Consider the following 56,499-nt stretch of genomic DNA (forward strand, 5'->3'; position numbering starts at 1 on the left):
CTCGTCGAGGACGCGGATCATGCTATGGGCAAGTTTGGTCACTGAAATCTCCGTTTTTGAAACAGCGGTTATAGCGCCGGACCCGCGCAGATTCCGGCATAACTGTGGTCTTGGATGGATGCGATTACGCGAGGGCCGCGCGAATTTTCTCGGCGTGGGCGGCAATGGCCTCCATATCGCCCATCTGCCCCGACGCGCGCAGCGACACCCCCTCGTGACGCGGCAGCACGTGGAAATGCAGGTGGAACACCTCCTGCCCGCCGGCAGCCTCGTTAAACTGCTGGATCGTCACCCCGTCCGCATCAAAGGCCGCCTTGCTGGCCTGCGCCAGTTTCTGAACGCTGCGGATCACCGCCTCAAGCTGCGCGGCGCTGGCATCCAGCACATTGCGGCAAGGGGTTTTGGGGATCACCAAGAGATGCCCGTCCGCGCGCGGCATGATGTCCATAAACGCAAGCGTGTCGTCATCTTCATAAACCCGCATGGAGGGGATCTCTCCGCGCAGGATCTTGGCAAAGATATTGTCGTTGTCATAGGCGGTCATGGCGGGTTCTCTCTCCGTATCAACCGAAAGCGGATCTCAGGATTGGGTGTCGCAGCCAACGCGCGCGGGGTCAAGCAACCAGCCCCGTCACGTCGCAGGTTCGCGTCGCGCAGAGGACATGGCAAGGCGCCAAAGACGCAATTGGATGAATATTTCACCGTCATTGAGACCCAAAACTCAAGAGGGCGCGACAATTATTCTTGATCCAGATCAAACTCCGCCATTGAAGGGCCGCGCAGGCCATTCTAAAACCACCAAGAGTCCAGAGCCGACGGGGAATCCCCCGTGCGGTCTCTGAGGAGTATAAACAGGAGGCACCCAAATGGCAGACGCAGCCATTCAAGGTCACGGCCACGAAGACGAGCGGAGCTTTTTCACCCGCTGGTTTATGAGCACGAACCACAAGGATATCGGTATCCTTTACCTGATCGTTTCGGCGCTCACCGGCTTCATTTCCGTCGCATTCACCGTCTACATGCGACTCGAACTTATGGATCCCGGTGTGCAGTACATGTGTCTGGAAGGCTTTGCCGCAGACCCCTGTACGCCGAATGGCCATCTCTGGAACGTGCTGATTACAGGCCACGGCGTCTTGATGATGTTCTTCGTCGTCATCCCGGCCCTGTTCGGCGGGTTTGGCAACTATTTCATGCCGCTGCAGATCGGCGCGCCGGATATGGCGTTCCCGCGGATGAACAACCTCAGCTTCTGGATGTATGTTGCAGGCACCGCGCTGGCGGTCTCCTCGGTCTATGCGCCGGGCGGCAACAACCAGCTGGGCGCTGGCGTGGGTTGGGTTCTCTATCCGCCGCTCTCCGTCAAGGAAGGCGGGATCGCGATGGATCTGGCGATTTTCGCCGTGCACGTCTCCGGTGCCTCCTCGATCCTGGGCGCGATCAACATGATCACCACCTTCCTGAACATGCGTGCCCCCGGCATGACCCTGTTCAAGGTGCCGCTCTTCAGCTGGTCGATCTTCGTCACCTCCTGGCTGATCCTTCTGTCCCTGCCGGTTCTGGCAGGCGCAATCACCATGCTGCTGATGGATCGTAACTTCGGCTTCACCTTCTTTGATGCCGCAGGCGGCGGGGACCCGGTTCTCTACCAGCACATCCTGTGGTTCTTCGGCCACCCCGAAGTGTACATCGTGATCCTGCCGGGCTTTGGCATCATCTCCCACGTGATCGCGACCTTCTCGCGCAAGCCTGTGTTTGGCTACCTGCCGATGGTCTGGGCGATCATCGCGATTGGTGTTCTGGGCTTCGTCGTTTGGGCGCACCACATGTACACCGTCGGCATGAGCCTCAACCAGCAGGCCTACTTCATGCTGGCCACCATGGTGATCGCCGTGCCCACAGGGGTGAAGGTCTTCTCGTGGATCGCAACCATGTGGGGCGGCTCCATCGAGTTCAAAGCCCCCATGGTCTTTGCTTTCGGCTTCCTGTTCCTGTTCACCGTTGGCGGTGTGACCGGCGTGGTGCTGTCGCAGGCGGCCGTGGACCGGGCCTATCATGACACCTATTACGTGGTGGCACACTTCCACTACGTGATGAGCCTTGGTGCGGTGTTTGCGATCTTCTCCGGCATCTACTTCTACTTTGGTAAGATGACCGGCCGTCAGTACTCCGAACTGGGCGCACAGATTCACTTCTGGATGTTCTTCATCGGTGCAAACCTGACGTTCTTCCCGCAGCACTTCCTGGGCCGTCAGGGCATGCCGCGTCGCTACATCGACTATCCCGAAGGCTTTGCATACTGGAACAAGATCTCGTCCTATGGCGCGTTCCTGTCCTTTGCCTCCTTCATCTTCTTCTTCGGTGTGGTGATCTATTCACTGCTGCGTGGCGCGCGTGTGACCCAGAACAACTACTGGAACGAATACGCCGACACGCTGGAGTGGACCCTGCCCTCTCCGCCGCCGGAGCACACCTTTGAAATCCTGCCCAAGCAGGAAGACTGGGACAAAAGCCACAGCCACTAAGACCGGCTTGAGCTGAAACCAAAACGCCCCGGAGCCACAGGCTTCGGGGCGTTTTCTTTTCTCGCGCAGGGTCTTTTCCACCGCCCGCAAAACCGGGTCATTTTACTCGACAGGGCTGATCGCCAGACTAAACTATGCGTCATGCCCTATGATTGGACCCAGCCCCCCAGCGATCATGGAGGCGAGCTACATCTGTGGCCGCATCAATCGCTCCCCCCCGAAGGCTACATGCGCTTTATCGGGGCGACAGCCGCGCTCATCACGGTGCCTTTGCTGCCGCTGATGGGCACACCGCTGTTCTGGGGACTGATCCCTTTTCTGACGCTGGCCGTCTTTGGCATGAAATATGCGCTCGATCAGAACCGCCGCCATGCGCAAATCATTGAGGTTCTGCGCCTCGGCCCTGAAGAGGCCGAACTGATCCGGCGTGACGCACGCGGCAGCGAGCAGTCCTGGCGCTGCAATCGCCACTGGACCCAGGTGTCCCTGCACCCTGATCGCGGTCCGGTGCCCAATTATGTGACATTACGCGGCGCCGGGCGCGAGGTGGAAATCGGTGCGTTCCTCTCCGAAGATGAGCGCAAGGCGCTCTACCACGATCTGCGCGACGCGATTCGACAGTCCGACAGCCGCTAGCCCATCGAAGCCACAGGTACAAAAAACCCGGCTCTGGGGTCAGAGCCGGGGTTCATCTGTCGTCGCGATGTCCACGCCAGTTATGGCAATCGAAGGCCTCAGCAGCCCCCTGCCGAGCAGAGCTGATCCTTGACCATCGGGCCCACTTTGCCAAAGTCCATCTGGCCGGTGTATTTGGCCTTGAGCGCGCCCATGACCTTGCCCATGTCGCGGATGGATTCAGCACCCGTTTCATCAACGGCGGCCTTCACTGCGTTCGACACCTCATCCTCAGAGAGCTGTTTGGGCAGGAATTCCTCAATGATCTCAATCTCGTTCATCTCGCGCTCGGCGAGGTCGAGCCGTCCGCCCTCCTCATAGGCGCGCACGCTTTCCTTGCGCTGCTTGGTCATCTTGCCGAGGATGGCGAGGATCTCTTCATCGCCGATGCCGCCTTCTTCCCCGTCACCGCGCGCAGCGATTTCACGGTCCTTGATGGCAGCATTGATCAGGCGCAGAGTGCAGAGACGCTCCATCGCCTTGTCCTTCATCGCCTGTTTGAGGGCCTCGTTGACCCGAGTTCGCGTATCCATGTTTTCTCTTCGTCCAGGTGGAGCAAGAAGAGGCAGTATTATTCAAATCCACCGCAATATTCAAGCTCCCCCAATTGTGCGAGACGCAGGGCCGGTATCGGCCTATCGGTGCTTGACCCCGCGCGGCGCGGGACTTATTGATGCGCGAATTTTGCCCGCATGGAGAGTCGAGTCATGGTCGAAACCGTTTCGCCGAAGCCAACCGCCTGCCTGGCCCTTGCAGATGGCACCGTGTTCTATGGACACGGGTTTGGCGCCACCGGGCGATGCGTGGCCGAGCTGTGCTTTAACACCGCAATGACCGGCTATCAGGAAATCATGACCGACCCTTCCTATGCAGGTCAGGTCGTCACCTTCACCTTCCCCCACATCGGCAACACCGGCGTCACCCCCGAGGATGACGAAACCGCCGACCCGGTGGCCGCAGGCATGGTGGTGAAATGGGATCCGACGCTGTCCTCCAACTGGCGCGCCACCGAAGAGCTGAAGTCCTGGCTCACCCGCACGGGCCGCATCGCCATCGGCGGCGTGGACACCCGCCGTCTGACTCGCGCGATCCGCCAGCAGGGCGCGCCGCATGTGGCGATGGAGCATAACCCGGACGGGAATTTCGATCTTGAGGCGCTGGTCGCCGCCGCCCGCGCCTGGCCCGGCCTTGAGGGCATGGACCTCGCCAAGGACGTGACCTGCGCGCAGTCCTACCGCTGGGATGAGATGCGTTGGGCCTGGCCCGAGGGCTACACCCGTCAGGAAGAGCCCAAGCACAAGGTGGTCGCCATCGACTATGGTGCCAAGCGCAACATCCTGCGCTGCCTCGCCTCGGCGGGCTGCGATGTCACCGTGCTGCCGGCCACCGCAACCTCGGAAGAGGTACTGGCCCATGGCCCTGATGGTGTGTTCCTCTCCAATGGCCCCGGCGACCCGGCCGCAACCGGCGCATACGCTGTGCCGATGATCAAGGAAATCCTGGATAAGACCGACTTGCCGGTCTTTGGGATCTGTCTGGGCCACCAGATGCTCGCACTCGCTTTGGGGGCCAAGACCACCAAGATGAACCACGGCCACCACGGCGCCAACCACCCGGTCAAGGAACACGGCACCGGCAAGGTGGAGATCACGTCGATGAACCACGGCTTTGCAGTGGATGCTCAAACCCTGCCCGAGGGCGTCGAAGAGACCCATGTCTCGCTGTTTGACGGCTCCAACTGCGGCATTCGCATGACCGATCGCCCGGTCTACTCCGTGCAGCACCACCCCGAGGCCAGCCCCGGCCCGCAGGACAGTTTCTATCTGTTCGAGCGCTTTGCAGAGGCGATGGCCGCGCGCAAGGCCTGATCGAGCCGCCGTTTCAGTTCTGACACCGCCCGGTTGCCATGCAATCGGGCGGTGTCTTTTTGCGGCGGCTTTTCATCTATTGCGGGTGTTTAACTACGGTCGCTTCCGGCGCTCTGCTAGCCTCGGCGCATGGGCCAAAACCAAATGGATCTGCACCGGCGCAGCCGCGTCCTTTATCGCCGGTCTGCGCGTGCAGGTGGGGTGCGCCCCCCTGCAGCGGCTCCGCCCGATCTTGGGGACCTCCACAGGCAGCACCTCGACAATATCGCGCGTCTGGAACGCACTCGCCAGAAGGCAGCTGTGCAACGGATTGGGATTGATGAGCCTGACAAGGACATCCTGTCTCTGCGCCCACCCGCTTTTTGGATCAGGCATCAAGCGGTGCCACTGGAAATGCTTGGCCGAACCGCACTGGTGCTGATGGCCGATCCCGCCAGCCTTGCCGCCCTAAGGCAGGATCTTCGGGGTCAATTTGATGAGGTGATCCCAATTCCCACCCCCGCGGCAGAGATTGAGGCCATCTTGCTGAGGGCGCTTCAGGCACAGATGACACGGGAGGCTGCGCGCAGCGTTGCCCCCGCCCTCAGTTGCCGCAGCTTTGATTACCGCGCTGCCCGCGCCCCAGCCTTTGCAACGGGGACGCTTTTGTGTCTGTTTTCCATTCTCGCGCCGCATCTTGTGACTGCGGTGTTGGCTGTAGCGTCGCTTGTGACATTGCTGATGTTCACGGCCCTCAGGATCTCCGGCCTCTTGGCGGCGGCACGCCCGGACCAGCCGAAATCCGAAACACCCAAGGATCTGCCTCAGATGTCGATGCTGGTGCCGCTCTATCGTGAGGCGGAAATCGGCAAGCATCTCTTGCGCCGCCTGTGCCGCCTCACCTATCCGCGCGACCGCCTTGAGGTATTGCTTGTCCTTGAGGAAAACGACGATGTGACCCGAAATGCCGTAAAATGCGCAGACCTGCCCGATTGGTTCCGGGTGGTCGAGGTGCCGGGCGACGGCACGCTCACCACAAAGCCGCGCGCAATGAACTATGCGCTGAATTTCTGCCGGGGAGAGATCATCGGGATCTGGGATGCTGAAGATGCCCCAGCGCCAGACCAACTCGAGAGTGCGGCCAGCGCCTTTGCTCATGCCCCCCCCGACGTGGTGTGCTTTCAGGGAATTCTCGATTTCTACAATCCCAGCCGCAATCTGATTTCGCGCTGCTTTACGCTCGAATATGCGGGATGGTTTCGCGTCCTGCTCCAAGGCATCGCGCGGCTGGGGCTGGTGATCCCGCTTGGAGGCACCACGCTGTTTATCCGCCGCGACGCGCTCGAACAGCTGGGCGCGTGGGATGCACATAACGTCACCGAGGATGCCGACCTTGGCGTGCGGATTGCGCGCGCGTGCTATCGCACCGAAATGCTGCCCACAACCACCTATGAAGAAGCCAACAGCCGCATCACGCCCTGGATCAAACAGCGGTCTCGCTGGCTGAAGGGGTTCATGATGACCTATCTGGTCCACATGCGCGCCCCAAAGGCACTGTTACGGGATGTCGGGTGGCGGCGTTTCTGGGGGCTACAGGCGTTCTTTCTGGGCACCCTCGGGCAATTCCTGCTGGCACCAGTCCTCTGGAGCTTCTGGCTGGTGGCGCTCGGAGTATCGCATCCGCTCGAAGCGTCACTGCCCCGGGATATGCTGTCTGTCGCTGTCGGGGCGCTTGTGTTCTTTGAGGTGCTCAACCTGTGCATCTGGTATTGCGGCGCACGGGCTTCGGGGCGGCCAGTCCTCGCGTTCTGCGCGCCCCTGATGCCTCTCTATTTCATACTTGGCTGTTTTGCCGCCTACAAAGCCCTCTGGGAGGTGTTCGCAGCGCCGTTTTTCTGGGACAAGACCGCGCATGGGGATCATGGCGGCACCACAGAGCATTGACCTCAGCCGCCGCGTGCGCCCGCGTCCTGTTTCAATCGCGTGGTGAAGGCCACCGAGATATGATCCTTCAGCGCCTGCCCTGCCGCCGCCTCATCCCGGTTGGCAATCGCCGCGACAATCGCCTTATGCTCGTCTTGCGCGATGCGCCCGCGCCCCTCGGCAGCCAGCGATGTCGTGGCCATCAGCGCCATGGAGCGATGCACCAGATCCAGTTGCTGCACCAGATAGCGGTTGTGGGAGGCCAGATGGATCTGCTGGTGAAACCGCCGGTTCGCCTTGGCAAGTTCGACCGGGTTGTCGATCAGCGCATCGTCGGCCTCGACCATGTCGCGCAGAACCTGCACCTCTTCGTCGGTGGCATGGCGGGCCGCCAGCGCCGCCGCCAGCCCCTCCAGCTCGCGGCGCACCACATAAAGCTCTGCCATCTGGTTGTGATCAAGCGAGGCCACGATCAGTGACCGGCCATCACGCTCCAGAAGGCTCTGGGTTTCCAGCCGCTGCAATGCCTCGCGAATGGGCGTGCGCGACACCCCAAAACGATCCGCCAGATCATTCTCGACCAAGCGGTCGCCGGGTTTGAACATGCCCACGTCGATGGCATCGAGGATCAGCCCATAGGCGTCTTTCTGGGTGCTGCTCTTCGTCTGGCTCATCGGCGTGTCGCTCTCCATTGCACCACAATGTTCTACGCCCTGCCTGCGGGGCAATCAAGCCTGAGCCCCAAGGTCGCGCGTGCTATTGCATTGCGAATCCAAGGCATAGCGCCTAGGTCTCGGGCCATGGTCAAGCAATCCTTCTCTCACGTCGAACACTGGGTGTTCGATCTCGACAACACGCTCTATCACCCTTCTGCCCGTCTGTTTGATCAGATCGAGGCCAAGATGATCACCTATGTGATGGAGACCCTCCAGATCGATCACGGGGCCGCCGACAAGCTGCGTGGCGACTATTGGCGCAATCACGGCACCACGCTGGCGGGGCTGATGAAGGAACATGACATCGATCCCGACCCGTTTCTGGTCGCGGTGCATGACATCTCGCTCGACCATCTGGAGCCGGACCAGACGCTCGCAGGTCACATCAAGGCACTCCCGGGGCGCAAGATCGTCTACACCAACGGCTCTGCACCCTATGCAGAGCGCGTGCTGGCCGCGCGGGGGCTGACGGGGCTGTTTGACGGGATATTTGGCGTCGAACATGCAGATTATCGCCCCAAACCCGAGCGCAGCGCCTTTGAACGGGTGTTTGAACGGGCCGGTGTCGACACCACACGGGCGGCGATGTTCGAGGATGATCCACGCAACCTCAACGCGCCACACGCCATGGGGATGCGCACGGTGCATGTGGCGCCCGAGGCCCACCCGGGCGATCACATCCACCATCACACCGAAGATCTGACCGCTTTTCTCGGTCAACTGCGGTAGCCTGTCGCAGCGACGAAAATGCACATGTCGCAGTCATCTTTGGCACCCTATATCGCGCAGAGACACGATATCACGGAGCCTGCCATGACTGCTTACACACTGCCCCCCAAGCTCAGCACCTTTGAGCGGATCATGTTCCGCGTTCCGCTTCTGGGACGGATCTGGAAGGAAGTCAGCTATGGCGACGAAGAAAACATCTACTATGCCATCGCGACCTTCCTGAGCCTCTGGGGCATCTCTGTCATGCTGTTTGGCCTGCCCGGCCTTTATCTGCCGGCATTGGCGCTGGTGCCGGTGATATGGATCCTTTTGATCCTGATTTCGCGCGGCTGACCCTACCTGCGGCACAGCGCCGCTTGTGTTTCGCCCGCCCCGCGCCCTATGTCTCCTCCCATAGACATTGCGCGGGGCCGAGGTGATGAACCAGACATGTGACATCCTGATTTCCGGAGGCGGCATTGCCGGGTTGACGGCAGCTGCGGGGTTTGCGGCGCGGGGCTTTTCGGTGATCTGTGTCGATCCCACAGCCCCGGTCACCACGCGTGAGGACGCGGGGGCCGACTTGCGCACCACCGCGTTTTTGCAGCCGGCCAAGTCGCTCCTCGAAGAGGCGGGGCTCTGGTCCCGGTTTGCGCCTCATGCGGCGCCATTGCAGATCATGCGCATCATTGACGCTGGGGGCGCAGACCCAGAGCCCCGTGTGGTGCGTGAATTCAATGCTGCCGAGATTTCCGAGCTGCCTTTTGGCTGGAACCTGCCGAACTGGCTGTTGCGGCGCGAGATGCTGGGGCGGATTGCTGAACTCGCCAATGCCGAGTTCAGGCCCGGCGTCGGCACCCAAAGCCTGTTCACCCGAACCAACGAGGCGCGTGTGACCCTCACCGATGGCAGTCGTGTGCACTGCAAATTGGTGCTGGCCTGTGATGGGCGCGCCTCACCCATGCGCGAGGCCGCGGGGATCGATGTGCAGACCACCCGCTATGGCCAGAAGGCGCTGGCCTTTGCCGTCACGCACGACACCCCTCACGAAAACGTCTCGACCGAGATCCATCGCACAGGCGGCCCGTTCACTCTGGTGCCGCTGCCGGATCTCGAGGGGCGCCCCTCCTCGGCAATAGTCTGGATGGAGACCAGTGCCAATGCCGACCGGCTTGCTGCATTGGATGAGGTGGATTTTGAGGCGGAGATGAACATCCGCTCTTGTGGCGTTCTCGGCCAGTTGAGCCTGGCGTCGCGCCGAACGCTCTGGCCCATCATCAGCCAGCGCGCCTCGCGCCTTGTCGGGGAGCGTCTGGCCCTGATGGCGGAGGCTGCGCATGTGGTGCCGCCCATCGGGGCGCAGGGGCTCAATATGTCGCTGGCGGATCTGCGGGTTCTGATGGACCTTGCGGATGCGCGTCCAGAGGGCTTGGGCGATCAGGCGATGCTCAACGCCTATGAAAAGGCCCGCCACAGCGACATCAAGCTGCGTGTGAGCGGGATTGATCTCCTCAATCGCGCGTCGATGATGGAGGCGCGGCCTCTGCGCGATCTGCGTGCCGGAGGACTCAACGCGCTCTATTCCCTGCCGCAGGTGCGCAAGATGCTGATGCAGATGGGGCTTGGCGTGCGATAGAAAACGGGCCTGCCCCAAAGGGCAGGCCCGCGCCTCCGGCGGAGATATTTTTGAAAAGATGAAGCGCTGTCAGAGCAGCTGGTCGAGCACGGTTTTAAGCCGCGAGAGCGTGCCGTTCACATCATAAAGTTTATCAAGACCAAATAGCCCAAGGCGGAAGGTCATGAAGCCATCGGGTTCGTCCACCGCAAGCGGCACGCCCGCAGCAATCTGCATGCCTTGATCGGAGAATTTCTTGCCATTCTGGATCTGGGGATCATCAGTGTAGCTTACGACCACACCCGGCGCGCCAAAGCCCTCGGCGGCGACGGAGGTGACGCCCTTTTTGGCAAGCATTTCGCGCACACCATTGCCGAGTTTCCACTGGGCCTCGCGCAGGCGCTTAAAGCCATAAGCCTTGGTTTCCGCCATCGTGTCCCGGAATTGACGCAGCGCGTCCGTCGGCATGGTGGCGTGATAGGCGTGGCCGCCGTCCTCATAGGCCTGCATGATCGCACGCCATTTCTTGAGGTCGATGGCGAAACTGTCTGAGGTGGTCTCCTCCAGACGCGCAAGCGCGCGTTTTGAGAGCATCACCAGACCCGCTGAAGGGGAGGCGCTCCAGCCCTTTTGCGGGGCCGAGATCAGCACGTCGACGCCTGTAGCCCTCATATCGACCCAGGCGCAGCCAGAGGCGATGCAATCGAGCACCATCAATGCGCCGACCTCATGCGCGGCGGTCGCCATCCGGGTCACATAGTCATCGGGCAGGATCACGCCCGCAGACGTTTCCACATGCGGGGCAAAGACGATGGAGGGCTTTTGCTCCAGGATTGCCTTGGTGACGTCTTCAATGGGTGCGGGTGCAAAAGGAGACTGCGCCCCATTTCCAATCTGACGCGCCTTGAGAACGGTTGCGGATTTTGTGAGGCCGCCGGATTCAAAAATTTGACTCCAGCGGTAGGAAAACCAGCCGTTACGCACCACCAACGCATCCTGATCGCGGGCGAACTGGCGGGCCACCGCCTCCATTGCGAAGGTGCCGCCGCCGGGCACCAATGCGGTGGCGTCGGCCTTGTAGACCTCTTTCAGCATGGCGTTGATGTCCAGCATCACCTGCTGAAATTCCTTTGACATGTGATTGAGGGAGCGGTCGGTGAAGACCACCGAGAACTCATCCAGACCATCGGGGTCGACTGTCTCCAAGAGGGCCATGTGAAATCTCCTTGCTGCAATTGTGTTGGCTGAGGCCGGTTGCCCCTGTCATGGCAGAGCCGCTCTGCTGGCTCAAGCGCCACGTGGCTACAGCTCTTGTCGCACAATCCGATTAATCCGGTTCAGCCCAGGGGGCCGGGGCGGCGTTCTTCGGACAGGAGCACATTGGCGTCCACATTACCCGCCCCCGGCAGCGTCATGATCCGCCGCCGCAGGACGCGTTCGAAATCGGCGATGTCGCGCGCCACGACCCGCAGGCGATAGTCATAAAACCCCAGCACATGTTCGACTGTCTGCACTTCGGGAATGGCCGAGACTGCGCGCTCGAAATCGTCAAGGCTCACCCGTCCCTTGGTGGCAAGTTTTACGCCCACAAAGACCGTGACGCCAAACCCCAGCTTTTGCAGGTCCAGATCCAGCACGCGGTGCGACAGGATTCCCGCCTCTTCCAGCCGTTTGATCCGCCGCCATGTGGCAGGCTGGCTGAGGCCAAGCGCCCGCCCCAAGGCCCCGGCCGTCTGGGTGGCGTCCTGCGACAGCGCCCGCAAAAGAGCCAGATCGGTTGCATCCAGCCCGGTCATAGCGGCAGCGCCGTGCGGGTGGTGATCCGCGCCACATGCATCAGCGCCTCAATATCCGTGATATTTGGCAGCTGCAGGATGTGGTCGCGGTAAAGCGCCTGATAATGGGCCATATCGCGGGCAATCACGCTGAGACGCACATCAACCTGACCGAGGAATGTCTGGATTTCCAGCACCTCGGGAATCTCGCGCGCCGCCGGGATGAATTCGTCAAAGGCCCTTGGATTGGTCTTGTCGAGCGTCACCCGCAGCGACACTTCCACCGCGTAGCCCAAAGCCTGCCAATCGATCACCGCCCGCACCCCCAAGAGCACGCCCCCCTCGCGCAGTTTTTCAAGACGGCGCGACAGCCGTGACGACGTCAGCCCAAGCCGGTCTGCGAGATCCGGAAGCGATTGGGTCGGGTCATCCTGAAGGTTGCGCAATATGCGTCGGTCGAGGTCATCAAGCATAGATATTATGATAATTCAGCATTTGGAGAATAGCTATCGCGAATCTTTGTGAATTTATACTGCAATCGCTCTCGTATTCCGCGGCCTGCCACCTATGCTCGTCAGCAGATTAGAAACTCAGGTCAAAGGATTGATCCGATGCGTGTGTACTACGACCGCGACTGCGACGTGAACCTCATCAAAGAAAAGAAAGTCGCCATCCTCGGCTATGGCTCGCAAGGTCACGCGCATGCGCTGAACCTGCGTGATTCCGGCGCCAAGAACCTCGTGATCGCCCTGCGCGAAGGCTCCCCTTCCGCCAAGAAAGCCGAAGCCGAAGGCCTGCAGGTCATGGGTATCGCCGAAGCCGCGGCCTGGTGTGACGTGATCATGTTCACCATGCCCGACGAACTGCAGGCAGAGACCTACAAGAAATACGTCCACGACAACATCAAGCCGGGCGCGGCGATTGCATTCGCCCACGGCCTGAACGTGCACTTCGGCCTGATCGAGCCCAAAGAAGGCGTCGACGTCATCATGATGGCGCCCAAAGGCCCCGGCCACACCGTGCGCGGCGAATACACCAAAGGCGGCGGCGTGCCCTGCCTCGTGGCCGTTCACAACGACGCATCCGGCTCTGCACTTGAAACTGCGCTGTCTTACTGCTCCGCGATTGGTGGCGGTCGCTCCGGCATCATCGAGACCAACTTCCGCGAAGAGTGTGAAACCGACCTCTTCGGCGAGCAGGCAGTCCTGTGTGGCGGTCTCGTCGAGCTGATCCGCTGCGGCTTTGAAACCCTCGTCGAGGCAGGCTACGCGCCGGAAATGGCCTATTTCGAGTGTCTGCACGAAGTGAAGCTGATCGTGGACCTGATCTATGAAGGCGGCATCGCCAACATGGACTACTCGATCTCCAACACTGCGGAATACGGCCAGTATGTCACCGGCCCGCGCATCCTGAAGTACGACGAGACCAAAGCCCGCATGAAAGAAGTCCTCGCCGACATCCAGCAGGGCAAATTCGTACGCGACTTCATGCTGGAAAACGCTGTAGGCCAGCCCACCATCAAAGCGTCCCGCCGTGCCAACGACGAGCACGCGATCGAGGCCACCGGCGCCAAGCTGCGTGAAATGATGCCCTGGATCTCTGCCGGCAAGATGGTCGACAAGTCCAAGAACTAAGGCCTGCGATTGCGGAGCTCAGGCTCCACAACCCGGACCTCTGCAGGGCGCCTCGGGAAACCGGGGCGCCTTCTCCACGTCACAGGGCTGCCGCGCGCCGCCGCCCCAGACGGTTCTGACCTGCTGACAGCAACACTCCAAGGAGACCACAATGCCGGAAATCGCACCCCGTTACTGGGCCATGGTGGCCGCCTTGGGTCTCACCTGGGGCGGCACCTTCATGGTGGTGGAATTGGCGCTGCGCGGCATCACACCCTTCTGGCTCGCGGCAGGGCGGATCGGCTTTGCCGCGCTCCTGCTTACTTCGATCTGGGGTCTGCGCGGCTTTCGCCTGTTTGAGACCCGCGCGAACTGGCCCGTGGTGATCTTCGTGGGCCTGCTCAGCTCCACCCTGCCCTTCATCCTGATCAGCTGGGGTCTGCAACATGTGACTTCGGGCTTTGCAGGCGTCAGCATGGCGGCCATCCCGCTGATGGTGCTGCCACTTGCGCATTTCTTTGCCGCCGAGCCGCTGACCCCGCGCCGACTGCTCGGTGTGATCATCGGCTTTCTGGGGGTCGCTTTGCTGATTGGCGGTCAGGCCTTCGAGAGCAATGGCTCCGATCTGGAATGGGCCGGGCGGCTGGCCTGCCTCACCGCCGCTGCCTGCTACTCGGTTTCTTCGATCTCGGTGCGCCGCCTTCCGGCGGTCGACTCGGTGGGGCTTGCGGCGGTCCTTTTGCTGATCGGCGCTCTGGGCATTCTGCCTGCGGCCTGGCTGGTTGAAGGTCCCCCGCCCGCCATCTCCTCAGAGACATGGATGTGGCTTGCTATCCTCGGCCTGATTCCGACCGCAGGCGCAAACCTCCTGCGCGTGCTGGTCATTCGCGGCGCAGGCCCCACCTTCATGAGCCTCACCAACTATCTGGTGCCGGTCTGTGCGGTGCTTTTTGGGGCACTCTTCCTGAAAGAAGCCCTCCCCAGCGTTCTCTTGTGGTCTCTGGCACTCATTCTCGCAGGCGTCGCGCTGAGCCAATACGGCGCCCTGAAGCGTCTCTTTGGCCTGAGCTGACACCTCTTTATTTTCTCGACAAGATCTCGGGGTGACGACTCTGCCTGTGGAGACAGAGCCCCCCATGAAGGGACCAAAGCAAACCCTGCGCCGCCGACCGTAAGCCCGGGCCGCATGTGCCTACTGCGTTGCCGCCTCTACAGCCGCAACCACATCGTCGACAGCACGGTTCAGCAACACCGGGTCCTCGCTCTCGGCCATCACGCGGATGAGCGGCTCGGTGCCAGACTTTCGGATCAACAGCCGCCCGCGGCCATTGAGCTGCTTTTCAGCCTCTGCAATCGCCGTTTGCACCTGATCCGCCTCCAATGGTGCCTGCCCGGCCTCGAACCGCACATTCTTGAGCAGCTGCGGAACCGGCTCAAACTGGCGCGCCAATTCCGAGGCCTTCTGCCCGCGCCGTACCATCTCGGCGAGGAAATGCAGCCCCGCCATCAGACCGTCGCCGGTGGTGGCATAATCGCTCATCACGATATGGCCGGATTGCTCACCGCCGAGGTTAAAGCCCCCCTGCCGCATGCGCTCCACCACATAGCGGTCCCCAACGCCGGTCCGCTCAAGACCGATGCCGCGCTCATTCAAGAACCGCTCGAGACCCAGGTTCGACATGACGGTTGCAACAAGTGCGCCGCCGCTCAACCGCCCATCCGCAGACCATGCCGAGGCCAGAAGCGCCATCAGCTGATCGCCGTCGGCGACGGTGCCGGTCTCGTCGATCACCACAACCCTGTCGGCATCACCGTCAAGGCAGATCCCCACATCGGCACCATGCGCCACCACCGTCTCGGCCGCCGCCGCCGGCTGGGTGGAGCCACAGCCGCGATTGATATTGAGCCCATCGGGCGACACCCCGACGGGGATCACATCTGCACCCAGCTCCCACAGGATTTCAGGCGCGGCGCGGTGGGCGGCCCCATTCGCGCAATCGATCACAACCTTCAGGCCATCCAGACGCATGTCACGCGGCAAAGAGCTCTTGACCCGCTCGCCATAGCGAAACCGTGCATCATCGATCCGTTTGGCGCGACCAATGTTCTGCGCCTGTGCAGGCTCGACACCCGCCTCAATCAGCGCCTCAAGCTCCAGTTCCACCTCATCCGAGAGCTTATAGCCATCGGGGCCAAAGAACTTGATGCCATTGTCCTCGGCCGGGTTGTGGCTGGCAGAGATCATCACGCCCAAATCTGCCCGCATCGAGCGGGTCATCAGACCCACGGCAGGCGTTGGCACGGGCCCCAGCAAAAGCACATTCATGCCTGTCGAGGTCAGCCCCGCCGTCAGCGCGTTTTCAAACATATAGCCCGAGAGGCGGGTGTCCTTGCCGATCACCACCCGGTGCACGGTGTCGTTTTCACGCCGGAAGTAGCGCCCAACAGCGGCCCCGATCCGAAGCGCCATCTCGGCGGTCATCGGATGCATATTGGCCTTGCCACGCACGCCATCGGTTCCAAAGAGTTTCCGCATCAAAGCTGCTCCCCTGCCCAGCGCAGCGCCGGACATTCCAACTGCTGCCGTGATCTCTTTCTATCGTGTGGCCTGCCACAGGCGCAGCGCCTGCGCCGTCTCTGCCACATCATGCACCCGTAGCAATTGCACGCCTTGAGCAAAACCCGCAAGCCCCACGGCAATAGATCCGGGCGCGCGGCGTGCAGCTTGCGGTTCTTTGCCAATCGCGCCGATGAATCCCTTGCGCGACACGCCCAGAAGGATCGGACAACCAATGCCGTGAAACAGGCTCAGATTGCGCAGGAGCGCCAGGTTATGCGCCTCCGTCTTGCCAAATCCGATACCGGGATCAATCACGATTTGCTCGCGCAGCACCCCGATCGCCTCGAGCTGGTCGACCTGCGCGGCAAGGAAATCATAGACGTCGAGCACCACGTTTTCGTAGTGCGGATTGTCCTGCATGGTCTTGGGATCGCCCTGCGCATGCATCACACAGACAGGAACCCCGGCCTGTGCCGCCAGCGGCGCCAGGGCCGCATCGAACGTAAAGCCCGACACATCATTGATGAGTGATGCCCCCGCCTCCAGCGCTTCCATGCCCACGGTGGCTTTGCGCGTGTCAATGGAGATCGCAACATCGCTTTGGTCGCGAATGGCGGCGATCACCGGAGCGGTGCGGGTGATTTCTGCAAGCTCCTCGACCTCTGCTGCGCCGGGGCGGGTGCTCTCGCCGCCGACGTCGATGATCGACGCCCCATCCGCCACCATCTGCAGCGCCGCATCGCAAGCGACATCCACTTCGTCGAACTGGCCGCCATCCGAGAAACTGTCCGGGGTCACATTGAGGATGCCCATGATCTGCGGCTGCGTCATGTCGAGCCCTGCAATCGCTGCGCGGCGGCTCATCAGGCGAAACCTGATCTCTTCGGGCAACAGGCCCGCTGGCACGATACGCGGTGGCGCGCTGCGATCCAGAACTTCGACTTCAGTGAACCAGAGCGCGCTGCCGGCGAGATGAATGGCGCCCTCGGGGCGCGCATCTCCATGACGAACCAGGGGGCGGTAGTAACTCACAGGGTATGTTGCTCCTCAGCATGGGCCCGCAGAGGCACGCCGGGGTTCTCCGGCAGCTCCGCGCCAATCACGATCATTTCTTCTGCTTCGAAAGTAGAAGCGAACCACGCCGCAAGTGCAACCGCATTTGATGGCGGCTCGCTGGGACCTTCGACCGCATCCAGCACGATCTTGGAGGGCGCCCAGACGCAGATCTGGCCATTTTTCATCGCCCAGTCCAGCTCAGTACGGGTTTCCACCACTTTGCAGCGCGAATCCCGCGCCGCCAGACGCCAGGCATTTTGCTCAATTGCCAGCAAATCAATGCGGCGCTGGGTCCATTTGTGCCCGGTCTGGGGCAGCGCCAGATCATGCGCCCCCACACAGAGGATCAAGGGCCGCTCGCGGCATTCCATCTGGTCGATCCAACCAGTGAGATTGTCGCTGTCGATCGCAGCGTTGGAGAGAAACATCAGTCGTGGATGCGGTTTCACATCTTCATCGGCCTCGTGCGAAACCTGATCCGCAGAGCGTACGATCTCCACCCCCAGCTTGCCCGGGCCACGATCCAGTTTCTCGATCCGCACAAAGGCCCGCACCGCCTGCGGCTCCCAGAGGATCCGCTCTGCCACGCGCTCCGCCAGGGTTTCCAGCAGCGCCAGCCGCTCGCGGGCCAGCTCGTGGGCAATGGCCTCGGTCACCTTGTCATACGACAGGATACGATCCACATCGTCATCGAGATCCGCCGGCAGTGGCGCGATTTCCACCACAACGTTGAAACATACACGCTGCGTGGTGCCGCGTTCCTGTTGAAAAGCCCCGATCTCCACCTCGACGATGTGATCGCGCAGGGAAATCCGGTCCAGCGCGCCGGGACGGGCCGTCGCGGCAGAGCGTTCGGAGGGATGCGCGAAGGCGAGATGGATGTCAGAACTCATGGTGTGGCCCCCGGCTGGCTTTGGAACAGGAAAAAGGCTGTGTCAGGAGTCACAGTCTTAGGTCCGTTCCAGCCGGATAACAGGCTCAGACCCGCCGTGCCAGAGCCGGAAAGCGGCGTATTCCGGTCTCCGGCGGGCAAAAAGCGCCAGTCTTAGTTCGAGGCCGTGCGGTAGCGCTCGTCCCGGTAGAACAGGTGCACGCCAATTCGCGCGGTCTTGGTAAACTTGCGCGACCAGCGTGGGCTAACGGCGGTGGTGTGGTAATAGGTGGCCCCTTGGGTGAGCTTTGGGTTCACCCCATCCAGCACCAGCCGCGCCACTTTGGCCACGCGCTCAAAGGCGCGGGGTTCGTGAATCACTTCTTTGTGGCCATCACAGGTATAGGTGAACTGGCACTGGTATTTGCGGCCCGTGCCCTGGTTGATGACACCGCAAAACGTATTCGGGAACTGGGCGCTTTGCACCCGGTTCTTGATCACTTCGGCCACTGCGAACTGGCCTTTGACGGTCTCGCCGCGCGCCTCGAAGTAGAGCGCCTCTGCGAGACATTCAAACTCGCTACCGCCCGTTGCGGCGGGGCGGCTGTCGAGGAAGTCGCGGGTGAATTCCACCTGCGTCACGCCATTGGTGCGGGTCTGGCGTTTTCCGCCCAAGAAACGCAGCATGCGCTCTTTGGGTGCGGCTTGAAGCGTCGACTGCTCCTGTTTGAAAAGCGCATCCAGCCCCATATCCGCAGAGGCCATGCTCCCGCCTAGTGTTGCCGCAACCACTGCGGCCCACATCAGTTTCCGTTTCATTCAGGGTACCCCCGGTCCATTTGCCTGCGGCCTGTCTCGTCCGCATGCGACGGCTTCGGGTAACGGAAATGTATCAAAACGTCCACCCAAGCGAACGTATACCCGTTATGCCCCAAGGTACATCTTGATGCGGCGATGTGTCTTTTGCCGACGAAGAACCCTGAAATCGTTAATTTTTTATGTATGTCGGCGCAATTTGGCCGGTTTTATCCGCGATCGCCAATTGTGCTGCCGCAAGCCGCGCGACAGGCACCCGGAAGGGCGAGCAAGACACGTAATCAAAGCCCGCCTCGCGGCAAAACGCGATTGATTCGGGATTGCCACCGTGTTCACCACAGATCGACAGGGTGATTTCGGGCTTCGCCATCCGCCCCCGCTGCACCCCGAGTTGCAACAGCTCTCCGACGCCGTCCACATCCAGCACATGGAAGGGATCTTCGGGAAAGACGCCCTGCTGCACATAGGCCGACATGAACCGTCCCGCATCATCGCGCGACAGACCATAGGTCATCTGCGTGAGATCGTTGGTGCCAAAGCTCATGAAGGCCGTATGCGCGGCAATCTCATCGGCCCGGAGGGCCGCCCGTGGGGTCTCGACCATCACACCGAGCCGATAGGTGAAATCGGCGCCGCGCTCGGATTTCACGGCTGCGGCCACCGCATCGATACGCGCCTTGACCAGTTCCACTTCGCGTTTGGCAGACACCAACGGGATCATGATCTCAGGCACCACTGGCGCCCCATCGCGCGAGGCCTCGAGCGTGGCTTCAAAGATCGCGCGCGCCTGCATGTCGTAGATCTCGGGCACCGTCACCCCGAGACGCACGCCGCGCAGACCCAGCATGGGGTTGTACTCCCCCATTTCCGCAACCCGGCGTGTCACGTCGCTCACCGGCAGGCCCAGAGCCTCGGAGAGTTCGCGCTGTCCGGCAGTGGTGGTGGGCAGGAATTCATGCAATGGCGGGTCAAACAGCCGGATGCACACCGGCAGACCTTCCATGATACGGAAAAGCTCGCGAAAATCCTTGCGCTGCATCGGCAGGAGACGCGCCAGAACCGCCGCCCGCCCGGAAGAGGTCTCGGCAAAGATCATCTCGCGCATCACCGTAAGGCGACCCGGATCAAAGAACATGTGCTCGGTCCGGCACAGACCAATACCCTCGGCGTTGAAATTGCGCGCGGTCTGCGCATCGGCAGGCGTGTCGGCATTGGCGCGGATCGCAATGTCGCGCGCCGCATCCGCCCAGGCCATCAACGTCACCAGCGCATCATCCTCGGCGGCCTCGACCATGGCGGGTTCTCCAGCAAGCACCTCGCCCGAGGTGCCATCCACGGTGATGATCTCGCCTGCCTTGAAAACTCGCCCATCCGGGGCCGTCAGCTGTTTGCGCCGACTGTCGAACCGCAGGCGCGACGCGCCCACGATACAGGGCAGCCCCAGCCCGCGACCAATCACCGCCGCATGGCTGGTCATTCCGCCTTTTTCCGTCAGTACACCCGCAGCCGCATGCATGCCCCGCACATCCTCTGGCGAAGTCTCACGTCGCGCCAGAATGCAGGGTTCGCCACGCGACTTGCTGGCCTGCGCCTCGGTCGCGGTGAAAACCAGACGCCCGGTGGCCGCGCCCGGACTTGCGGCAATGCCGCTGCCAATCACGTCCCGTTTGGCATTCGGGTCCACCTGGCGGTGCAGCAATTCGTTGAGCGAATAGGCATCCACCCGCATCAGCGCCTCTTCGGCGGGAATGATCCCGTCCTCTGCCAGCCGCACCGCAATCCGCACCGCCGCGCGCGAAGAACGTGGTACCCGCACCCCGTCGAGAATATGCACACGGCCATTTTCGATGACGAATTCCACCTGCATTTCGGCACGCAGTTTTCTACGCATCAGCGCCGCATGGGCCTTCAACTCGGCAAAGGCCTCGGGCGCCAGCTCCTCAAGCGAGGGGCCGCGTTCGTCCTGCTCGAGATAGATTGCCTCCGCATCAACCCCGAGCGCGTCGCGCCCCTGGCTTTGGCTCAGATAGCGTCCGGTGATCTGCGGCAGCCCGGTCTGCGAATTCACAAGCTGCAACACGCCTGAACCGCATTCACCCTGCCCCAGCCCCGGCACCATCTCTTGCACAATGAGACCCAGCCCCGCGTCTTCGGGCGCGCCTTTCGCGGCGCGCAACAGCCGCGCGGACGTGCCCTCCCACGCGCGCGCCATGGAGCGCAGAACCGCCGCCAGCTGCTCGCCCGGATCTTGGGGGAACGGCTCTTCAGCCTCAGCCTCATAGGCCTGCAGCATTTCGCTCAGCGCATCGGGGCCGCCGTCCTCGACGTCCTCAAACACATCCGGGTCCAGCCGCGCCACATGCACCGCATAGGACTGCACAAACCGCAAATAGAGCGCCGCCGCCGCCGCCGGTCCCAGCGTGTCGCTCAACTCCACGTAGCGCGCGTCATTCATGCCGATGTTCAAAACCGCTCCGGGACCGCCCCAGTCGGGATCCTCGGAGGAGGGCCGCACACACAAAAGCGCGCCGGGTCGCAGATCCGCAAGGATCGCGTTCACATCCACCATGTAGCCCTCGGCGATCTCATGCACCGCATCAAACGAGAGCGCCACGGTCTGCGGCACCGGTAGCTCCAAGCGAACCAGCCGCTGCAGGCACTTGGCCCGCCCGCCATGGGTCTGATTGGCGATCGGTGCGGTCGCGGTGATCAAAGTGGACTTCGGGGTGGTGTCCATCGGTTCGTCCCCTGTCTGTTTCTGCAACGCAGCGATCCTCCCTGCCCCTGAGCATAATGCGCGCAGGCCGTCCCGCAAGGAAAAGCACGTCGCCCCTGCTACAAAAACGACCCCCGCCATATCTGGCGAGGGTCGAAGCGTGCAAAATATGTCTGCGCGATCAGCCCTCGATGCGGCTCAGGTCCGCCACCTGACCGCAGACCTTGCGGATCTGGCTGAGGAGATTGAGCCGGTTGCGGCGCACTACCGGATTGTCGGAATTGACCTGCACCGCCTCAAAGAAGGCATCCACCGGCGCACGCAATGCGGCCATGCCGCCCATGGCGGCCGCGAAATCCTCGGCCTCGATGGCCGTGGAGATCGCTGCCTCGTTTGCAGCCAGCGCTTCAAAGAGCGCCGCCTCGGCAGGATCCTCGACGAATTTCTTGTCCGCGCCAAAGGAATATTCGACGCCGTCTTTTTCCTCGGCCTGCGACAATATGTTGTTGGCGCGTTTGAACCCTTGCAGCAGGTTCTCGCCATCCTCGGATTTCATAAAATCCTCAAGCGCGCGGGCGCGTTTCACCAAAAGTGTCAGATCGTCACTGCCCTCCATCGCGATGCAGGCGTCGATCACATCATGGCGAATCCCCTGATCGCGCAGAAAGACCTTGAGGCGGTCGTGGAAGAACGACAGAAGATCCGACCCATCCGCGCCCTCATAGGCTTTTGCAAAGACTTCTTTCAAACCCACTCGCACATCGTTCGAGAGCACCAACCGAATAACCCCGAGTGCCGCACGGCGCAGCGCGTAGGGGTCTTTGGACCCGGTGGGCTTTTCATCAATCGCCCAGAACCCGGTGAGCGTGTCGATCTTATCCGCAAGCGCCACGGCGACCGAAACGGGCTCTGTCGGCACATCATCGCTGGGGCCCAGGGGCGAATAATGCAGCTCACAGGCATTGGCGACCTCTTGCGGCAGCCCGGCAGCCTGAGCGTAATAGCGGCCCATCAGGCCCTGCAGTTCAGGAAACTCATAAACCATCTCGGAGCTGAGGTCGGCCTTGGCGACCTTCGCCGCCTGTTCCGCCAGATCCGCATCCGCACCCACAACGGGGGCAATCTCGCGTGCCAGCGCCGCAATCCGGTCGATGCGCGCGGCCTGAGTGCCAAGCTTGTTGTGGAAGGTCACATTGCCAAGGCTCTCGAGCCAGCCTTCCACGCCGACCTCGGATTTTGCGATGCGCAGGTCGTTCTCCCAGAAGAACTTCGCATCTGCCAGACGCGCGCTCAGCACCTTTTGGTTGCCCGCCAGAATGGTCGCGCCATTGTCTGCGGTTTCGCGGTTGGCCACGGTGATGAATTTCTCAATCCGCCCGGTCTTGGGATTCTTTACCGAGAAGAACTTCTGGTGCTCTTTCATAGAGGTCTGCAGCACCTCCGGCGGCAGGTCGAGGAACTCCGCATCAATCGAGCCCATCAGAACCACCGGCCATTCCACCAGCCCTGCAACCTCGGCCAGAAGACCCTTGTCATCGACAACCTCAAGACCCGAGGCAAAGGCCTGATTTGTGGCATCCTGCCAGATCGCCGCCTCGCGCTCCTTGGGGTCGAGCACCACGAAGGCGCGTTTGAGCTTGGCGGCGTAGTCCTCAAATCCCGTCACGGCAAAGCGCGCGGGCGCCATGAACCGATGACCCGCGGTGCTGTCGCCCGATGTGACACCGTCGATCTCCAGCGGGACCACCTCGCTGCCCTCTTCGCGGGTCAGAAGGCACAGGATGGAGTGCAACGGCCGCACCCACCGCAAAGCGCCTGCCCCCCAGCGCATCGACTTGGGCCAAGGGAAATTGCGAATGGTGTCTTCGAGCACCTCTGCAATGATCTCGGCCGCCGGGCGGCCCGGCTTTTCGATGGTGGCAAAGTAGACCGCACCTTTGGGGGTGTCGCGTTCCTCAAGCTGGTCGCGTGTCAGCCCCGCACCGCGCAAAAAGCCCTCGATGGCCTTCTCGGGCGCGCCGACCTTGGGGCCTTTGCGCTCTTCGCGCACGGTGGGGGAATGATCCAGGAGACCCTCGATGGCCAGCGTCAGGCGGCGCGGCGTCGTCAGCGCATGAGCCCCGGCATAGGTCAGCCCCGCCTCGACCAGACCGTCGGTCATCCGCTTCTTCAAATCTTCGCCCGCGCGCGCCTGCATGCGGGCGGGGATTTCCTCGGAGAAAAGTTCGATCAGAAGATCAGCCATGACGTGTCCTCAACGGTTCGGTCTGCCGTGCGCTCACGGCGATAAAGGGATGTGGCGACAGGCAGAGCTGCGCCGGATCAGTTGCTTTGCGGCCGCTTGGGGCATTCCTCGCCCACGATGGTGCCGTCATAGGCCTTCTCGCCACAGTTGTTCAGTTCGTGCCAGACGTAGCCTCGGCCATCCTCGGTGACAGCCACGATACGATCGACACCAAATTCGATGTTCTTTTCAGAGATAAACGCCCGCGCGCGCCCGTCCTTGAGGGCCGCGCCGATGGCGGCAGCGTCAAAGCAGTCGAACCACTCCGGCGCATTGCGCGGATCGCGCGCCTCGGAAAGCTCATAGAGCTGCGCCAGCTCGGCGGGTTTCAGAGGCGTTGCAAAACAGGCGCGGTAGCGAATGGGCGAGCTGTCCGCGTCGATGGCCTTAAAATCGCTATAGGCGATGGCCTGCGGCGCCTCGCCCCCGATAGGCATGAGCACCACATCGCGACCGGGCTCTGCGACAACCTCGTCGTAAAAGCCGTAGACTTGCAGATAATACATCGCGATCCCGGCCACGAGGCCAGAGACGATGAGGATGATCGACAGGATCTTGCCGGTCATGTCAGATGCTCCTTTGCGCGGCTCAGGCGGCTGTTTCGCCTGCGGTCTCTTCGGTGTGACCTCCCGCCTCGGTCAGCACAAAGGCATCGGCGCATTGCTTTGCCAGTGCGCGGACACGGCCGATATAGGCCTGACGTTCCGTCACGGAGATCACGCCGCGCGCGTCCAAGAGGTTGAACACATGGCTGGCCTTGATGCACTGATCATAGGCGGGATGCGCCATGATGATGCGCTTGCCGGTCTTGGGGTCGGTATGCTCTTGCGCGAGGATCGCGGCGCATTCGGTCTCGGCCTCCTCAAAGTGGCGCAACAGCACCTCGGTGTTGGCCACGTCAAAGTTCCAGCGCGCATATTCTTCTTCGGTCTGCTTGAAGATGTCGCCATAGCTCAAGGGCTGCGGCGATTGCGGATCGTTGAACGGCATGTCCATGACATGATCCACGCCGAGGATATACATCGCCAGACGTTCCAGACCATAGGTCAGCTCGCCCGAAACCGGGTGACAGTCATGGCCGCCAACCTGCTGGAAATAGGTGAACTGCGAGACTTCCATGCCATCGCACCAGACTTCCCAGCCCAGCCCCCAGGCGCCGAGGGTCGGGCTTTCCCAGTCATCCTCGACAAAGCGGATGTCATGGAGATCCATGTCGACGCCGATCGCCTCGAGCGAGCCAAGATAGAGCTCCTGCAGATCCGGCGGGCTCGGTTTGATCAGCACCTGATACTGGTAGTAATGCTGCAATCGGTTGGGGTTTTCCCCATAGCGCCCGTCCGTGGGGCGACGCGACGGTTGCACATAGGCCGCGGCCCATGGCTTGGAGCCCAGTGAGCGCAGGGTGGTCGCCGGATGAAACGTGCCCGCACCCACTTCCATGTCGTAAGGTTGCAGGATGGCGCAGCCCTTGGAGGCCCAATAGGTCTGCAAACGCAGGATGATCTCCTGAAACGAACGCGGGGCTGTGGTCTGGGTCATGTCTCTTCCCCTCTAGGGCATCGGCGCGCCCGCCGCATGCGTGCCTCTCAAGGCCCGCACCGGCGGTGCAGTGTTCGAACGTCTTCCTATGCAAGCCCCCCGGCGGGGTCAACGGCCCCGTGCGCCAGAACCCCGCGCACGCGTCTCAACAGGGGGAAAATTCGCGCCAATGTGTCGAGAATGAGAAACAGATGCCATTTCCGGGCTCATGTGCGAAATCTCGCCGTTTCCTTTTGGGGCGCAAAATGGTTACCTGCGCGGCGACAAAATTCATTTCGTTGTACAGAGGATGAGCAATGAAGAACCTATTTGCCTCGGTGTTGTGGGCAGTGATCCTGTGCTTGAGTGCGCTATCGGGCGCCTCGCAGGCGCAGCAATCCAGTGCCGGAGGCGTCTGGATTCAGGTGGCCGCGCGCCCGTCGCTGCAACAGGCACAGGAAGAGGCGCGCAATTTCGCGGCCCGCCTGCCCGATGTGTCGGGCTATGCCTTGGGCGGCGGCTGGTATGGCATCGTGATTGGCCCCTATGCTCGCCCCGATGCCGAGCAGGTGTTGCGGGTCTATCGCGCTGAGGGCCAGATCCCGCGCGACAGCTTCATCACCTTCTCAAGCAATCTGCGCAGCCGGTTTTACCCCGTTGGAGCGGACGCCGACACAGGCACCACCGCCCCTGCGCCGCTGACCACCTCCGATGCCGAGACCGCGCCGCCAGAGCCAGCGGAGGACGCCACGTCTGAGGTGACGCCCGAGGTGGTCGTGGTGGATGAGACCCCCGCCGAAGCGCGCCAGAGCGAACGCGCCCTCACACGCGAAGAACGCATGGATCTGCAAATCGCGCTGAAGGCGGCAGGGTTCTACACCTCCGGCATCGACGGTGCCTTTGGCCGCGGCACGCGCGCCTCCATGTCTGACTGGCAGGTGGCACGCGGGTATGAGCCGACCGGCGTTCTGACCACTGCCCAGCGCCAGGCCCTGATGGACGAGTATAACGCGCCGCTGATTTCCACCGGCATGGCGTCTTATACTGACGAGCGCGCGGGCATCCGCATGGATCTGCCCTTGGGCGAAGTGGCCTTCAGCCGTTATGAGCCGCCTTTTGCGCATTTTGACACGGCCGGAGATCTCGGCGCTCGGGTTCTGCTGATTTCGCAGCCCGGCGACCGCCGCACGCTCTATGGTCTCTATGACATCATGCAGACGCTGGAGATTGTGCCGCTCGAGGGACCACGCGAACGCAGCGGCGACCGCTTCACGCTCGAAGGCCGCAACAGCGACATCGTCTCTTATACCGAGGCCCGCCTCGACAATGGCGAGATCAAAGGCTTCACGCTGGTCTGGCCCGCAGGGGACGAGGCGCGCCGCGCCCGCGTTCTTTCGGCCATGCAAGAGAGCTTTACCCGTCTGGAGAACGTGCTCGATCCGGCGGCCGGCATGGATGATGCGCAGTCCATCGACCTTGTGTCGGGGCTGGAGATCCGCAAACCGCGCCTGTCGCGCTCGGGTTTCTTTGTGTCGGGCGACGGTGTGGTTGTGACCACCGCCGATGTGGTGAACGGCTGCGGCAGCGTCACAGTAGACCGCGATGTGAAGGCCGAGGTGCTGTTGCGCGATAGCGAGGCAGGCATTGCAGTGCTGAAACCTTCCGAGGCACTGGCCCCGATGGCGACTGCGCCGCTTGCGGCCAACACGCCGCGCCTGCGCAGCGCGCTTGCCGTGTCGGGCTACTCCTACGGCGGAATCCTTGGCGCACCAAGCCTCACATGGGGCGCGCTCAGCGATCTCAAGGGGCTGCAAGGCGAAAGCCATCTGGCGCGTCTGGACCTGACCGCCCAGCCCGGTGATGCGGGCGGGCCGCTTCTTGGCAAGGATGGCACCGTGCATGGCATGCTGCTGCCGGAGGCCACCAATGGCCCCACCCTGCCCGAGGGCGTGCGCTTTGCCCTAAAGGGCGAGGTCATCCGCATGGCGCTCGAACAGGCTGGCGTGGGCTTGCCCGCGACCGAGGCCGCCGCCACCGGCGAGCTGCCCATCTCGATCCTGCAAAAAGAGGCCACTGGCCTCACCACGCTGGTCAGCTGCTGGGAGTAAACCCTTCCGAGCCCATGACTGCCTCAGACAAAAGGCTCCCGAAGTGATCTTCGGGAGCCCTTTTTATTGGAACGATGGGGCGTCCGCGCGACAGCGTCTGGCGCTCTTAGCCCTCGATCTCGGTGATCATATCCACGCGGGTGCCGTGGCGGCCGCCCTCGAACTCGGTCTTGAGAAACGCATCGACGATCTCAAGCGCCAGCCCCTCACCCACGACGCGCGCGCCGATCGACAGCATGTTGGCGTCGTTATGCGCGCGGATCATCTGCGCCGAGAACGTATCCGAACACACGCCGCAGCGGATGCCCTTCACCTTGTTGGCGGCCATCATGATGCCCTGACCAGTGCCACACAGGAGGATGCCCAGATCGCTCTCGCCCGCAGCCACATGGCGCGCGGCCGCTTCACCGTGCTTGGGATAATGGGTGCTCTCGGGGGTGGTCGGACCGAGATCGGTCACGGTGTATCCCAAAGCCTCGATGTGCTTGGCGATGGTTCGGCGCAGCGCGATGGCGGCGTGGTCACTGGAAAGAACGATACGTTTGCTGGCAGTCATGATGCGGTCATCCCGTTTTCCGGGCCGGATCAGCGGGCCGGAGGTGGTGGTTCAGATGGGGTTCGCCCCGCACATAGCCCGGATTTGCCGCGATGGCAAAGACCCAGCGCTCTCGACCGGCAGCCCTAGTAGGCGTGAACCTGACCATCCCAGGTGTGAAAACATCCCGTCGTGTCCAGCGACAGCACGTCAAATTCGTTGATCAACCCCAGCGCGCTTTCCTCGACGGTGATGTCACCGTCCTGACCCCCCATATCAGTGCGCACCCATCCGGGATGATAGATCCCCACGGCAATGCCTTCAGGCTTGAGGTCGGTGGCCAGGTTACGCCCGATGTTGAGCGCCGCCGCCTTGGACGCGCGATAGGCATAGGAGCCTCCCGGCGCGCGCGCGTGGCTGGCCATCTGCGAAGAGATGATCGCGATCTTGGGCTCGTCGGCCAGCTTGAGATTGGGCAGCATCGCCTGCACGGTCAGGAACACGCCCGTGACGTTCACCGCCAGCGATTTTGCCCAAACCTCTGCCGTATAGTCCTTGAGCGCCATGGATTTATCGAGATAAACCCCCGCGTTGCAGATCAAGAGATCCACCGGGTCGCCTTTGATCTGTGCCGCAAAGCGCGCCTGCTGGCCCGGATCGCTCACATCAAGGCGCGTGCCCGAGGAATGATCGCGCGAGGTGCCCGTCACCCGGTCCCCGCGCTCCGACAGCCTTGTCTTCAACTCGCGCCCGATACCGCGGCTGCTGCCTGTCACGACCACATGCATTGGCGGTCTCCTTTTGCCTGCTCTGCCTCATTTGGCCTGCGCCCTTCCTTTTGGAGCGCGAGGCCTGCGTCTAGTTGGTCTTGCGCGTGGGCGCAAAGGGCAGCGGCACCACCGGCACCCCCTCCTCGATCAGGGCCTTGGCCTCCTCGGGCTTGGCCTCTCCGTGGATGGAGCGCGCAGGCGCATCGCCCAGATGCATGTCGCGCGCCTCTTTCACAAAATCCTTGCCCACATAATCTGAATTGGCTTCCACCTGCTTCTTGAGCTCAGCAATCGCCGCTTCCAGCTCGTTTGACGGTGCCGCAAGCGATGTGGGCGCGGGCGCCGCAGGCGCGGTCTGGGCCGGCAGATTCTGAGAGGGAACGTTTCCGGCGGACGGCGTCGCCACGGCTTCGCCGGCCGGGGCGCTCGCGGCCTTGCGGCCGGGGCGCACCCGCGGCGCCATCAAAGCCTTCTCCACCTCGGTGGAGCCGCAAAGCGTGCAGGCCACCATGCCCGCACCGCGCAGTTTCTCGTAGGCAGCCGCCGATTGAAACCAGCTCTCAAAGCCATGCCCTTCGGCGCATTTCAGTGCGTAACGTATCATGTCCAGTCTCGTGCTCGGGAGCCGCGATTAAATACGGTTGAGCGGGGTTTGCAAGGGCTGCCGTTGTGTTCGGAGCCTGCCTCACTGTCCCATCGCCCCATCAGCCGGCACACGATCAAAGATGCAGTCAATGAGGGTCGGCACGCCACGCGTGATCCACCTAGGCTGTCTTGAGGGTATCGGCCAATGGTTAACAGCTCATTTACCATGATTTCAGCGCGCCTTTCCTGAAGTTCCGCCCCATGACGCGTGACGCCCCCCGTCAGTGACGCCTTCAAGTCAACAGCCGCTGCTGCAACCTCTCGACCATCTGCGGATAGGGTGTATCTGCCTCCAGCGCGAGACGACGCAGCGCAAAATGCACATGCGCCATTTCCTGATAGTAGCCCGAATAGACGTAATTGACACTGCCCCCCGCGACCGCACCCAGCACCGGCACCATCTGCGCTGCAAGTTTCGGGCCAAGCGCGACCGCGAGACGCGGGGCGACAACGGCGATCAACTGCGACAGGCTCGCCCCCGAGAGCCCAAGACGCAGGGTCAAGAACCCGGTGTCGGCCCCATCATCATGCGCCATGGGGCCTGCGGCGGCAAACACCTCGACCGCGTCAAAGCGCACGCTTTTGGCATTCGGGTCAAAGCCATAGTCCTGCGCGACACCCTGAATGCTGCGCATCAGAAAGGTAGTTGTAGCGGGCAGTTCCACCAGCGCGCCCGGCAGGCCCGCCGCGCCGCCCACCATCCCCATGGTGGTGCTGACCCAACGGTTGGTTCTTGCAGGCTGATCCGGCACCACGCGGCGACTGAGCGCGGCGCCGCGCACCGACAGGTGCAGCGCCTGCAATACCGCGGCCTCGATCGCGCCCTGCACGGGTGCGGGAAGGCGGCGCATCAAATCCTCGCCCTGACCGCCCAGCGCATTCAAAAGCCGCATGCCAAAGCTGCCAGCCGCGCGGTATCGCACGGCAATGGCATCAAGCTCCGCATCGACATCGCGCAGGGACAGGCTCCGCGCGCTTGGCTCCAGAATCTCACCCGGCAATTCGCCCATGCATGACCTCATCTCTGTTGCTTCTTTGTATGAGATCAGGAGTCCGCGCTCTGGTTTCAAGACCTATGCCGTCGCAACCGGGGAGACTGTCACCCCTGCGCCGCACCGCTCCAGCGCGTCACCTGCCCGCGCACGCCCCCCCAGGCCCCCGGGTTGAGTGCGAGTCCCAGTACACGTTCGGGATTGGTGGGCGGTGGCATTTCAACACCGTCCAAGCGCTCAAACCCAAATCGCTGATAATAGGGCGCATCCCCCACAAGGATCACCCGTTGCCAATGGCTGTCTTCCGCTTTCCACAGACTGTCGCGGATGAGTGCGGCACCAATGCCCTCGCCCTGTCGCGTCGGGTGCACCGCCACCGGACCCAACAACAGCGCGTCCTGCGTGCCCACGTGAACGGGCCAGAACCGGATTGCGCCCGCCAGAATACCATCACTGTCGCGTGCAACCTGGCTGAGCCTCTGTACCGGCGCCACCCCATCCCGCAGCCGATAGGAGGACAAAGCCGTCCGCCCCGGTGCAAAACACAGGTCGTAAAGGGCTTCGACTTCCCAGGAATCCTCTGGCGTCTCTGGCGCGATGGTGATCACGAGTCTTTGGCTCCAACGGCTGCGCCTTGTGACCAGAGCCAACGCGACGCGGGGGTGGATTTCGCCCTAGCACGAGCGTAAGTCTGGGGCAAACACTTGGAGACATAGAATGTTCTACCGCCCCGAGGATGGCCACGGCCTGCCCCACAATCCGTTCAACGCCGTTGTGACCCCCCGCCCGATCGGCTGGATCTCCACCCGCTCCGGCGCGGGCGTCAACAATCTGGCACCCTATTCCTTTTTCAATGCGGTTGCCTATGTACCGCCGCAGGTGATGTTTGCCTCGACCTCGACCAAGGACGATCAGGACGGCACCAAGGATTCCATCGCCAACATCCGCGAAACCGGCGTGTTCTGCGTCAATGTGGTCGAATACGCCATGCGCGATGCGATGAACAAAACCTCTGCCGCACTCGACAAAGGCATCGACGAATTCGCCCATGCCGGTCTTGAGGCCGTCCCGTGCGAAACCATCGACTGCGCCCGCGTTGCTGGCGTGCCTGCTGCGCTGGAATGTCGTCTTACCCAGATCGTCGATCTTCCCGGTGAGGCCAACAAAGTTGCCTTTGGCGAGGTGGTCGGCGTGCACTTGCGCGATGATTGCCTTGTGGATGGGGTTTTTGACGTGACACGGTATCAACCGCTCTCGCGCCTTGGCTATCGTGACTATGCCAAGGTCAGCGATCCGTTCTCCCTCTCGCGCCCGGACGACTGACATGCCGCTGCCAGACCCCAGACTGCGCCATCCGATTGTGCTGCCGGACGGGACTCCGCATGCCGGGACCGTGCTGTTGGCGCGTGTGGTGGAGAACCCGAATTTCATTGTCGGGGACTACACCTATGCATCGGATTTCGAGCCACCACGCGACTGGGGCAGCCACCTCGCACCCTATCTGTTTGCGGGCGCGCGCGAGCAGCTCAAGATCGGTCGGTTTTGTCAAATCGCGCATGGGGTGAAGTTCATCACCGCCTCTGCCAACCACGCGCAAGAGGGCCTCAGCTGCTATCCGTTTCCGGTGTTTGATCCCGCGCAGATGGCCGGGTTTCAACCCGACACCCGCGACACGGTGATCGGCAATGATGTCTGGATCGGCTACGGCACGCTGATCCTGCCCGGCGCGCGCATCGGCGACGGCGCCATCATCGGCGCGGGTGCCGTGGTGCGCGGCACCGTGCCGCCCTATGCGATCATGACCGGCAATCCTGCCAGCATCGCCCGCCACCGTTTCTCCAAACCTCAGATCGCCCGGCTTCTGGCGCTGAAATGGTGGGACTGGCCCGCTGATCTGATCCTGCGCGCCGAGCCTGCGATCACCTCGGGCGATCTTGACATGCTCGAAGCGCTCGCCCCCGACTGACGGCGCCGGGCCGAGCCCTGCCAGCACCCAGCTGACAATGCATATAAAAAAGCCGCGGTCCCTTTGGGGACCGCGACCGTTTTGAGACCTCTGTAGGGGCTTTAGTGACCGCCCAGAACCCCGGTTTTGACCGAGTAGTCCACCGCGAGGCCATATTCCGGATCATCGTCGCTATCGACCATCAGATGCCCGGCCTTGGACAGGAGCTCGTGACAATCGCGGCTCAGGTGACGCAGTTGCAGCGCCTTGCCAGCGGCCTCGTATTTTCCGGCCACAGCCTCGATGGCCTGCAGCGCCGACTGATCCACAACCCGCGAGGCCGCAAAGTCCACGATCACCACGTCGGGATCGTTTTCTACGTCAAAGAGCTCGATGAACCCGTCGGTCGAGCCAAAGAACAGCGGCCCCTGGATCTCATAGACCTTGGCGCCTTTCTCGCTCACGCTGTCGCGGGTGATCGCGTGAATGCGCCGCGCGTTGTTCCACGCGTAGGCCAGCGCCGACACGATGACCCCGACCACAACAGCGATCGCAAGGTCGGTCATCACCGTGACCACGGTCACCAGCACGATCACAAAGGCATCCGTCAGCGGTACCTTGGTCATGATCTTGAAGCTGTTCCACGCAAATGTCCCGATCACCACCATGAACATCACGCCCACGAGCGCTGCCAGCGGGATCTGTTCAATCAGCGGAGAGGCCGCCACGATGAACAGCAACAGAAACAGGGCTGCCGCAATCGCCGCGATCCGCGTGCGCCCGCCCGAATTCACGTTGATCATCGACTGACCAATCATCGCACAACCGCCCATGCCGCCAAAGAAACCGGTAACAATATTCGATGTCCCCTGCGCGATGCACTCCTGGCTCGCGCCGCCCCGCTTGCCGGTGATTTCGCCCACAAGGTTCAGGGTCAAAAGACTCTCGATGAGGCCAATCGCCGCCAGGATGACCGCATAGGGCAGGATGATCTGCAGCGTTTCCATGTTGAACGGCACCATCGGCACGTGAAAGCTTGGCAAGCCCCCCTCGATGGACGCCATGTCGCCCACGCGCGGCACATCAAGACCAAAGGCGATCACGATGATCGCTGTAATCCCGATCCCCGCCAGCGGCGCCGGGATCACCTTGGTCAGCTTGGGCATGCCCCAGATGATCACCATGGTCAGCACCACAAGCCCCAGCATCATCAGAAGCTGCGGCCCGGCAAGCCATTCTTCGCCCCCGGTGCCGGGTTGCTTGAACTGCGTAAGCTGCGCTAGGAAAATCACGATCGCCAGACCGTTCACAAAGCCAAGCATCACCGGATGCGGCACCAGTCGGATGAACTTGCCCCAATGCATGACACCGGCGATGACCTGCAGGATGCCCATCAAAACCACGGTGGCAAAGAGATACTCCACCCCGTGCTCGGCCACCAGCGCCACCATCACCACTGCCAGCGCTCCGGTCGCCCCCGAAATCATGCCCGGACGCCCCCCGATGAGCGCCGTGATCAGCCCCACCAGAAAGGCCGCATAGAGCCCCACCAGAGGATGCACCCCAGCCACAAAGGCAAAGGCCACCGCCTCCGGCACCAGCGCCAGGGCCACCGTCAGCCCGGACAACAGCTCGGTGCGCACACGCGCCACCGTAAAACCCTCATCCTGCATGATGGAAAGATTGGGAGGAGAGATATTCTTGGCCAAAAGGCCCAATACGCCGCGTGTCATGACACCAAAACCTGTGAATTCGGGAAGCTTGTTTTGAGCGCCTGTTAGCCTCTCTGCCCGCGTGACACAAGCCAAGGCCTAAAAACAAGGCCTCAAAGCCCGCCCGCTGCCGCATGCGTGGGCAGAAACCCCAGAGAAACGTCAGCCTTCCTGCCCCAATGTTTCGCGTGCGAAACAATAGGTCAGAAGCGCTGTCTACCGTGAACCCTTCTTTAACCCTTGCCCGTCGGTGTGAGGCTCCGCAGACTGCGGGTATTGAAGCAGGAAACTTAGAGCAGCCACATGCATTTTAAAAGCTGGGACGACATTTCCCCGCCGCCAAACGCGGCAGAGCAACAACTCAAAGCCGCCGCCGAGGCTGGCGTATTGTGCGAACTCGGCCCCCGCGATCAAATCCCCGAGGAACCCGCGAACTGGCAAACCCTGACCGCAGCGCAAGAGGCCCGCCACATCCGCGCCGAGGTGCTGCGCCTGATCCTGCTCAATGGGGATGGATGCGACGTCACGAAACGAAGCGTCGCTATGTTTGGCGCTTACATAAGTGGCTCACTCGATCTTACGAATTGCATCATCCCCGGCAACCTGCTCCTGTATAATTGCCCCTTGGAATAGCGCATATTTGCACCCCGATCGAAATGGGCCGGAGACCTGCGGCTGAAAACCTGTGCCTTGCCCGGATTGAAGGCCGGTGGCACCGAGTTTCGTGGGCAAGTGTCTTGCGAGGCCGTAAACTTTAGCTCGCCAGAGGCCGAGGCCCTCAACCTGCAAAGAACTGAAGTGAAGGGCGGCCTCTTCCTCCGAAACACAACACTCAATCGGTCTGCTCACCTCGGCGGCGTCAAAGTCGGCGGGCAGATGTCCTGTAAGGGTACGACTTTCAACACACCAAAAGGAATGGCCCTCACCCTACGAGATGCCGAAATCACCGGCGGTCTTTACCTCAGCAACATCACTCAAATCCGGGGCATTCTTGATTTGAGCGATGCCAAAACCTCTATTCTCGTCGACAATCCCCACAGCTATCCGCCGACTGGCGCGCTGATCTTGGATGGCTTCACCTATGACCGGATCATTGGATCAACCGACTCGAAGACGCGGCTCGAATGGCTCGCCAAAGGTGACCGCTGGAACGGAGAGTTCTTCCCCCAGCCTTACAAACAGCTCGCCAAGACCCTGCATGACATGGGGCACGAGGCTGACGCGAGGCAGGTCCGCATCACGCTCGCATGCAAGCTACGCCAAGAAGCTCGCGCCAAACTGCGTATCACCCCGAATGGTGACCTGAGTACCGGCCTGCATAGCATCTGGCGCGATATTCTGCGCCTCTGCCTTGGCGGAAAGGACAGCATCTCTCTGCTGCTCACCGCCCATGGCTACAAACCGCAGCGCAGCCTCTATGCGCTCATTCTGCTGTTCGCGGCCGCAACCTTTCCCGCGCAATGGGCCTGGGACGAAGGCAGCTTTGCCCCCAATTCAGGCCCCATTCTGCTCTCCGAAGGCTGGCAAGAGCTGGCGCGGGATGACGACATCCAAAACCCCGCCGCCGAATGGGCGAACCGCAACGCCATCCCCGGCAAGGACTGGGAGACATTCAACCGATACGCCTATGCCGCTGATGTCGTGATCCCCATCGTCGAATTTGGCCAGACCGAGGCCTGGGCCCCTTCCACCGAACGCGGACCTTGGGGGTATCACCTCTGGTGGCTGCGCTGGGGTTTCACCACCCTGGGCTGGATCGTCACCGCGCTGGGGGCTGCTGCCCTCACCGGCCTTATCCGGCGTGACTGATCCTTCATCTTTTTCAAAATACCTCCGCCGGAGGCATCCCATGCTTGCCAAGCCGCGCCCTGCTCGGCCATAGGTCAAAAAAGACCCGCAGGAGGGACCCCCATGACAGAGACATTGATTGCCGTGATCGGCGGCTCCGGCATTTACGAGATCGACGGGCTGGAAGGCGCCGCGTGGACCACCGTCGAAACCCCTTGGGGCACGCCCTCGGACCAGATCCTCACCGGGCGGCTTGAGGGTGTCAAAATGGCGTTCCTGCCGCGCCATGGCCGGGGTCATGTGCATGCCCCAAGCGATGTGCCCTACCGGGCCAATATCGACGCCCTGAAACGTCTCGGGGCCACGGATGTGATCTCCGTCTCTGCCTGCGGCTCCTTTCGCGAGCACATGGCGCCCGGCGATTTTGTCATCGTGGATCAGTTCATCGACCGCACGTTTGCGCGCGCCAAGAGCTTCTTTTCCTCGGGCTGCGTGGCGCATGTGGCGCTGGCGCATCCGACCTGCCCACGTCTGAGCGATGCGGTCGAAGCCGCCGCAGGCGCAGCCGGGATCAACACACATCGTGGCGGCACCTATCTGGCGATGGAGGGGCCGCAGTTTTCCACGCTTGCGGAATCCAAGATGTACCGCGAGCACTGGGGCGCGGATGTGATCGGCATGACCAATATGCCAGAGGCAAAACTCGCCCGTGAGGCCGAGCTCTGCTATGCCTCCGTGGCCATGGTCACCGATTACGACAGCTGGCACCCCGACCACGGCGAGGTGGATGTGACCGCCGTCATCGCCACCCTCAAAGGCAACTCTGAAAAAGGGCGCGCCTTGATCAAGGGCCTGCCCGCACGTCTGGGCGCAGAGCGCGCGCCCTGCCCCCATGGCTGTGACCGCGCGCTGGAGTATGCCATCATGACCGCGCCCGAAAAACGGGACCCGGCGCTTTTGGCCAAGCTGGATGCCGTCGCAGGACGCGTGCTCTGAGGCAGATGACACTTGCATGACCGCCCCGCTTCGGCCACACCGCTAGGGTTTGGGCGCGGCGGACTTCATTACCACTGCGCCCGCCATCGCGAAGCCAGATCAGGGATCACAGCCCCATGAGCACCTCCAAAACCGTCAAGGACTACATCCGCACCATCGTCGATTTCCCCCATGAGGGGATCATGTTCCGCGATGTGACCACATTGTTTGCCGACCCGCGCGGGTTTCGCATGGCCGTGGACCAGATGCTGCACCCCTATGCGGGCCAGCGCATCGACAAGGTCGTGGGGCTTGAGGCGCGGGGGTTCATCCTTGGCGGCGCCATCGCGCATCAACTGGGCACTGGGTTTGTGCCTGTGCGCAAAAAGGGCAAACTGCCCGGCGCCACGATTTCGCAGGAATACAAGCTCGAATACGGCGAGGCGGTGGTGGAGCTTCACAAGGATGCCATCCAACCGGGTGAAAAGATCCTCGTGGTGGATGATCTTCTGGCCACCGGCGGCACCGCGGGTGCGGGCATCAAACTGATCGAAAAACTCGGCGGAGAGATCATCTCCTGCTCTTTCATCATCGACCTGCCGGAACTTGGCGGGCGCAAGCATCTCCAAAGCCTTGGCATGGACGTGCATGTTCTGTGCGAATTCGAGGGGCTCTGAGCGTTTTTTTTCGCCGGGATCAGTCACGACGGATCACAGCTGCTCACGCAGGCGTGACTGGATTTTGGAAAAGCTCCCGGCTTAGGGAGCTTTTTTCATGTGTCAAACGCCCATCGGCATAGATCCGCCTCATCCAAACGCGCAGCTGCTTCGTTGTCTTTCACAGATGTCGCCGACGCGGCGTCCAATGTGACAGAGACAAGAGGAGTATCTCATGATCCGTAAGTTTGCACTCAGCACCATCGCCAGCCTTGCCGTTGCCACCGCCGCTTTTGCGGACGGTCATTCCAAAGACATCGTCGACATTGCCTCGGGCAACGACAACTTCGACACGTTGGTCGCGGCTGTGTCTGCTGCTGATCTGGTGGACACGCTCAAGAGCGAAGGCCCTTTCACCGTCTTTGCCCCGACCGACGCAGCATTTGAAGCACTGCCCGAAGGCACGGTTGAGACTCTCCTGAAGCCCGAAAACAAGGATCAGCTGATCGCGATCCTCACCTACCACGTTGTGCCGGGCAAGGTGATGTCCTCCGACCTGACCGACGGTATGAAGGCGGCCACCGTGCAGGGCTCTGAAATCACCATCGATCTCGACAATGGCGCGATGGTCGATGAGGCCTCCGTGGTGCAGGCAGACATCGAGGCCGAGAACGGCGTGATCCATGTGATCGACAAAGTGATCATGCCAGGCAGCTAAGTGAGCAGTTCGCGCCCATTAGGCGTGGCGACAAGGGGGGCCTCCGGGCTCCCCTTTCTTGTAGGGCCGCTGTTGCCAATCGGCAGTGTCTTTTGGGCGTCGTTGTATCAGACCACAACGGCGCCAGGGTTCATGATGCCATGAGGGTCAAGCGCCTCTTTGATGGCTCTCATCGCAGCAAGCTTGACCGGATCGCCATAGCGTTCAAGATCACCGACCTTTAGGCGGCCAATCCCGTGCTCTGCACTCATGGAGCCGCCATAGTCATACACGAGGTCATGGATGATACGTTTCACATCCCCGCGCAGGTCTTCGTAATCCGCGCGCGACCGGCCCGGCGCGGGAAAGACGTTGTAGTGCAGGTTGCCATCGCCCAGATGGCCAAAGCAGTTGATCCGGAGCGACGGATCGAGATTTGCAATCGCTTTCCAGCCCGCGGGAATGAACTCGGGAATGCGCGAAATCGGCACCGAAATGTCGTGGCTTGAGACAGACCCGATCAGGCGGTTCGCCTCCGGGATATGTTCGCGCAAAGCCCATAGCGCCTGACGCTGAGCCTCGGATTGTGCAATCACGCCGTCGTCGGTCAGCTCTGCGTCCATCGCCTGTTCAAAGAGGTCGGCCAGCGCGGCCTCTGCATCCTGGCCTTTGCCCAGGCCGAGCTCGATCAGGACGCACCACTCCGGGTGGCTCTCGAAGGGCTGGCGCAATTCCGGCAGTTTTTCGGCAAGGAATTCAAGACCCTGCCGGTGGATGAGTTCAAAAGCGCTTACACCTTCGCCCACTGCATCGCGCGCCCGCGTCAGAAGCGCCACCGCCGCCGCTGGATCGCGGACCGTAAAGATGGCCGTGCCCGCGTTGGCCGGGATCGGCGAGAGTTTGAGCGCCGCAGCGGTGATCACTCCAAGGGTGCCCTCGGCCCCGATCAGGAGGTTGCGCAGATCATAGCCGGTGTTGTCTTTGCGCAGCCGTGACAGCCCGTGCCAGATCTCGCCTGAGGGCAGCACTGCCTCAAGCCCGAGACAGAGATCGCGCGCATTGCCATAGCGCAGCACATTGACCCCGCCCGCGTTGGTCGCAAGGTTGCCGCCGATCTGCGCCGAGCCTTCGGCGGCCAGAGACAGCGGAAAGAGACGCCCCGCCTCGGCCGCGGCAGACTGCACATCCGCCAGCACCGCGCCCGCTTCTGCGATCAGCACGTTTTCCTCTGGATAGAGCGCGCGAATGCCGCGCATCCGTTCCAGCGACAACAGGATCGGGGTTGCGCCCTCGGTCATCACTTGCCCGCCCACAAGGCCGGTGCCGCCTCCATAGGGAACAACTCCCACCCGTGCCGCATGCGCCGCGCGGATGATCTCGGCCACCTCTTCGGCGCTGCGGGGCAGCGCAACGGCGGCGGCCTGCCCGGCATAACGTCCGCGCGGCTCTTCCAGATGGCGCGCCTCCGGCCGGCGCAGGGTATCGGCGGGCAAACGAGCAGAGAGCGTGTCGAGAAAGGCGGGGGTGGCGGGGTTCAAAGTCATGCCCCATGAATCCAGAATCCACCGCCCAAAGGCAAGGCCGTTATGGCGCGGTGCGACGTTGCTACACTCAGGCCTGACCGGCGGTGGTCTTGCCCCGGCGGTCGTTGCGCAGCGCCGCATAGAGCACATGGGTGCGCCAGCGCCCGTTGATCTGCAGATAGGACTGCGCCACGCCCTCATATTTAAAACCGGAGCGCTCCAGCAAGCCGCGCGAAGCCGCGTTTTCCGGCAGGCAGGCTGCTTCGATTCGGCTCAGGTCGAGGCGGGTAAAGGCATGATGCACCACCGCACCGATCGCCTCGCGCATATACCCCCGGCGGGCAAATTGCACCCCGGTCCAATAGCCGATGGTGCCCGCCATCGCGGGGCCTCGGCGGATGTTGTCGAGCGTGATGGCCCCAACCAGATGATCGTCCTCGCGCCGGATCAGAAACAGCGGCAGGGCAGACCCCTGCGCGATCGAGCGTTTCGCCCAATAGACCCGGTTGGTAAAGGATTTACGGCTGAGGTGATCGGGGGACCATGCGGGCTCCCAGGGGATCAAATGATCTTTGCTCTGCTGGCGCAGGAAGGCCCAGTACCGGAAATCGGCATGCACGGGAGGGCGGAGCGTCAGGCGCTCCGTCTCCAGTTTCACCGTCCGCCGGGCCAAAAGCATCAGGCAGCGCGCCTCCGGGCGATCTCCTCAAGGCGCGGCGCTTCGGCGACCGGGCCATAGAGTGCTAGCGCAGCCGGTGCCTCGCGAGAAATCCGCGCCGCCATGGCGCGCACATCCGCGGTGGTTACCGCATCAATCTTTGCAACCGTGTCCTCAAGGCTTGGCACCCGGTCCCAGATCTGGACGAGGCGCGCCAGACGTTCCGCCCGGTTCGAAGGGCTCTCAAGCCCCATCAGCATACCGGCCTTCATCTGCGCGCGGGCACGCTCCACCTCGGCGTCGGACATGTCATCTGCGGAGCGCTTGAGCTCATCAACCGTGATGCCCAGAAGATCCGAAACCTGCGCCCCGGAGGTGCCCGCGTAGATGGTCATCATGCCGGTGTCCTCATAGGCCCCTGCCTGCGCAAAGATCGTGTAGCAAAGCCCGCGCTTTTCGCGCACTTCCTGAAACAACCGAGAGGACATGCCGCCGCCGAGCGCCGCCGCATAGATCTGCGCGGCATAGATGTCATCGGCGCGGTAGCTTGGGCTTTCAAAGGCCAGCGCCACATGGGCCTGCTCCAGCGCTTTGTCGTGGCGCGCTTCACCGCCGGTAAAGCGAGCACATTCGATCACGTCCTGCTGTTTGGGTTCCAGATGACCAAACATTTCTGTAGCGGCCTTCACCAACCGATCGTGGTCGACCGCACCAGCGGCTGAGAGGATCATCTGACCGGGACCATAGTGTTCGGCCACAAACCGGGTCAGATCTTCCTTGTTGAAGCTGCGAACCCGTTCTGCGGGGCCGAGGATCGAGCGGCCAATCGCCTGTTCGCGATAGCTCTCTTCCTGCAGCCAGTCAAAAATGATGTCGTCCGGCGTATCAAGCGCCTGACCGATTTCCTGCAGGATGACCCCGCGTTCCACTTCGATCTCGCGTTCATCAAAGACCGAGTTCAGAACGATGTCGCCGATCACATCAAGGGCGAGATCCACGTCGTCCTTGAGAATACGCGCGTAATAGGCGGTCACTTCGCGGCTGGTATAGGCGTTGATGTAGCCGCCCACATCCTCGATGGCTTCGGCGATCTGCAACGCGCTGCGCCGCTTGGTGCCTTTGAACGCCATATGTTCAAGGAAATGGGCCACCCCATTCTGTTCGAGCCGCTCATGGCGGCCCCCTGCCGAAACCCAGATGCCGAGGGCTGCGGATTGCAGCCCCGGCATATACTCGGTGACAATACGAAACCCGTTGGGCAGGGTGTCTTGTTTAACGGTCAATTGGCGATGTGCTTTCTGATATGATCTTCAATCGCGCCGAGATCATTGGCGATCCGGGTCACGCGCTCCGATCTGTCATACAGGTCTGCCATGCGAGGGGGAAGAGGCGGATGCACCTCCGAGGCCGCCTCGACCGCGGCCGGGAATTTTGCGGGATGCGCCGTGGCCAGCGTGACCATCGGCACCCCATCCTTGAGGTGTTCATTGGCGACCTTCACCCCAACTGCCCCATGTGGGCAAAGCAGCTCTCCTGAGGCCGCGAGTTCGGATTTGATCGTGGCGGAAGTCTCCTCCTCGGAAGCGCGGCCTGAGCTGTAGATTTCGCTCAACGCCTGCATGGCCCCCTGGCTCACGTTAAAACCACCACCGGTCTTCAGTTCGTCCATCAGCTGCGCCACAGCCGCGCCGTCCTGATCGTAGGCATAGAACAAGGCCCGCTCGAAGTTCGAAGAGACCTGAATATCCATAGAAGGCGAAATCGACGGGATGGTCTCGCCTTTGAAATAGCCCTCGCCCGAGAGGCAGCGGTGCAGGATGTCGTTCTGGTTGGTGGCGACCACCAGCTGATCGATCGGCAGCCCCATCTGGCGCGCGATAAAGCCCGCAAAGATGTCGCCAAAGTTACCGGTCGGCACGGTGAAGGACACTTTGCGGTGCGGTGCGCCCAAGGCCACGGCAGCGGTGAAGTAATAGACCACCTGCGCCAAAACGCGGGCAAAGTTGATCGAGTTCACGCCCGCCAGATGCACCGAATCGCGGAAGTCAAAATCGTTGAACATGTCTTTGACCGCAGCCTGGCAGTCGTCAAAGTCTCCATCCACCGCGAGGGCATGCACATTGGCGTCCTGCGGTGTGGTCATCTGGCGGCGCTGCACCTCGGAGACGCGGCCATGGGGATACATGATAAAGACGTTGACCGCGTCCAGACCGCGAAACGCCTCGATCGCCGCGGACCCGGTGTCGCCAGAAGTGGCACCCACGATGGTCACGCTGTCGCCCCGGCGTTTGAGCGCGACCTGAAACAGCTGACCGATGAGCTGCATGGCGAAATCCTTGAACGCCAACGTCGGGCCGTGAAAGAGCTCCAACAGGAAGTGGTTCGGCGCCATCTGTTTCAGCGGCGCGCGAGCGGCGTGCTCAAACCCGGCATAGGCGCGCGCGATGATGCCCTTGAATTCCTCTTCGGAGAAAGACCCCGACACATAGGGCCACATCACGCGAAACGCGACCTCCTCATAAGGCAGCCCGGCAAAGCCTGCGATTTCCTCTGCCGAGAGCGTCGGGATTTCTGCCGGAACATAAAGCCCGCCGTCGCGCGCAAGCCCGGTCAGCATGGCTTCTTCGAAGGTGAGTTCGGGCGCTTGGCCGCGGGTGGAGATATATTTCATGGCGTCAGTTCCTGTCAGGTTTTGGCGCGCGTACGCAAGAGAAAGGCGGCGGTCATGGCCGCCCATATGAGGGCGAGCGAGAACCAGGTGATGACATATTGCAGATGATCGTTCGGGATGCCCTTGGTCGAGACAGGCAGAGGCGTGGGTTTTTCGGCCCCCGTGCGCACCACAACCAGCAAGGGTTCAGTGTTCAGGCGCTCGGACATATAGGCAATGTCGCGGGCGTAGAGGATGTTGGTGTCCACTTCAGGCGGCGGAGTGGTCCAGTCGCCTTCATCCGGCCAGAGGAGATTTCCGGTAAGCTCTGCGCGGCCCGTGGGGCGGGTATTTTCCTTGTCCGTGGCCCGGATGTAGCCGCGATCCACAAGGATGCGGCGACCCTCGTCCGTCACAAAGGGAGAGATCACGCGATAGCCTGCCCCCTCGGCCTCTGTGACCCAGAAGACATGTAGCTCCTCGGGTAGGATCTCACCCTCAAATCGCACCGCACGGTAGCGGTCCGCCTCGGGGTCTGGAGCCTCGGGCAAGGAGACCGGCTCTGCTGCGATGCGTGTCTCGATGGTGGCGAGGACGCCCTCTTTCCACGCCAGCCGTTGTAGCTGCCAGAGGCCCAACGAGACCAGCGCCACAAAGCCCAAGCCCCCTACCACCCCAAGAAAGATCACGCGTCGCATCAAACGACCCCTCCAGATCCGATTGCAATCTGCGCCCCAAAGGCCTGCCGCAAAACAGGCAAGAGGCGCGCGAGGTGATCCCCGCGCGCCCCGTTAGATACGTGCTGATTGCCGAAAGGAAAACCGCAATCATGTACCCGCTACATTGAGATCAGTGCGCCAGACCGGCGGTGCCCCAGATGTAGACGGCCACGAAGAGGAACAGCCACACAACGTCAACGAAGTGCCAGTACCAGGCCGCCATCTCAAAGCCCGCGTGGGACTTCGGCGTGAAATCGCCCCGCATCGCGCGAATCAGACACACGATCAGGAAGATGGTGCCGAGGATCACGTGGAAGCCGTGGAAACCGGTGGCCATGAAGAAGTTGGAGTAGAACTCGTCGCCGCCAAACTCCCAGCCTTCGTGCAGCAGGTGCACATATTCATAGGCCTGCAGCGCAGTGAAGAAGATGCCAAGTGCGATACCGATGGCGAGGCCGTTCACCAGACCCTTGCGGTCATTGTCGTGCACAAGCGCGTGGTGCGCCCAGGTCACAGCACAGCCAGAGAGCAGCAACACCAGCGTGTTGATGAGCGGCAGGTGGAAGGCGTCAACCGGGTAGATGTCGGGCGCGACATATTCGGTGCCGACGTATTCTTCCATCGGGTACATGGCGTGTTTGAAGAACGACCAGAACCACGCGAAGAAGAACATGACTTCGGACATCACAAACAGGATGAAGCCGTAGCGCAGGCCGATCAGAACAACCGGCGTGTGATCGCCTGCCTTGTTTTCCGCAATGGTCTCAGACCACCAGCAGAAGGCAGAGTAGAGCACCGCAACCAAACCGGCCCAGAACAGCCAGGCGGTGTAGTCGTGCATCCAGAGCACCGCGCCAAACAGCATGACGAAGGCGCCAAGCGAGCTCAGAAGCGGCCAAATAGAAGGCGGCAGAATGTGGAAATCGTGGTTTTTTGCATGCGCCATTTAAGTGTCCCTCACCAAAGCGGCCTTAGTTCAGTTCTGTCTCTGCCCCGGATGTATCCCCGGTGTCGAGAGCGGCATAGCCCTCGGGCAGATCAATCTCATGAAATGTATACGACAAGGTGATCGTATGCACATATTTTGCCTCCGGGTCCTCGATAATCTCGGGGTCCACGAAGAAGGTCACGGGCATCATCACCCGCTCCCCCGGTTGCAGCACCTGCTCGTTAAAGCAGAAACACTGAATTTTATCAAAGTAATAGCCCGCCGAGAACGGCGCGACGTTGTAAGACGCCTGGCCTGCAACCGGACGGTCTGTCGGGTTGTAAGCCTCATAGAAAGCAAGACCGGTCTCGCCAATCTTCAGCTCCATGATGCGCTCGACGGGTTTGAACTCCCACGGCATGCCGCGGTCCTTGGAGGCGTCAAAACGAACCTTGATGGTTTGGTCGAGCACCTGATCGGAGCCGGTCTCGGCGACCTGCGTAACGCCGCCAAAGCCCGTGACCCGGCAGAACCAGTCATAGAACGGCACCGACGCCCAGGCGAGGCCACCCATCAGAACAACCACGCCAACCAGCTGCACCACTGTTTTTTGAGGTCCGTTCAACGCCATCAGATTACTCCGTGCCCTGGGTTTCGGGGAAGCTGAAGCCGGTGGAGGTCACTTTGACCATCGTCAGCGCCAGAACCAGCACGACGAATCCCCCTAGCAACAGGCCAACACCCACGTTGCGCCCTTTGCGGCGGTTGTGGATTTCATGTTCCTTGCGCAGGCTCATCTTACCAGCCTCCCAGCCCATAGGGTTTCAACAGCGCCTCGGCGAGAATCGCGCCAAAGTGGAGGAAGAGGTAGAGCAGCGACAGTTTGAAGAAGGAGCGTTCGATCTTGAAGTTGTCGCTCTCGCAGATCTCCTCATCGCGGCGCCAGATCTGGACCGCGCCTTTCAGGAACAGCGCATTGAGCACAACAGCTGTAGTGAGATAGATCGGCCCTCCGACGCTGGTGAAGGCGGTGGTCAGCGCAAAGGCCGCGAGAATTACGGTGTAGACCAGGATGTGCTTGCGCGTGGAGCGCCGCCCATGGGTCACGGTCAGCATCGGCACATCGGCCATGTCGTAATCATTGCGCATAAAAAGCGCGAGCGCCCAGAAATGCGGCGGCGTCCACAGGAAGGTCAGTGCAAACATCAGCCAGGGCTCGACCGACATGCTGCCGGTGGCCGCGATCCAGCCGATCACAGGCGGAAACGCCCCTGCCGCGCCACCGATGACGATGTTCTGCGGCGTCGCCCGCTTGAGCCACATGGTGTAGATCACCACGTAAAAGAAGATGGTGAACGCCAAGAACGCCCCTGCAAACACGTTGGTCGCAAGCGCCAGCATGATCACCGACAGGCCCGACAGCGCAAGGCCGAGACTCAGCGCTTCGCCCTTGTCGACTTTGCCAGCCGGGATCGGGCGGCCCTTGGTGCGCTTCATCACCTGATCGATGTCGGCGTCCCACCACATATTGAGCGCGCCAGACGCCCCGCCGCCGATGGCAATGAACAGGATCGCACAGAAGCCGATCACCGGATGCACTCCGATGGGCGCAGCCATCAGGCCAACAAAGGCGGTGAACACGACAAGGGACATCACCCGCGGCTTCAGCAGCGCGAAGTAATCGCCAAGGGAAGCCTCCTCTTCGCGGGTCATGCTTGCATTGATGCTAGCGTCTGTCATGTCTCGGGCTCTTTCAGGTCATGGACGACCACGCAAAGCGCGTGGTCGCTCTTGGTCTCATCCGTCAGCACGCGGCTCTCTCAGCAGATAGCGGACGCGCGCCGAGGGTCCAGTCAGATCACTTGGAAGCGACGTCGTAGGGCTGCGGCAGACCCGCGTATTCCTCGATCGCGCCGTTCAGCCATTCCTGATAGGCTTCTTCGCTGACCACTTTGACGGTGATCGGCATATAAGCGTGGTCCTTGCCGCAAAGCTCGGAACATTGGCCAAAGTAGACGCCTTCTTTGGTTGGCTTGAACCACAGTTCCGCAAGGCGGCCGGGGATGCCATCCTGCTTCACGCCGAACGACGGCAGCGCCCAGGAGTGGATCACGTCAGCAGCCGTTACCTGCATCACGATGGTTTTGTTCACCGGAACAACAACCGCAGTGTTGGTCGCCAGAAGGAATTCGTCGCCTGCGTAGCCCGCTTCTTCGAGCTTCAGCTTCATCGCTTCGTCATAGACGAAAGGCGTCACATCCGCGTCGGCAGGGCGCGTGGATTCGTCCAGCGTCGCCGGGTGGCCGATGAGATAGCTGTCAAAGGCAAAGTCGTGATCCACATACTCGTAGCCCCAGTACCACTGGTAGCCGGTCACCTTGATGGTCACGTCGCCCTCGGGGATTTCCTGCTGGCGGAACAGTTCTGGCAGCGAGAAGGAGCCAATTACGATCAGGATAAGGATCGGCACCACGGTCCAAGCGATCTCGATCGGGGTGTTGTGCGTGAAGCTCGCTGCCTTGGGGTTGGCGCGACGGTTGAAACGCACAATTGCGTAAAGCAGCAGACCACCCACGAACACACAGATCGCGGTGATGATGATGAGAATCATGTAGTCGAGCTTGTGAATGCCCTCTGCCAATTCGGACGCCGCCGGCTGAAAACCGAGGTTGCCGTCCGTCGGCTTACCAATGGTTTCCAGACCTTCTTGCGCCATGGCTGGAAGGCTAGAAAGGGCGGCGATAAAGCCCGAAAGCGTCAAAGCATTCTTCATGTCGTTTCCTGATCGCTTGATCGTTGCATGGGTTGGGATCGCGGAATCGTTCGAAAAACTCTACCGCGCCCGTTGTCTTTGTTGCCGTTAAAAATCATATTCTCGGGAGGTTATAAAGAGGGTAGCGCGCGTCATAGCGTCTCTTTCTTGACTTAGATCAAAAAAATCGAGGCCGATTTGATGGATACAACCGCTTTTTCCCCGTTTGAAACCACACTTCCCGAAGATGAGGCGCTGCCGCTCCTGCGTGACGCACTGGCAGGTGCCGACGATGGCGAGATCTTTGCCGAGCGCACAAAATCAGAGGCATTGGTATTCGACGACGGCCGTCTGCGTACGGCGAGCTATGATGCTGCCGAAGGATTCGGGCTGCGCGCGGTGCGGGGCGAAGTGGCGGGGTATGCCCATTCGACCACCATGTCGATCTCGGCGCTGCGCCGCGCGGCCGAAACCGCACGGCTCGCAGTGGGCGCTGGCGGCGGCACCATGGCCCCTGCCCCGCAGGCCACCAATCAGAAACTCTATGGCGATCTGGATCCGATCGCGGCGCAGGCCTTTCCCGTGAAGGTCGAGACCCTGCGTGAGATCGACAGTTTTGCGCGCGACCTCGATCCGCGCGTCGTACAGGTCTCGGCCACGCTGGCAGCATCCTTGCAGGAAATCGAGATCCTGCGCGCCGATGGCACCCGCGTGCGCGACGTGCGACCGATGACGCGCGTGAATGTCTCGATCATCGTCGAGGACGGCGGACGGCGCGAGAGTGGCACTGCGGGCGGTGGCGGTCGGGTTGGCCTTGATGGGCTGATCGCGCCCGAGGACTGGCAGGCCAAAGCGCGTGAGGCGCTGCGAATCGCACTGGTGAACCTCGACGCGGAACCTGCGCCCGCCGGCGAGCTTGACGTGGTACTTGGCCCCGGCTGGCCCGGCATCCTGCTGCACGAGGCGATCGGACACGGGCTGGAGGGCGATTTTAATCGGAAGGGATCCTCGGCATTTGCCGGGCTCATGGGACAGCGCATCGCAGCCCCCGGCGTTACCGTGCTGGACGATGGCACCATTCCGGACCGGCGCGGTTCGATCACCGTGGACGACGAGGGCACGCCAAGCCAGAAGACCACATTGATCGAGGACGGCATCCTCGTAGGGTACATGCAGGATCGCCAGAACGCGCGCCTGATGGGCGTGGAGCCCACCGGTAACGGGCGCCGTCAAAGCTATGCACACGCGCCGATGCCGCGGATGACCAACACCTATATGCTCGGCGGTGAGGCGACGCCCGAGGATCTGGTCAAAGAGGTCAAGGACGGAATCTGGGCCGTCGGCTTTGGCGGGGGACAGGTGGATATCACCAACGGCAAATTCGTATTCTCCTGCACCGAAGCCTACCGCGTCAAAGACGGCAAGGTCGGCGCCCCCGTCAAAGGCGCCACGCTGATCGGAGACGGCGCCACTGCGCTGCAGCAAATCCGCGGGCTCGGCAATGACATGGCGCTTGACCCCGGGATGGGGAACTGCGGCAAACAAGGCCAATGGGTACCTGTCGGCGTGGGCCAGCCCAGCGTGCTCATGGGCGGATTGACGGTCGGCGGATCTGCGACCTGAGCACTCAGATGAATCCGTGACACAAGTGATCTGGCGCGACACCGCGCCAGATCAGTCGACAAATAGGACGACTCGCAGATACTCTGGGAGTCGTCTTTTCTTTTCAGGGCTCTAGGGCCAGCAAAGAATGACCGCGGCATTATTTATGCTTAACAGATCAGGGATTTTCACCTTCCTGACTGCAGTCTGTGGACGTGATTTTGCCTTGGGGCATGCTGGTCCAAACACTTTCTCCGCAGCGCCACGCCAGCGCATATCATTTATTTTCAATGACATAGCAAAAAGTACCGAAAAATCTCGATAAACTTTTGGGATGTTCACCACCTGTTAACCCCTCAGGCCTTAATCCTAATATTGCAACAAGGCGAGGCGAGGGCATGACCGGAGAAGCATATTCTTCCACTCACCCCCCACTCCCACCCACCACGGAAGATCAAAGGTATTCCTGGCTTCGCCTGTTGCGCTCCCGAGGCATCGGGACCGTGACCTTTTATCGGCTTCTGGCCGAGTATGGTTCAGCACAGAATGTGCTTGAAAAGCTGCCTGAATTGGCAGCGACTTCAGGCGTCAAAGGGTATAAAATATACTCAAAAGATGCATTGGACGCCGAGTTCGAGAACGCAAAAGCCGCCAATGCGCGGCTTTTGTGCATTGGAGATCCCCATTATCCGGCCCCGTTGGCCTCGCTTCCCAATCCTCCTCCGGCACTCTGGGCGATCGGAAATTTGTCGCTTGTGACGCGACCGGCCATTGCACTGGTGGGCGCACGCAACGCGTCCTCCTTGGGGCGGCGCATGGCCTATGGGCTGGCGCGAGATCTGGGCGATGCCGGATATGTGGTGGTCTCGGGACTTGCGCGCGGCATCGATGCCTGTGCCCACGAGGGTGCCCTTGCCAGCGGCACCATCGCTGTGCAGGGCGGCGGCGTCGACATTATATATCCCTCTGAGAACACCCCGCTCGCCATGACCCTTGCCGAGCAGGGTCTGCGCCTCTCCGAACAACCCATGGGCTTGCAGCCACAAGCGCGCCATTTTCCGCCCCGCAACCGCATCATAGCAGGTCTCGCCCTTGCAACAGTGGTCGTGGAGGCCGCCATAAAGTCAGGGAGCCTCATCACTGCGCGCGATGCGCTGGATTTGGGACGGGACGTGATGGCAGTACCTGGCCACCCCTGCGACGGGCGGGCCAGCGGTGGCAACCTCTTGATCCGCGATGGCGCCACGCTGGTGCGCCACGCCGAGGACGTGATCGAGGCGCTACCTCCGCTCAATGCGCACCGCCCGCCCCAACGCCCCTCGGTGCAGGACCTGCCCTCGCCCCCGCCCGAGCGACGCAACCTGCGTCAAACCGCAGCACTGCATCAACAAATCCTGGATCGCCTCGCGGCCGCGCCCACACCGGAAGGCCAGTTGATCAAGGATCTCGGCAGCCCCGCACGCAAGGTGCGCACGGTGCTGACGGACTTGGAGCTATCCGGCGAAATCGGTCGGGAACCGGGTGGAGTGATCATCAAAAAACGCTAATTCAAAGTCGAAAACTCCCCCCTTCACGCCCGAGCTCCACGCGCTGATTTCTTCGCGTGGATTGACATTCTCCCCTTGCGCGACACATTTTGCCCGGCCATAGAGCGCGATTGAACCCGTCTGAAAAGGTGCCCACTTACATGCCAGTTGTCGTTGTCGAATCCCCGGCCAAAGCCAAAACAATCAATAAATATCTGGGCTCCGACTACACTGTTTTGGCATCCTACGGTCACGTCCGGGACCTGCCCGCAAAGAACGGATCCGTTGACCCCGAAGATGATTTTGCGATGACATGGGAGGTCGGCAACGACTCCAAAAAACATGTGCGCGCCATCGCAGAGGCGCTCAAGGACGACAACGCATTGATCCTCGCGACCGACCCCGACCGCGAAGGCGAGGCGATCAGCTGGCACTTGCAAGAAGCGCTCACCAAGCGGCGCTCCATCAAGAAGGACACCGACGTCAAACGCGTGACCTTCAACGCGATCACCAAGGACGCTGTCGCCGAGGCCATGAAAAACCCCCGCGATGTCGATATGCCGCTGGTAGAGGCCTACCTCGCCCGGCGTGCTCTCGATTATCTTGTGGGCTTCAACCTCTCTCCGGTGCTTTGGCGCAAACTGCCCGGCGCGCGCTCGGCCGGGCGTGTGCAATCGGTTTGCCTCCGCCTCATCGTGGAGCGCGAGATGGAGATCGAGGCGTTCAACCCGCAGGAATATTGGTCCGTCCGCGCAAACCTTGCCACCCCGCGCGGCCAATCGTTTGAGGCGCGCCTGACCGTGCTCGGCGGTGAAAAACTCGACAAATTCAGCCTCGCAAACTCGACGGCGGCAGAACTGGCGGTGCAGGCCGTCAGCAGCCGCAAAATGTCTGTCCTGTCGGTTGAGGCCAAACCGGCGGCGCGCAACCCCTCTGCGCCTTTCATGACCTCGACCCTGCAACAGGAAGCGAGCCGCAAGTTCGGCATGGGCGCCAAACAGTGCATGAATGCCGCGCAGCGTCTCTATGAGGCCGGGCTCATCACCTATATGCGGACCGATGGGATCGACATGGCCCCGGAGGCGGTCTCTGCCGCGCGCGATGAGATTGCCAAGCGCTATGGCCAGGAATATGTGCCCGGCGAGCCGCGGATCTACAAGAACAAGGCCAAGAACGCCCAAGAGGCGCACGAATGTATCCGCCCGACCGACATGAGCCGCGACGCCGCGAGCCTCAAAGTATCCGAAGATGATCAGCGCAAGCTTTATGACCTGATCTGGAAACGCACGCTCGCCTGCCAGATGGCAGGTGCCCGTCTGGAGCGCACCACAGTGGACATCGGCTCTGACGACAAGCAGGTGGTGCTGCGCGCCACCGGTCAGGTCGTCATGTTTGATGGCTTCATGCGCGTGTATGAAGAAGGCCGCGATGATGTGGTCGACGAGGACGACAAGCGTCTGCCGCAGATCATGCAAGGCGAAGCACTGAAGTTTGCAGGTTCGCTTGCGGCTCAGGCGGAAAAAGCGGGCAAAGACGGTTCTGTGCTGTCGCAGGATGGCGCAACGCTGGCACTGCAGCACCACACCCAGCCGCCGCCGCGCTATACCGAGGCCACATTGGTCAAACGGATGGAAGAGCTCGGCATCGGCCGCCCGTCGACCTACGCCAGCGTCATCACCACGATCCAGGACCGCGAATATGTCCGCAAGGACAAGAACCGCCTCTTCCCCGAGGACAAAGGGCGGATCGTGACCATCTTCCTGCTGAACTTCTTTAAGCGCTACGTGGAATATGACTTCACCGCCGCGCTCGAGAACCAGCTCGATGATGTCAGTGCAGGCGGCAAGGACTACAAGGAACTTCTGGACAGTTTCTGGCGCGACTTCTCGGCGGCGATCTCCGAGACCTCCGATCTGCGCATCTCGGAAGTTCTGGATGTGCTGGACGAGGCGCTTGCGCCACAGCTCTACCCCCCGCGAGAAGATGGTGGCGACCCGCGTATCTGCCCCAAGTGTGGTGCCGGTCAACTACATTTGAAAACCTCGCGCACCGGCGGTTTCGTGGGTTGCGGCAACTACCCCGAATGCAACTATACCCGCCCGATCTCGGGCGAGGGCGCCGAAGGTTATGAACGCGTCCTCGGCGAGGATGACGGCGACGAGATCCACCTGAAGTCCGGCCGCTTTGGCCCCTATGTGCAACGCGGTGAGGCCACGCCAGAAAACAAGAAGCCGCCGCGCTCCTCGCTGCCGAAACAGGGCAAGGACTATCTGCCCGGCTGGGGCCCCAATGAGATCACGCTCGAGCAAGCCGTGACCTTGCTGACGCTACCGCGCGAAATCGGCGCGCACCCGGAGGGCGGCGTGGTGTCGTCGAACCTCGGTCGATTTGGCCCCTACATCATGCACCAGCGTCCCGACGAGGAAAAACCGGTCTATGTGAACCTGAAGGAAACGCTGGACGTCTTTGAAATCGGCATGAACCGCGCGGTGGAGATGCTGGCGGAAAAACGCGCCAACCCGGGCCGCGGGCGCTCTGCTGCCGCAAAACCGCTGCGTGAGCTGGGCGAACATCCGGACGACAAGGCGCCCGTGAACATCATGGATGGGCGCTACGGGCCTTATGTGAAATGGGGCAAGGTCAATGCGACTCTGCCCAAGGACACCGAGGCCAAGGACGTGACCATGGAGATGGCGGTTGAGCTTCTGAATGAAAAAGCCGCCAAATCCGGCAAGAAAAAAGCGCCCGCGAAGAAAGCTGCTGCGAAGAAGACCACAGCCAAGAAAACCACCGCGAAAAAAGCACCCGCCAAAAAGAAAGAGGCCAAAGCCTCTGGCGATTAACCGCAGGCGGGGCGCGCTCCCGCCCGTCGTCGCTGCACCAGGATGCAGGTCCTCCCGTTGGGACCAGCGCCGCGCTTTCGCGCGGCGTTTGTGTATTTCGACACACACCTAGGGCCATACGCGTCTCACCCTCTTCCTCTATTTCAGACTATTCCCGCCAAAAGCACGGGGCCCTTTGGCCCCTTTGGCATGGGTAGAAATACGCAGACCATTGCGTATTCGTTGACTCGACAGCACAACTGGGGCGATTAGCTTGACCCAGAGGAAATGGAAGGGAGAGTTCCATGAAGAAGGTTTACGGCTCTGCCGCTGAGGCCCTCGACGGGGTGCTGTTTGACGGCATGACAATTGCGGCAGGCGGCTTTGGCCTCTGCGGCATCCCGGAGTTGCTGCTTGAGGCGATCAAAGACGCGGGCACCAAGGATCTGACATTTGCGTCCAACAACGCAGGCGTTGATGACTTTGGCATTGGAATCCTGCTGCAGACCAAGCAGGTCAAAAAGATGATGTCGTCCTATGTGGGCGAGAACGCGGAATTCATGCGTCAGTATCTCTCGGGCGAACTGGAGCTGGAATTCAACCCCCAAGGCACGCTGGCCGAACGCATGCGCGCAGGCGGCTGCGGCATTCCCGGGTTTTACACCAAGACCGGCGTCGGCACCCAGATCGCCGAAGGCAAGGAGGTCAAGGTCTTTGACGGCGAGGAATACATCCTCGAGCGCGGCATCTTTGCGGATCTGTCCATCGTCAAAGCCTGGAAGGCGGATGAAACCGGCAACCTCGTGTTCCGCAAGACCGCCCGCAATTTCAATCCGCCCGCCGCGATGTGCGGCAAGATCTGTGTGGTCGAAGTGGAAGAGATCGTGCCCACCGGCAGCCTTGATCCCGATCACATCCACCTGCCCGGCGTCTACGTGCACCGCCTGATCCAGGGCGAACACGAAAAACGTATCGAAAAAGTGACCACCCGCCCGCGTGAGGAGGCTTGATCCATGGCTTGGGACCGCAACCAAATGGCCGCGCGCGCGGCACAGGAACTCGAAGACGGCATGTATGTAAACCTCGGCATCGGGATTCCGACGCTGGTCGCCAACTACGTGGGTGACAAGGACATCACGTTGCAGTCGGAGAACGGCATGCTCGGCATGGGCCCTTTCCCCTTTGAGGGCGAAGAAGACCCCGACCTGATCAATGCAGGTAAGCAAACCATCACCGAATTGCGCCGCACGGCCTATTTCGACAGTGCCACCTCCTTTGGCATGATCCGCGGCGGCAAGATCGCGGCCGCGATCCTCGGCGCGATGGAAGTCGCAGAGAACGGTGACCTGGCCAACTGGATGATCCCGGGCAAACTGGTCAAAGGTATGGGCGGCGCGATGGATCTGGTCGCCGGTGTCGGGCGTGTCATCGTGGTCATGGATCACGCCAACAAGCACGGCGAATCCAAGCTCCTGAAAGAATGCACCTTGCCGCTGACGGGCAAAGGCGTCGTGGACCGCATCATCACCAATCTTGGCGTGTTGGATGTTGTCGAGGGTGGTCTCAAAATCGTCGAGGTTGCCGAAGGCGTGACCGAAGACGAGCTGCGGGCTGCAACCGAGGCAACCATCGTCAACTGATCGCACGCGCTCAGTGTGAAACGTTGGGCGGGGGCGCGGAGGGCAGAAGCCCTCCGCGCCCCCGCCCCGATCAGATCGCAGAGCGATCCGACCTGTCACCAGATTGCCCAGACCCCGTAGACTGATCCGCTCAGCTCATTTTCCAGCTTCGGTATAATCGAGAACACCGCTCCAGGGGCGAAGCGGAGCGCTCGTCTCATTTCATCGTTTGAAACACGCAGCCATCGGAAATCATGATCGGAGGCGTCGTGCAGAGATTTCGCGCCAGCCGGTACGCCGCAAGAACCTTTGGGACATAATCCCGCGTCTCTGCATAGGGTGGCACCCCGCCATGCTCACGCACCGCCCCTGCCCCGGCATTGTAGCCCGCCAGGACCAGAACCGGATCTCCCGAAAAATCCCGCATCAACTGATCCAGGAACCGAACGCCGCCTGCGATGTTCTGTTTTGGGTCAAAGGAATCATCAACGCCGAACTGGGTCGCCGTATCCGGCATGAGCTGCATCAGCCCCTCTGCCCCCACGCGACTCACCGCATCAGGCTTGCCACCGGATTCGACCGCCATCACCGCAAGCACCAAGGCCGGGGACACTTCGGTGCCGATTGTCGAGGTCAACAGCGACACCCCATAGTTGGAGATCATGCTCTGCAACTCCTGCAGTCGCGGCGTGGCAATGTCATTGCGCGCCTCAAGCACCGCGAGACTACTCTGCAACCGTCCGGGAGACGCCCCAGCGAGATCCGCCCCGACCTCATCCCAGAACCACGCATACCGCGCCTGAGGTGCGGTTGGGACAGAGCCCACATCGCTCTCACCCTGAGGGCTTGCACTCTCTTCACCAACCTTAGGGGCTTTGGGTTCTATCTGAACCGTGATGCGCTTTTGGGTGCCTGGTGCGGGCGGGCGCACACGTTTGGCCTCAAAGTCGGCAAACGGCGCGGGCGCCTCTTGCGCCTGCGCAAGTGCTGCAAACACCAGGCCACAGCATATCGCGAGTCCCCGTTTCACACTCATTTCGCCTGCTCATCGTCTGCTTTGTGCTAGCACACTCTGCCATCGAGGCCCGAAAATCCAGTTCAGCCGGACAGATTTGGCCCATTTCGCCACATTTGCACCCCATTTGGCACGATCACGCTGGGCTTACCTGAAATCCAAGCCGAAACTTTCTTTTCTAAACATGCGGTTAACAGGCCCAGTAACCTTTTCTTAAGCTTAACGGCCAAATTCCGGGTTTCGGCCCAATTCCTGCCACCCTGAGTAGGGATAACAGGCTCATCCAAAGCGGGACAGCATCTGAAGGTGAGAGAGCAGATGACACGGAACGCCCCGCCGGATGCCAACATTTACCGATCCTCAGGAGGGACGAACCATGATCAAATTCATCAAAAACTTCCGCAAAGACGAATCCGGCGCCGTGACTGTTGACTGGGTTGTGCTGACCGCAGCTGTCGCCGTTCTCGGCACTCTGGTGTACTCGCAGATCTCCGGCAGCATCGAGACTGCAACCGCTGCAACCGGCACCTTCCTGGGCGCCAACGGCTCTTCCAGCTACTAATCCACCGCGTTTCGCGACTGGTTTAGCCTGACAGAATGCCGTCCCGGGCCGTGCCATGCTTACGGCCCGGGACATGCCATTG

At 61.6% G+C, this 56,499-nt stretch carries 55 protein-coding genes (1 of these 55 only partly in view); 23 read left to right on the forward strand and 32 right to left on the reverse strand.

The window, feature by feature from the left end:
* Both TM1040_RS15865 and TM1040_RS15870 read right to left on the reverse strand, forming a co-directional pair.
* On the reverse strand, positions 1-42 hold the start of the coding sequence (locus TM1040_RS15865) for a VOC family protein (RefSeq protein WP_011539610.1). Its footprint begins 354 nt before the window's first position; the window shows 42 of its 396 coding nt (coding positions 1-42); the start codon lies at positions 40-42; its stop codon lies beyond the left edge, outside the window.
* Positions 43-124: 82 nt separating this feature from the next.
* Positions 125-544, reverse strand: coding sequence for an HIT family protein (locus tag TM1040_RS15870; RefSeq protein WP_011539611.1), 420 nt, complete (start codon positions 542-544; stop codon positions 125-127).
* A gap of 322 nt (positions 545-866) precedes the next feature.
* Here TM1040_RS15870 and TM1040_RS15875 point away from each other — a divergent pair, with 322 nt between their 5' ends.
* Together TM1040_RS15875 and TM1040_RS15880 are read left to right on the forward strand one after the other, a co-directional pair.
* The gene (locus TM1040_RS15875; RefSeq protein WP_011539612.1) at positions 867-2,525 is read left to right on the forward strand and encodes a cytochrome c oxidase subunit I; all 1,659 of its coding nucleotides are present in this window, start codon (positions 867-869) and stop codon (positions 2,523-2,525) included.
* Positions 2,526-2,666: 141 nt separating this feature from the next.
* Positions 2,667-3,161 (forward strand): DUF2244 domain-containing protein, encoded by a 495-nt coding sequence (locus TM1040_RS15880; protein ID WP_011539613.1) that lies wholly within the window; start codon positions 2,667-2,669, stop codon positions 3,159-3,161.
* Between the two features lie 98 nt (positions 3,162-3,259).
* Here TM1040_RS15880 and TM1040_RS15885 read toward each other — a convergent pair whose 3' ends face one another.
* Positions 3,260-3,733, reverse strand: a complete 474-nt coding sequence (locus TM1040_RS15885; protein ID WP_011539614.1) for a GatB/YqeY domain-containing protein — start codon at positions 3,731-3,733, stop codon at positions 3,260-3,262.
* Positions 3,734-3,907: 174 nt separating this feature from the next.
* On the opposite strand from TM1040_RS15885, the gene carA reads away from it, so the two are divergent.
* Together carA and TM1040_RS15895 are read left to right on the forward strand one after the other, a co-directional pair.
* Positions 3,908-5,068: a glutamine-hydrolyzing carbamoyl-phosphate synthase small subunit gene (carA, locus tag TM1040_RS15890; RefSeq protein WP_011539615.1), complete on the forward strand. Its 1,161-nt coding sequence runs from the start codon at positions 3,908-3,910 to the stop codon at positions 5,066-5,068.
* A 129-nt stretch (positions 5,069-5,197) separates the two neighbouring features.
* Positions 5,198-6,991, forward strand: coding sequence for a glycosyltransferase (locus TM1040_RS15895; protein ID WP_044026873.1), 1,794 nt, complete (start codon positions 5,198-5,200; stop codon positions 6,989-6,991).
* Between the two features lie 2 nt (positions 6,992-6,993).
* Here the strand turns inward: TM1040_RS15895 and TM1040_RS15900 are convergent, their stop codons facing one another.
* On the reverse strand, positions 6,994-7,644 hold the full coding sequence (locus TM1040_RS15900; protein ID WP_011539617.1) for a GntR family transcriptional regulator: 651 nt from the start codon (positions 7,642-7,644) through the stop codon (positions 6,994-6,996).
* Positions 7,645-7,770: 126 nt separating this feature from the next.
* On the opposite strand from TM1040_RS15900, the gene TM1040_RS15905 reads away from it, so the two are divergent.
* The 3 genes from TM1040_RS15905 (at position 7,771) to TM1040_RS15915 (ending at position 10,030) form a co-directional block, all read left to right on the forward strand.
* Positions 7,771-8,415 (forward strand): pyrimidine 5'-nucleotidase, encoded by a 645-nt coding sequence (locus tag TM1040_RS15905; RefSeq protein ID WP_011539618.1) that lies wholly within the window; start codon positions 7,771-7,773, stop codon positions 8,413-8,415.
* Positions 8,416-8,499: 84 nt separating this feature from the next.
* Positions 8,500-8,748, forward strand: coding sequence for a hypothetical protein (locus tag TM1040_RS15910; protein ID WP_011539619.1), 249 nt, complete (start codon positions 8,500-8,502; stop codon positions 8,746-8,748).
* Between the two features lie 85 nt (positions 8,749-8,833).
* Positions 8,834-10,030, forward strand: coding sequence for a UbiH/UbiF family hydroxylase (locus TM1040_RS15915; protein WP_011539620.1), 1,197 nt, complete (start codon positions 8,834-8,836; stop codon positions 10,028-10,030).
* A 69-nt stretch (positions 10,031-10,099) separates the two neighbouring features.
* Here TM1040_RS15915 and TM1040_RS15920 read toward each other — a convergent pair whose 3' ends face one another.
* The 3 genes from TM1040_RS15920 to TM1040_RS15930 all read right to left on the reverse strand — a co-directional run bounded on the left by TM1040_RS15920 (position 10,100) and on the right by TM1040_RS15930 (position 12,257).
* On the reverse strand, positions 10,100-11,224 hold the full coding sequence (locus tag TM1040_RS15920) for an aminotransferase class V-fold PLP-dependent enzyme (RefSeq protein ID WP_011539621.1): 1,125 nt from the start codon (positions 11,222-11,224) through the stop codon (positions 10,100-10,102).
* 122 nt (positions 11,225-11,346) lie between these two features.
* Positions 11,347-11,805 carry an Lrp/AsnC family transcriptional regulator gene (locus TM1040_RS15925; protein ID WP_011539622.1) on the reverse strand — a complete coding sequence of 153 codons (459 nt, stop codon included), beginning with the start codon at positions 11,803-11,805 and terminating at the stop codon, positions 11,347-11,349.
* On the reverse strand, positions 11,802-12,257 hold the full coding sequence (locus tag TM1040_RS15930; RefSeq protein ID WP_011539623.1) for an Lrp/AsnC family transcriptional regulator: 456 nt from the start codon (positions 12,255-12,257) through the stop codon (positions 11,802-11,804). The genes TM1040_RS15925 and TM1040_RS15930 overlap by 4 nt, the downstream gene beginning before the upstream one ends.
* A gap of 138 nt (positions 12,258-12,395) precedes the next feature.
* On the opposite strand from TM1040_RS15930, the gene ilvC reads away from it, so the two are divergent.
* The gene (gene ilvC / locus TM1040_RS15935; protein WP_005632920.1) at positions 12,396-13,418 is read left to right on the forward strand and encodes a ketol-acid reductoisomerase; all 1,023 of its coding nucleotides are present in this window, start codon (positions 12,396-12,398) and stop codon (positions 13,416-13,418) included.
* A 151-nt stretch (positions 13,419-13,569) separates the two neighbouring features.
* Positions 13,570-14,469, forward strand: a complete 900-nt coding sequence (locus TM1040_RS15940; protein WP_011539624.1) for a DMT family transporter — start codon at positions 13,570-13,572, stop codon at positions 14,467-14,469.
* 120 nt (positions 14,470-14,589) lie between these two features.
* On the opposite strand, the gene glmM is transcribed toward TM1040_RS15940, so the two are convergent.
* The 8 genes from glmM to TM1040_RS15980 all read right to left on the reverse strand — a co-directional run bounded on the left by glmM (position 14,590) and on the right by TM1040_RS15980 (position 25,239).
* Complete coding sequence (gene glmM / locus TM1040_RS15945; RefSeq protein WP_011539625.1) at positions 14,590-15,933, reverse strand: phosphoglucosamine mutase; 1,344 nt, start codon at positions 15,931-15,933, stop codon at positions 14,590-14,592.
* Between the two features lie 60 nt (positions 15,934-15,993).
* Positions 15,994-16,989, reverse strand: coding sequence for a dihydropteroate synthase (gene folP, locus TM1040_RS15950; protein ID WP_011539626.1), 996 nt, complete (start codon positions 16,987-16,989; stop codon positions 15,994-15,996).
* On the reverse strand, positions 16,986-17,906 hold the full coding sequence (locus TM1040_RS15955; RefSeq protein WP_011539627.1) for a dihydroneopterin aldolase: 921 nt from the start codon (positions 17,904-17,906) through the stop codon (positions 16,986-16,988). Before TM1040_RS15955 ends, folP begins: the two co-directional genes overlap by 4 nt.
* A gap of 152 nt (positions 17,907-18,058) precedes the next feature.
* The gene (locus tag TM1040_RS15960; protein WP_011539628.1) at positions 18,059-18,703 is read right to left on the reverse strand and encodes a cell wall hydrolase; all 645 of its coding nucleotides are present in this window, start codon (positions 18,701-18,703) and stop codon (positions 18,059-18,061) included.
* A 169-nt stretch (positions 18,704-18,872) separates the two neighbouring features.
* On the reverse strand, positions 18,873-21,437 hold the full coding sequence (locus tag TM1040_RS15965) for a putative PEP-binding protein (RefSeq protein ID WP_011539629.1): 2,565 nt from the start codon (positions 21,435-21,437) through the stop codon (positions 18,873-18,875).
* Between the two features lie 160 nt (positions 21,438-21,597).
* Positions 21,598-23,661 carry a glycine--tRNA ligase subunit beta gene (gene glyS, locus TM1040_RS15970; protein ID WP_011539630.1) on the reverse strand — a complete coding sequence of 688 codons (2,064 nt, stop codon included), beginning with the start codon at positions 23,659-23,661 and terminating at the stop codon, positions 21,598-21,600.
* Between the two features lie 77 nt (positions 23,662-23,738).
* Positions 23,739-24,266: a DUF6446 family protein gene (locus TM1040_RS15975; protein ID WP_011539631.1), complete on the reverse strand. Its 528-nt coding sequence runs from the start codon at positions 24,264-24,266 to the stop codon at positions 23,739-23,741.
* A gap of 22 nt (positions 24,267-24,288) precedes the next feature.
* On the reverse strand, positions 24,289-25,239 hold the full coding sequence (locus tag TM1040_RS15980; RefSeq protein ID WP_011539632.1) for a glycine--tRNA ligase subunit alpha: 951 nt from the start codon (positions 25,237-25,239) through the stop codon (positions 24,289-24,291).
* 296 nt (positions 25,240-25,535) lie between these two features.
* Here TM1040_RS15980 and TM1040_RS15985 point away from each other — a divergent pair, with 296 nt between their 5' ends.
* Positions 25,536-27,326 (forward strand): trypsin-like peptidase domain-containing protein, encoded by a 1,791-nt coding sequence (locus tag TM1040_RS15985; RefSeq protein ID WP_011539633.1) that lies wholly within the window; start codon positions 25,536-25,538, stop codon positions 27,324-27,326.
* A 106-nt stretch (positions 27,327-27,432) separates the two neighbouring features.
* On the opposite strand, the gene rpiB is transcribed toward TM1040_RS15985, so the two are convergent.
* From rpiB to TM1040_RS16010, 5 genes are all read right to left on the reverse strand, one after another.
* Positions 27,433-27,882: a ribose 5-phosphate isomerase B gene (gene rpiB, locus TM1040_RS15990; protein WP_011539634.1), complete on the reverse strand. Its 450-nt coding sequence runs from the start codon at positions 27,880-27,882 to the stop codon at positions 27,433-27,435.
* 125 nt (positions 27,883-28,007) lie between these two features.
* A complete protein-coding gene (locus TM1040_RS15995) occupies positions 28,008-28,649 on the reverse strand; it encodes an SDR family oxidoreductase (RefSeq protein ID WP_011539635.1) in 642 nt (213 codons plus the stop codon).
* Between the two features lie 70 nt (positions 28,650-28,719).
* Positions 28,720-29,235, reverse strand: coding sequence for a DUF1178 family protein (locus TM1040_RS16000; protein WP_011539636.1), 516 nt, complete (start codon positions 29,233-29,235; stop codon positions 28,720-28,722).
* Positions 29,236-29,509: 274 nt separating this feature from the next.
* Positions 29,510-30,286 (reverse strand): EcsC family protein, encoded by a 777-nt coding sequence (locus tag TM1040_RS16005; protein WP_011539637.1) that lies wholly within the window; start codon positions 30,284-30,286, stop codon positions 29,510-29,512.
* An 89-nt stretch (positions 30,287-30,375) separates the two neighbouring features.
* Entirely contained in the window at positions 30,376-30,876 is a 501-nt protein-coding gene (locus TM1040_RS16010; RefSeq protein WP_011539638.1) for a GNAT family N-acetyltransferase, read from the reverse strand.
* A 109-nt stretch (positions 30,877-30,985) separates the two neighbouring features.
* On the opposite strand from TM1040_RS16010, the gene TM1040_RS16015 reads away from it, so the two are divergent.
* Complete coding sequence (locus tag TM1040_RS16015) at positions 30,986-31,591, forward strand: flavin reductase family protein (protein WP_011539639.1); 606 nt, start codon at positions 30,986-30,988, stop codon at positions 31,589-31,591.
* 1 nt (position 31,592) lies between these two features.
* Positions 31,593-32,234: a CatB-related O-acetyltransferase gene (locus TM1040_RS16020; RefSeq protein WP_011539640.1), complete on the forward strand. Its 642-nt coding sequence runs from the start codon at positions 31,593-31,595 to the stop codon at positions 32,232-32,234.
* A 101-nt stretch (positions 32,235-32,335) separates the two neighbouring features.
* Here TM1040_RS16020 and TM1040_RS16025 read toward each other — a convergent pair whose 3' ends face one another.
* Entirely contained in the window at positions 32,336-33,946 is a 1,611-nt protein-coding gene (locus TM1040_RS16025) for a SulP family inorganic anion transporter (RefSeq protein WP_011539641.1), read from the reverse strand.
* Positions 33,947-34,228: 282 nt separating this feature from the next.
* Between TM1040_RS16025 and TM1040_RS16030 the strand changes: the two genes are divergently transcribed.
* From TM1040_RS16030 to TM1040_RS16050, 5 genes are all read left to right on the forward strand, one after another.
* The gene (locus TM1040_RS16030) at positions 34,229-34,558 is read left to right on the forward strand and encodes a hypothetical protein (protein WP_011539642.1); all 330 of its coding nucleotides are present in this window, start codon (positions 34,229-34,231) and stop codon (positions 34,556-34,558) included.
* A gap of 282 nt (positions 34,559-34,840) precedes the next feature.
* Positions 34,841-35,734, forward strand: coding sequence for a hypothetical protein (locus TM1040_RS16035; protein ID WP_044026875.1), 894 nt, complete (start codon positions 34,841-34,843; stop codon positions 35,732-35,734).
* A 102-nt stretch (positions 35,735-35,836) separates the two neighbouring features.
* A complete protein-coding gene (locus TM1040_RS16040) occupies positions 35,837-36,709 on the forward strand; it encodes an S-methyl-5'-thioadenosine phosphorylase (RefSeq protein WP_011539644.1) in 873 nt (290 codons plus the stop codon).
* A 116-nt stretch (positions 36,710-36,825) separates the two neighbouring features.
* On the forward strand, positions 36,826-37,365 hold the full coding sequence (locus tag TM1040_RS16045) for an adenine phosphoribosyltransferase (RefSeq protein ID WP_011539645.1): 540 nt from the start codon (positions 36,826-36,828) through the stop codon (positions 37,363-37,365).
* A gap of 214 nt (positions 37,366-37,579) precedes the next feature.
* Positions 37,580-38,062, forward strand: a complete 483-nt coding sequence (locus TM1040_RS16050) for a fasciclin domain-containing protein (RefSeq protein WP_011539646.1) — start codon at positions 37,580-37,582, stop codon at positions 38,060-38,062.
* A gap of 107 nt (positions 38,063-38,169) precedes the next feature.
* Here the strand turns inward: TM1040_RS16050 and TM1040_RS16055 are convergent, their stop codons facing one another.
* From TM1040_RS16055 to coxB, 10 genes are all read right to left on the reverse strand, one after another.
* Positions 38,170-39,585, reverse strand: a complete 1,416-nt coding sequence (locus tag TM1040_RS16055; protein ID WP_011539647.1) for an FAD-binding oxidoreductase — start codon at positions 39,583-39,585, stop codon at positions 38,170-38,172.
* A 67-nt stretch (positions 39,586-39,652) separates the two neighbouring features.
* The gene (locus tag TM1040_RS16060) at positions 39,653-40,243 is read right to left on the reverse strand and encodes a GNAT family N-acetyltransferase (RefSeq protein ID WP_011539648.1); all 591 of its coding nucleotides are present in this window, start codon (positions 40,241-40,243) and stop codon (positions 39,653-39,655) included.
* Positions 40,243-41,505 carry a M16 family metallopeptidase gene (locus tag TM1040_RS16065; protein ID WP_011539649.1) on the reverse strand — a complete coding sequence of 421 codons (1,263 nt, stop codon included), beginning with the start codon at positions 41,503-41,505 and terminating at the stop codon, positions 40,243-40,245. Before TM1040_RS16065 ends, TM1040_RS16060 begins: the two co-directional genes overlap by 1 nt.
* The gene (thrC, locus tag TM1040_RS16070; RefSeq protein WP_011539650.1) at positions 41,502-42,893 is read right to left on the reverse strand and encodes a threonine synthase; all 1,392 of its coding nucleotides are present in this window, start codon (positions 42,891-42,893) and stop codon (positions 41,502-41,504) included. Before thrC ends, TM1040_RS16065 begins: the two co-directional genes overlap by 4 nt.
* 14 nt (positions 42,894-42,907) lie before the next feature.
* Positions 42,908-43,570: an SURF1 family protein gene (locus TM1040_RS16075; protein ID WP_011539651.1), complete on the reverse strand. Its 663-nt coding sequence runs from the start codon at positions 43,568-43,570 to the stop codon at positions 42,908-42,910.
* A gap of 151 nt (positions 43,571-43,721) precedes the next feature.
* Positions 43,722-44,537, reverse strand: a complete 816-nt coding sequence (locus tag TM1040_RS16080; RefSeq protein WP_011539652.1) for a cytochrome c oxidase subunit 3 — start codon at positions 44,535-44,537, stop codon at positions 43,722-43,724.
* 25 nt (positions 44,538-44,562) lie between these two features.
* The gene (locus TM1040_RS16085; RefSeq protein ID WP_011539653.1) at positions 44,563-45,150 is read right to left on the reverse strand and encodes a cytochrome c oxidase assembly protein; all 588 of its coding nucleotides are present in this window, start codon (positions 45,148-45,150) and stop codon (positions 44,563-44,565) included.
* A gap of 4 nt (positions 45,151-45,154) precedes the next feature.
* Entirely contained in the window at positions 45,155-45,316 is a 162-nt protein-coding gene (locus TM1040_RS16090; protein ID WP_011539654.1) for a hypothetical protein, read from the reverse strand.
* 1 nt (position 45,317) lies between these two features.
* Positions 45,318-46,259, reverse strand: coding sequence for a heme o synthase (gene cyoE / locus TM1040_RS16095; RefSeq protein WP_011539655.1), 942 nt, complete (start codon positions 46,257-46,259; stop codon positions 45,318-45,320).
* A gap of 118 nt (positions 46,260-46,377) precedes the next feature.
* Entirely contained in the window at positions 46,378-47,292 is a 915-nt protein-coding gene (gene coxB, locus TM1040_RS16100; protein WP_011539656.1) for a cytochrome c oxidase subunit II, read from the reverse strand.
* 180 nt (positions 47,293-47,472) lie between these two features.
* On the opposite strand from coxB, the gene tldD reads away from it, so the two are divergent.
* From tldD to TM1040_RS16125, 5 genes are all read left to right on the forward strand, one after another.
* The gene (tldD, locus tag TM1040_RS16105; RefSeq protein ID WP_011539657.1) at positions 47,473-48,894 is read left to right on the forward strand and encodes a metalloprotease TldD; all 1,422 of its coding nucleotides are present in this window, start codon (positions 47,473-47,475) and stop codon (positions 48,892-48,894) included.
* A gap of 377 nt (positions 48,895-49,271) precedes the next feature.
* Positions 49,272-50,420, forward strand: coding sequence for a DNA-processing protein DprA (dprA, locus tag TM1040_RS16110; RefSeq protein WP_011539658.1), 1,149 nt, complete (start codon positions 49,272-49,274; stop codon positions 50,418-50,420).
* A 140-nt stretch (positions 50,421-50,560) separates the two neighbouring features.
* Positions 50,561-53,242: a type I DNA topoisomerase gene (topA, locus tag TM1040_RS16115; RefSeq protein ID WP_011539659.1), complete on the forward strand. Its 2,682-nt coding sequence runs from the start codon at positions 50,561-50,563 to the stop codon at positions 53,240-53,242.
* Between the two features lie 284 nt (positions 53,243-53,526).
* Positions 53,527-54,231, forward strand: coding sequence for a CoA transferase subunit A (locus TM1040_RS16120; protein ID WP_011539660.1), 705 nt, complete (start codon positions 53,527-53,529; stop codon positions 54,229-54,231).
* A gap of 3 nt (positions 54,232-54,234) precedes the next feature.
* Positions 54,235-54,861: a CoA transferase subunit B gene (locus TM1040_RS16125; RefSeq protein WP_011539661.1), complete on the forward strand. Its 627-nt coding sequence runs from the start codon at positions 54,235-54,237 to the stop codon at positions 54,859-54,861.
* 196 nt (positions 54,862-55,057) lie between these two features.
* On the opposite strand, the gene TM1040_RS16130 is transcribed toward TM1040_RS16125, so the two are convergent.
* Positions 55,058-55,876 carry a lytic transglycosylase domain-containing protein gene (locus tag TM1040_RS16130; protein ID WP_011539662.1) on the reverse strand — a complete coding sequence of 273 codons (819 nt, stop codon included), beginning with the start codon at positions 55,874-55,876 and terminating at the stop codon, positions 55,058-55,060.
* 355 nt (positions 55,877-56,231) lie between these two features.
* On the opposite strand from TM1040_RS16130, the gene TM1040_RS16135 reads away from it, so the two are divergent.
* Positions 56,232-56,417, forward strand: a complete 186-nt coding sequence (locus TM1040_RS16135) for a Flp family type IVb pilin (protein ID WP_011539663.1) — start codon at positions 56,232-56,234, stop codon at positions 56,415-56,417.
* The last annotated feature ends 82 nt before the right edge of the window (positions 56,418-56,499 follow it).

The sequence above is a fragment of the Ruegeria sp. TM1040 genome, from assembly GCF_000014065.1.
Classification (GTDB): domain Bacteria; phylum Pseudomonadota; class Alphaproteobacteria; order Rhodobacterales; family Rhodobacteraceae; genus Epibacterium.

Coding starts and splice junctions, on each gene's coding strand:
- TM1040_RS15870 (WP_011539611.1), bottom strand. CDS start 544: ATGACCGCCTATGACAACGACAATATCTTTGCCAAGATCCTGCGCGGA.
- TM1040_RS15875 (WP_011539612.1), top strand. CDS start 867: ATGGCAGACGCAGCCATTCAAGGTCACGGCCACGAAGACGAGCGGAGC.
- TM1040_RS15880 (WP_011539613.1), top strand. CDS start 2,667: ATGCCCTATGATTGGACCCAGCCCCCCAGCGATCATGGAGGCGAGCTA.
- TM1040_RS15885 (WP_011539614.1), bottom strand. CDS start 3,733: ATGGATACGCGAACTCGGGTCAACGAGGCCCTCAAACAGGCGATGAAG.
- carA (WP_011539615.1), top strand. CDS start 3,908: ATGGTCGAAACCGTTTCGCCGAAGCCAACCGCCTGCCTGGCCCTTGCA.
- TM1040_RS15895 (WP_044026873.1), top strand. CDS start 5,198: ATGGGCCAAAACCAAATGGATCTGCACCGGCGCAGCCGCGTCCTTTAT.
- TM1040_RS15900 (WP_011539617.1), bottom strand. CDS start 7,644: ATGAGCCAGACGAAGAGCAGCACCCAGAAAGACGCCTATGGGCTGATC.
- TM1040_RS15905 (WP_011539618.1), top strand. CDS start 7,771: ATGGTCAAGCAATCCTTCTCTCACGTCGAACACTGGGTGTTCGATCTC.
- TM1040_RS15910 (WP_011539619.1), top strand. CDS start 8,500: ATGACTGCTTACACACTGCCCCCCAAGCTCAGCACCTTTGAGCGGATC.
- TM1040_RS15915 (WP_011539620.1), top strand. CDS start 8,834: ATGAACCAGACATGTGACATCCTGATTTCCGGAGGCGGCATTGCCGGG.
- TM1040_RS15920 (WP_011539621.1), bottom strand. CDS start 11,224: ATGGCCCTCTTGGAGACAGTCGACCCCGATGGTCTGGATGAGTTCTCG.
- TM1040_RS15925 (WP_011539622.1), bottom strand. CDS start 11,805: ATGACCGGGCTGGATGCAACCGATCTGGCTCTTTTGCGGGCGCTGTCG.
- TM1040_RS15930 (WP_011539623.1), bottom strand. CDS start 12,257: ATGCTTGATGACCTCGACCGACGCATATTGCGCAACCTTCAGGATGAC.
- ilvC (WP_005632920.1), top strand. CDS start 12,396: ATGCGTGTGTACTACGACCGCGACTGCGACGTGAACCTCATCAAAGAA.
- TM1040_RS15940 (WP_011539624.1), top strand. CDS start 13,570: ATGCCGGAAATCGCACCCCGTTACTGGGCCATGGTGGCCGCCTTGGGT.
- glmM (WP_011539625.1), bottom strand. CDS start 15,933: ATGCGGAAACTCTTTGGAACCGATGGCGTGCGTGGCAAGGCCAATATG.
- TM1040_RS15955 (WP_011539627.1), bottom strand. CDS start 17,906: ATGAGTTCTGACATCCATCTCGCCTTCGCGCATCCCTCCGAACGCTCT.
- TM1040_RS15960 (WP_011539628.1), bottom strand. CDS start 18,703: ATGAAACGGAAACTGATGTGGGCCGCAGTGGTTGCGGCAACACTAGGC.
- TM1040_RS15965 (WP_011539629.1), bottom strand. CDS start 21,437: ATGGACACCACCCCGAAGTCCACTTTGATCACCGCGACCGCACCGATC.
- glyS (WP_011539630.1), bottom strand. CDS start 23,661: ATGGCTGATCTTCTGATCGAACTTTTCTCCGAGGAAATCCCCGCCCGC.
- TM1040_RS15975 (WP_011539631.1), bottom strand. CDS start 24,266: ATGACCGGCAAGATCCTGTCGATCATCCTCATCGTCTCTGGCCTCGTG.
- TM1040_RS15980 (WP_011539632.1), bottom strand. CDS start 25,239: ATGACCCAGACCACAGCCCCGCGTTCGTTTCAGGAGATCATCCTGCGT.
- TM1040_RS15985 (WP_011539633.1), top strand. CDS start 25,536: ATGAAGAACCTATTTGCCTCGGTGTTGTGGGCAGTGATCCTGTGCTTG.
- rpiB (WP_011539634.1), bottom strand. CDS start 27,882: ATGACTGCCAGCAAACGTATCGTTCTTTCCAGTGACCACGCCGCCATC.
- TM1040_RS15995 (WP_011539635.1), bottom strand. CDS start 28,649: ATGCATGTGGTCGTGACAGGCAGCAGCCGCGGTATCGGGCGCGAGTTG.
- TM1040_RS16000 (WP_011539636.1), bottom strand. CDS start 29,235: ATGATACGTTACGCACTGAAATGCGCCGAAGGGCATGGCTTTGAGAGC.
- TM1040_RS16005 (WP_011539637.1), bottom strand. CDS start 30,286: ATGGGCGAATTGCCGGGTGAGATTCTGGAGCCAAGCGCGCGGAGCCTG.
- TM1040_RS16015 (WP_011539639.1), top strand. CDS start 30,986: ATGTTCTACCGCCCCGAGGATGGCCACGGCCTGCCCCACAATCCGTTC.
- TM1040_RS16020 (WP_011539640.1), top strand. CDS start 31,593: ATGCCGCTGCCAGACCCCAGACTGCGCCATCCGATTGTGCTGCCGGAC.
- TM1040_RS16025 (WP_011539641.1), bottom strand. CDS start 33,946: ATGACACGCGGCGTATTGGGCCTTTTGGCCAAGAATATCTCTCCTCCC.
- TM1040_RS16030 (WP_011539642.1), top strand. CDS start 34,229: ATGCATTTTAAAAGCTGGGACGACATTTCCCCGCCGCCAAACGCGGCA.
- TM1040_RS16035 (WP_044026875.1), top strand. CDS start 34,841: ATGGCCCTCACCCTACGAGATGCCGAAATCACCGGCGGTCTTTACCTC.
- TM1040_RS16040 (WP_011539644.1), top strand. CDS start 35,837: ATGACAGAGACATTGATTGCCGTGATCGGCGGCTCCGGCATTTACGAG.
- TM1040_RS16045 (WP_011539645.1), top strand. CDS start 36,826: ATGAGCACCTCCAAAACCGTCAAGGACTACATCCGCACCATCGTCGAT.
- TM1040_RS16050 (WP_011539646.1), top strand. CDS start 37,580: ATGATCCGTAAGTTTGCACTCAGCACCATCGCCAGCCTTGCCGTTGCC.
- TM1040_RS16055 (WP_011539647.1), bottom strand. CDS start 39,585: ATGACTTTGAACCCCGCCACCCCCGCCTTTCTCGACACGCTCTCTGCT.
- TM1040_RS16060 (WP_011539648.1), bottom strand. CDS start 40,243: ATGCTTTTGGCCCGGCGGACGGTGAAACTGGAGACGGAGCGCCTGACG.
- thrC (WP_011539650.1), bottom strand. CDS start 42,893: ATGAAATATATCTCCACCCGCGGCCAAGCGCCCGAACTCACCTTCGAA.
- TM1040_RS16075 (WP_011539651.1), bottom strand. CDS start 43,570: ATGCGACGCGTGATCTTTCTTGGGGTGGTAGGGGGCTTGGGCTTTGTG.
- TM1040_RS16080 (WP_011539652.1), bottom strand. CDS start 44,537: ATGGCGCATGCAAAAAACCACGATTTCCACATTCTGCCGCCTTCTATT.
- TM1040_RS16085 (WP_011539653.1), bottom strand. CDS start 45,150: ATGGCGTTGAACGGACCTCAAAAAACAGTGGTGCAGCTGGTTGGCGTG.
- TM1040_RS16090 (WP_011539654.1), bottom strand. CDS start 45,316: ATGAGCCTGCGCAAGGAACATGAAATCCACAACCGCCGCAAAGGGCGC.
- cyoE (WP_011539655.1), bottom strand. CDS start 46,259: ATGACAGACGCTAGCATCAATGCAAGCATGACCCGCGAAGAGGAGGCT.
- coxB (WP_011539656.1), bottom strand. CDS start 47,292: ATGAAGAATGCTTTGACGCTTTCGGGCTTTATCGCCGCCCTTTCTAGC.
- tldD (WP_011539657.1), top strand. CDS start 47,473: ATGGATACAACCGCTTTTTCCCCGTTTGAAACCACACTTCCCGAAGAT.
- dprA (WP_011539658.1), top strand. CDS start 49,272: ATGACCGGAGAAGCATATTCTTCCACTCACCCCCCACTCCCACCCACC.
- topA (WP_011539659.1), top strand. CDS start 50,561: ATGCCAGTTGTCGTTGTCGAATCCCCGGCCAAAGCCAAAACAATCAAT.
- TM1040_RS16120 (WP_011539660.1), top strand. CDS start 53,527: ATGAAGAAGGTTTACGGCTCTGCCGCTGAGGCCCTCGACGGGGTGCTG.
- TM1040_RS16125 (WP_011539661.1), top strand. CDS start 54,235: ATGGCTTGGGACCGCAACCAAATGGCCGCGCGCGCGGCACAGGAACTC.
- TM1040_RS16130 (WP_011539662.1), bottom strand. CDS start 55,876: ATGAGTGTGAAACGGGGACTCGCGATATGCTGTGGCCTGGTGTTTGCA.
- TM1040_RS16135 (WP_011539663.1), top strand. CDS start 56,232: ATGATCAAATTCATCAAAAACTTCCGCAAAGACGAATCCGGCGCCGTG.